At 72.5% G+C, this 54913-nt stretch carries 60 protein-coding genes (2 of these 60 cut by a window edge); 35 read left to right on the forward strand and 25 right to left on the reverse strand.

Annotated elements, in window-relative coordinates:
- On the forward strand, window positions 1–714 hold the 3' portion of the coding sequence (locus CLV70_RS11455) for a helix-turn-helix transcriptional regulator (protein WP_106126395.1). The gene continues 261 nt to the left of window position 1, outside the view; the window shows 714 of its 975 coding nt (coding positions 262–975); its start codon lies off the left edge, out of view; the stop codon is at window positions 712–714.
- A 59-nt stretch (window positions 715–773) separates the two neighbouring features.
- On the opposite strand, the gene CLV70_RS11460 is transcribed toward CLV70_RS11455, so the two are convergent.
- Window positions 774–1436, reverse strand: coding sequence for a DUF6461 domain-containing protein (locus CLV70_RS11460; protein ID WP_106126396.1), 663 nt, complete (start codon window positions 1434–1436; stop codon window positions 774–776).
- Window positions 1437–1606: 170 nt separating this feature from the next.
- Between CLV70_RS11460 and CLV70_RS11465 the strand changes: the two genes are divergently transcribed.
- From CLV70_RS11465 to CLV70_RS11510, 10 genes are all read left to right on the forward strand, one after another.
- Window positions 1607–1885, forward strand: a complete 279-nt coding sequence (locus CLV70_RS11465; protein ID WP_106126532.1) for an MSMEG_0570 family nitrogen starvation response protein — start codon at window positions 1607–1609, stop codon at window positions 1883–1885.
- Complete coding sequence (locus CLV70_RS11470; protein WP_106126397.1) at window positions 1882–3195, forward strand: MSMEG_0569 family flavin-dependent oxidoreductase; 1314 nt, start codon at window positions 1882–1884, stop codon at window positions 3193–3195. The genes CLV70_RS11465 and CLV70_RS11470 overlap by 4 nt, the downstream gene beginning before the upstream one ends.
- Window positions 3192–3992, forward strand: a complete 801-nt coding sequence (locus tag CLV70_RS11475; RefSeq protein WP_106126398.1) for an amidohydrolase family protein — start codon at window positions 3192–3194, stop codon at window positions 3990–3992. The genes CLV70_RS11470 and CLV70_RS11475 overlap by 4 nt, the downstream gene beginning before the upstream one ends.
- Before the next feature lie 27 nt (window positions 3993–4019).
- Window positions 4020–4532, forward strand: a complete 513-nt coding sequence (locus CLV70_RS11480) for an MSMEG_0572/Sll0783 family nitrogen starvation response protein (RefSeq protein WP_106126399.1) — start codon at window positions 4020–4022, stop codon at window positions 4530–4532.
- Window positions 4532–5584, forward strand: a complete 1053-nt coding sequence (locus tag CLV70_RS11485) for an MSMEG_0568 family radical SAM protein (protein WP_106126400.1) — start codon at window positions 4532–4534, stop codon at window positions 5582–5584. Before CLV70_RS11480 ends, CLV70_RS11485 begins: the two co-directional genes overlap by 1 nt.
- Window positions 5581–6930, forward strand: a complete 1350-nt coding sequence (locus CLV70_RS11490; RefSeq protein WP_106126401.1) for an MSMEG_0567/sll0787 family protein — start codon at window positions 5581–5583, stop codon at window positions 6928–6930. Before CLV70_RS11485 ends, CLV70_RS11490 begins: the two co-directional genes overlap by 4 nt.
- Complete coding sequence (locus CLV70_RS11495) at window positions 6927–7748, forward strand: carbon-nitrogen hydrolase family protein (RefSeq protein WP_106126402.1); 822 nt, start codon at window positions 6927–6929, stop codon at window positions 7746–7748. The genes CLV70_RS11490 and CLV70_RS11495 overlap by 4 nt, the downstream gene beginning before the upstream one ends.
- A complete protein-coding gene (locus CLV70_RS11500) occupies window positions 7745–8569 on the forward strand; it encodes a carbon-nitrogen hydrolase family protein (protein ID WP_106126403.1) in 825 nt (274 codons plus the stop codon). Before CLV70_RS11495 ends, CLV70_RS11500 begins: the two co-directional genes overlap by 4 nt.
- A complete protein-coding gene (locus CLV70_RS11505) occupies window positions 8566–9615 on the forward strand; it encodes an MSMEG_0565 family glycosyltransferase (RefSeq protein WP_106126404.1) in 1050 nt (349 codons plus the stop codon). The genes CLV70_RS11500 and CLV70_RS11505 overlap by 4 nt, the downstream gene beginning before the upstream one ends.
- Window positions 9616–9733: 118 nt before the next feature.
- Window positions 9734–10468: an AfsR/SARP family transcriptional regulator gene (locus CLV70_RS11510; protein ID WP_158277752.1), complete on the forward strand. Its 735-nt coding sequence runs from the start codon at window positions 9734–9736 to the stop codon at window positions 10466–10468.
- Window positions 10469–10493: 25 nt separating this feature from the next.
- Here CLV70_RS11510 and CLV70_RS11515 read toward each other — a convergent pair whose 3' ends face one another.
- Window positions 10494–13100 (reverse strand): glycoside hydrolase family 9 protein, encoded by a 2607-nt coding sequence (locus tag CLV70_RS11515; RefSeq protein ID WP_106126406.1) that lies wholly within the window; start codon window positions 13098–13100, stop codon window positions 10494–10496.
- A 214-nt stretch (window positions 13101–13314) separates the two neighbouring features.
- On the opposite strand from CLV70_RS11515, the gene CLV70_RS11520 reads away from it, so the two are divergent.
- The 7 genes from CLV70_RS11520 (at window position 13315) to CLV70_RS11550 (ending at window position 20479) form a co-directional block, all read left to right on the forward strand.
- Window positions 13315–15192 (forward strand): PI-PLC domain-containing protein, encoded by a 1878-nt coding sequence (locus tag CLV70_RS11520; protein WP_106126407.1) that lies wholly within the window; start codon window positions 13315–13317, stop codon window positions 15190–15192.
- 150 nt (window positions 15193–15342) lie between these two features.
- A complete protein-coding gene (locus tag CLV70_RS11525) occupies window positions 15343–16926 on the forward strand; it encodes an alpha/beta fold hydrolase (RefSeq protein WP_106126408.1) in 1584 nt (527 codons plus the stop codon).
- A 54-nt stretch (window positions 16927–16980) separates the two neighbouring features.
- Window positions 16981–17457: a hypothetical protein gene (locus CLV70_RS11530; RefSeq protein WP_146164032.1), complete on the forward strand. Its 477-nt coding sequence runs from the start codon at window positions 16981–16983 to the stop codon at window positions 17455–17457.
- Between the two features lie 47 nt (window positions 17458–17504).
- The gene (lepB, locus tag CLV70_RS11535) at window positions 17505–18155 is read left to right on the forward strand and encodes a signal peptidase I (RefSeq protein WP_106126410.1); all 651 of its coding nucleotides are present in this window, start codon (window positions 17505–17507) and stop codon (window positions 18153–18155) included.
- An 11-nt stretch (window positions 18156–18166) separates the two neighbouring features.
- The gene (locus CLV70_RS11540) at window positions 18167–18370 is read left to right on the forward strand and encodes a hypothetical protein (protein ID WP_106126411.1); all 204 of its coding nucleotides are present in this window, start codon (window positions 18167–18169) and stop codon (window positions 18368–18370) included.
- A gap of 37 nt (window positions 18371–18407) precedes the next feature.
- Complete coding sequence (locus tag CLV70_RS11545; protein ID WP_106126412.1) at window positions 18408–20042, forward strand: hypothetical protein; 1635 nt, start codon at window positions 18408–18410, stop codon at window positions 20040–20042.
- Window positions 20039–20479 (forward strand): hypothetical protein, encoded by a 441-nt coding sequence (locus CLV70_RS11550; protein WP_146164033.1) that lies wholly within the window; start codon window positions 20039–20041, stop codon window positions 20477–20479. Before CLV70_RS11545 ends, CLV70_RS11550 begins: the two co-directional genes overlap by 4 nt.
- A gap of 43 nt (window positions 20480–20522) precedes the next feature.
- On the opposite strand, the gene CLV70_RS11555 is transcribed toward CLV70_RS11550, so the two are convergent.
- The 5 genes from CLV70_RS11555 to CLV70_RS11575 all read right to left on the reverse strand — a co-directional run bounded on the left by CLV70_RS11555 (window position 20523) and on the right by CLV70_RS11575 (window position 24198).
- Window positions 20523–21128 (reverse strand): hemerythrin domain-containing protein, encoded by a 606-nt coding sequence (locus CLV70_RS11555; RefSeq protein WP_106126414.1) that lies wholly within the window; start codon window positions 21126–21128, stop codon window positions 20523–20525.
- A 236-nt stretch (window positions 21129–21364) separates the two neighbouring features.
- A complete protein-coding gene (locus tag CLV70_RS11560) occupies window positions 21365–22540 on the reverse strand; it encodes an alpha/beta hydrolase (protein WP_106126415.1) in 1176 nt (391 codons plus the stop codon).
- A complete protein-coding gene (locus CLV70_RS11565) occupies window positions 22537–22782 on the reverse strand; it encodes a hypothetical protein (protein WP_106126533.1) in 246 nt (81 codons plus the stop codon). Before CLV70_RS11565 ends, CLV70_RS11560 begins: the two co-directional genes overlap by 4 nt.
- Complete coding sequence (locus tag CLV70_RS11570) at window positions 22782–23426, reverse strand: VOC family protein (protein ID WP_106126416.1); 645 nt, start codon at window positions 23424–23426, stop codon at window positions 22782–22784. The genes CLV70_RS11565 and CLV70_RS11570 overlap by 1 nt, the downstream gene beginning before the upstream one ends.
- A gap of 28 nt (window positions 23427–23454) precedes the next feature.
- Window positions 23455–24198, reverse strand: coding sequence for a maleate cis-trans isomerase family protein (locus tag CLV70_RS11575; RefSeq protein ID WP_106126417.1), 744 nt, complete (start codon window positions 24196–24198; stop codon window positions 23455–23457).
- Between the two features lie 153 nt (window positions 24199–24351).
- Between CLV70_RS11575 and CLV70_RS11580 the strand changes: the two genes are divergently transcribed.
- Genes CLV70_RS11580 through CLV70_RS11590 form a run of 3 tightly spaced genes read left to right on the forward strand, consistent with a single transcriptional unit; the run spans window position 24352 to window position 27296 of the window.
- Window positions 24352–26022, forward strand: coding sequence for an AMP-binding protein (locus CLV70_RS11580; RefSeq protein ID WP_158277753.1), 1671 nt, complete (start codon window positions 24352–24354; stop codon window positions 26020–26022).
- A complete protein-coding gene (locus CLV70_RS11585; protein WP_106126419.1) occupies window positions 26015–26488 on the forward strand; it encodes a MaoC/PaaZ C-terminal domain-containing protein in 474 nt (157 codons plus the stop codon). Before CLV70_RS11580 ends, CLV70_RS11585 begins: the two co-directional genes overlap by 8 nt.
- 10 nt (window positions 26489–26498) lie before the next feature.
- On the forward strand, window positions 26499–27296 hold the full coding sequence (locus CLV70_RS11590) for a TetR/AcrR family transcriptional regulator (protein ID WP_106126420.1): 798 nt from the start codon (window positions 26499–26501) through the stop codon (window positions 27294–27296).
- A gap of 13 nt (window positions 27297–27309) precedes the next feature.
- Here the strand turns inward: CLV70_RS11590 and CLV70_RS11595 are convergent, their stop codons facing one another.
- Both CLV70_RS11595 and CLV70_RS11600 read right to left on the reverse strand, forming a co-directional pair.
- The gene (locus CLV70_RS11595) at window positions 27310–28779 is read right to left on the reverse strand and encodes an aldehyde dehydrogenase family protein (protein ID WP_106126421.1); all 1470 of its coding nucleotides are present in this window, start codon (window positions 28777–28779) and stop codon (window positions 27310–27312) included.
- Window positions 28780–28792: 13 nt separating this feature from the next.
- Entirely contained in the window at window positions 28793–30343 is a 1551-nt protein-coding gene (locus tag CLV70_RS11600) for a GMC family oxidoreductase (RefSeq protein WP_106126422.1), read from the reverse strand.
- A gap of 159 nt (window positions 30344–30502) precedes the next feature.
- Between CLV70_RS11600 and CLV70_RS11605 the strand changes: the two genes are divergently transcribed.
- Complete coding sequence (locus tag CLV70_RS11605; protein WP_146164034.1) at window positions 30503–30958, forward strand: hypothetical protein; 456 nt, start codon at window positions 30503–30505, stop codon at window positions 30956–30958.
- A 24-nt stretch (window positions 30959–30982) separates the two neighbouring features.
- Window positions 30983–32296, forward strand: coding sequence for a cytochrome P450 (locus CLV70_RS11610; RefSeq protein WP_106126424.1), 1314 nt, complete (start codon window positions 30983–30985; stop codon window positions 32294–32296).
- A gap of 63 nt (window positions 32297–32359) precedes the next feature.
- Here the strand turns inward: CLV70_RS11610 and CLV70_RS11615 are convergent, their stop codons facing one another.
- The 6 genes from CLV70_RS11615 to CLV70_RS11640 all read right to left on the reverse strand — a co-directional run bounded on the left by CLV70_RS11615 (window position 32360) and on the right by CLV70_RS11640 (window position 37024).
- Entirely contained in the window at window positions 32360–32959 is a 600-nt protein-coding gene (locus tag CLV70_RS11615) for an HdeD family acid-resistance protein (RefSeq protein ID WP_158277754.1), read from the reverse strand.
- An 80-nt stretch (window positions 32960–33039) separates the two neighbouring features.
- Complete coding sequence (locus CLV70_RS11620) at window positions 33040–34794, reverse strand: SulP family inorganic anion transporter (RefSeq protein ID WP_245908166.1); 1755 nt, start codon at window positions 34792–34794, stop codon at window positions 33040–33042.
- A 59-nt stretch (window positions 34795–34853) separates the two neighbouring features.
- Window positions 34854–35441 carry an Rv1733c family protein gene (locus CLV70_RS11625; protein WP_146164035.1) on the reverse strand — a complete coding sequence of 196 codons (588 nt, stop codon included), beginning with the start codon at window positions 35439–35441 and terminating at the stop codon, window positions 34854–34856.
- 13 nt (window positions 35442–35454) lie between these two features.
- Entirely contained in the window at window positions 35455–35907 is a 453-nt protein-coding gene (locus CLV70_RS11630; RefSeq protein ID WP_245908167.1) for a DUF7144 family membrane protein, read from the reverse strand.
- Between the two features lie 14 nt (window positions 35908–35921).
- Entirely contained in the window at window positions 35922–36323 is a 402-nt protein-coding gene (locus CLV70_RS11635) for a hypothetical protein (protein ID WP_146164036.1), read from the reverse strand.
- Between the two features lie 161 nt (window positions 36324–36484).
- Entirely contained in the window at window positions 36485–37024 is a 540-nt protein-coding gene (locus CLV70_RS11640) for a DUF1269 domain-containing protein (RefSeq protein ID WP_106126429.1), read from the reverse strand.
- A gap of 246 nt (window positions 37025–37270) precedes the next feature.
- Here CLV70_RS11640 and CLV70_RS11645 point away from each other — a divergent pair, with 246 nt between their 5' ends.
- From CLV70_RS11645 to CLV70_RS11655, 3 genes are all read left to right on the forward strand, one after another.
- Complete coding sequence (locus CLV70_RS11645) at window positions 37271–37810, forward strand: hypothetical protein (protein WP_106126430.1); 540 nt, start codon at window positions 37271–37273, stop codon at window positions 37808–37810.
- Between the two features lie 263 nt (window positions 37811–38073).
- Entirely contained in the window at window positions 38074–38532 is a 459-nt protein-coding gene (locus CLV70_RS11650) for a hypothetical protein (protein ID WP_106126431.1), read from the forward strand.
- The gene (locus tag CLV70_RS11655) at window positions 38529–39038 is read left to right on the forward strand and encodes an RDD family protein (protein WP_106126432.1); all 510 of its coding nucleotides are present in this window, start codon (window positions 38529–38531) and stop codon (window positions 39036–39038) included. Before CLV70_RS11650 ends, CLV70_RS11655 begins: the two co-directional genes overlap by 4 nt.
- Here the strand turns inward: CLV70_RS11655 and CLV70_RS11660 are convergent.
- Window positions 38962–39744: a metallophosphoesterase family protein gene (locus CLV70_RS11660; RefSeq protein WP_106126535.1), complete on the reverse strand. Its 783-nt coding sequence runs from the start codon at window positions 39742–39744 to the stop codon at window positions 38962–38964. The two genes, CLV70_RS11655 and CLV70_RS11660, sit on opposite strands and share 77 nt — an antisense overlap.
- A gap of 171 nt (window positions 39745–39915) precedes the next feature.
- Between CLV70_RS11660 and CLV70_RS11665 the strand changes: the two genes are divergently transcribed.
- Window positions 39916–40776 carry a M48 family metallopeptidase gene (locus CLV70_RS11665; RefSeq protein ID WP_245908168.1) on the forward strand — a complete coding sequence of 287 codons (861 nt, stop codon included), beginning with the start codon at window positions 39916–39918 and terminating at the stop codon, window positions 40774–40776.
- A 13-nt stretch (window positions 40777–40789) separates the two neighbouring features.
- Here the strand turns inward: CLV70_RS11665 and CLV70_RS11670 are convergent, their stop codons facing one another.
- The gene (locus tag CLV70_RS11670; RefSeq protein ID WP_106126433.1) at window positions 40790–42208 is read right to left on the reverse strand and encodes a DUF2252 domain-containing protein; all 1419 of its coding nucleotides are present in this window, start codon (window positions 42206–42208) and stop codon (window positions 40790–40792) included.
- A 214-nt stretch (window positions 42209–42422) separates the two neighbouring features.
- Between CLV70_RS11670 and ppk2 the strand changes: the two genes are divergently transcribed.
- The 3 genes from ppk2 to CLV70_RS11685 are packed head-to-tail and all read left to right on the forward strand — an operon-like array spanning window position 42423 to window position 44282.
- Window positions 42423–43298: a polyphosphate kinase 2 gene (gene ppk2 / locus CLV70_RS11675; RefSeq protein WP_106126434.1), complete on the forward strand. Its 876-nt coding sequence runs from the start codon at window positions 42423–42425 to the stop codon at window positions 43296–43298.
- A gap of 33 nt (window positions 43299–43331) precedes the next feature.
- The gene (locus CLV70_RS11680; RefSeq protein WP_106126435.1) at window positions 43332–43574 is read left to right on the forward strand and encodes a hypothetical protein; all 243 of its coding nucleotides are present in this window, start codon (window positions 43332–43334) and stop codon (window positions 43572–43574) included.
- Between the two features lie 24 nt (window positions 43575–43598).
- A complete protein-coding gene (locus CLV70_RS11685) occupies window positions 43599–44282 on the forward strand; it encodes a potassium channel family protein (protein ID WP_106126436.1) in 684 nt (227 codons plus the stop codon).
- 7 nt (window positions 44283–44289) lie between these two features.
- Here the strand turns inward: CLV70_RS11685 and CLV70_RS11690 are convergent, their stop codons facing one another.
- From CLV70_RS11690 to CLV70_RS11695, 3 genes are read right to left on the reverse strand one after another with little or no spacing between them, the layout of a single operon-like run.
- Window positions 44290–45810, reverse strand: coding sequence for an alkaline phosphatase family protein (locus CLV70_RS11690; RefSeq protein ID WP_245908169.1), 1521 nt, complete (start codon window positions 45808–45810; stop codon window positions 44290–44292).
- A complete protein-coding gene (locus CLV70_RS40995; protein ID WP_245908170.1) occupies window positions 45716–46231 on the reverse strand; it encodes a phage holin family protein in 516 nt (171 codons plus the stop codon). Before CLV70_RS40995 ends, CLV70_RS11690 begins: the two co-directional genes overlap by 95 nt.
- Window positions 46232–46269: 38 nt before the next feature.
- Window positions 46270–47550 carry a cation:proton antiporter gene (locus tag CLV70_RS11695; protein ID WP_106126437.1) on the reverse strand — a complete coding sequence of 427 codons (1281 nt, stop codon included), beginning with the start codon at window positions 47548–47550 and terminating at the stop codon, window positions 46270–46272.
- Window positions 47551–47733: 183 nt separating this feature from the next.
- Between CLV70_RS11695 and CLV70_RS11700 the strand changes: the two genes are divergently transcribed.
- The 5 genes from CLV70_RS11700 to CLV70_RS11720 all read left to right on the forward strand — a co-directional run bounded on the left by CLV70_RS11700 (window position 47734) and on the right by CLV70_RS11720 (window position 51193).
- Window positions 47734–48216, forward strand: a complete 483-nt coding sequence (locus tag CLV70_RS11700; protein ID WP_106126438.1) for a DUF6069 family protein — start codon at window positions 47734–47736, stop codon at window positions 48214–48216.
- Window positions 48217–48225: 9 nt separating this feature from the next.
- Window positions 48226–49632 carry a hypothetical protein gene (locus tag CLV70_RS11705; RefSeq protein ID WP_106126439.1) on the forward strand — a complete coding sequence of 469 codons (1407 nt, stop codon included), beginning with the start codon at window positions 48226–48228 and terminating at the stop codon, window positions 49630–49632.
- Window positions 49633–49982: 350 nt separating this feature from the next.
- A complete protein-coding gene (locus CLV70_RS11710) occupies window positions 49983–50459 on the forward strand; it encodes a DUF2231 domain-containing protein (RefSeq protein ID WP_106126440.1) in 477 nt (158 codons plus the stop codon).
- 12 nt (window positions 50460–50471) lie between these two features.
- A complete protein-coding gene (locus CLV70_RS11715; protein WP_106126441.1) occupies window positions 50472–50711 on the forward strand; it encodes a hypothetical protein in 240 nt (79 codons plus the stop codon).
- Window positions 50708–51193 carry a DUF1269 domain-containing protein gene (locus tag CLV70_RS11720; protein WP_106126442.1) on the forward strand — a complete coding sequence of 162 codons (486 nt, stop codon included), beginning with the start codon at window positions 50708–50710 and terminating at the stop codon, window positions 51191–51193. The genes CLV70_RS11715 and CLV70_RS11720 overlap by 4 nt, the downstream gene beginning before the upstream one ends.
- Here the strand turns inward: CLV70_RS11720 and CLV70_RS11725 are convergent.
- The 5 genes from CLV70_RS11725 to CLV70_RS11745 all read right to left on the reverse strand — a co-directional run.
- Complete coding sequence (locus CLV70_RS11725; RefSeq protein WP_146164037.1) at window positions 51144–51953, reverse strand: YhjD/YihY/BrkB family envelope integrity protein; 810 nt, start codon at window positions 51951–51953, stop codon at window positions 51144–51146. The genes CLV70_RS11720 and CLV70_RS11725 overlap by 50 nt on opposite strands.
- Window positions 51954–52057: 104 nt before the next feature.
- Window positions 52058–53149, reverse strand: coding sequence for an AI-2E family transporter (locus tag CLV70_RS11730; protein WP_281260443.1), 1092 nt, complete (start codon window positions 53147–53149; stop codon window positions 52058–52060).
- A 73-nt stretch (window positions 53150–53222) separates the two neighbouring features.
- A complete protein-coding gene (locus CLV70_RS11735; protein WP_106126445.1) occupies window positions 53223–53693 on the reverse strand; it encodes a DUF7144 family membrane protein in 471 nt (156 codons plus the stop codon).
- 21 nt (window positions 53694–53714) lie between these two features.
- Window positions 53715–54173, reverse strand: a complete 459-nt coding sequence (locus tag CLV70_RS11740) for a hypothetical protein (protein ID WP_245908172.1) — start codon at window positions 54171–54173, stop codon at window positions 53715–53717.
- Between the two features lie 118 nt (window positions 54174–54291).
- Window positions 54292–54913 carry the end of a winged helix-turn-helix domain-containing protein gene (locus CLV70_RS11745; protein ID WP_106126446.1) on the reverse strand. It continues 2108 nt past the right edge of the window, so 622 of the gene's 2730 nt are visible here — the last part of the coding sequence; the start codon falls outside the window, past its right edge; it ends in the stop codon at window positions 54292–54294.

The raw sequence follows: 54913 nt of genomic DNA on the forward strand, positions 1-54913 counted from the left end.
ACCGGCCGGCGCGCCGGGCCGGCCGCGACGACGGGTACGGCGACGGCGAGCGAGACGGCCGCCGCGAAGATCCGTCGCGTGCTGCCGCCGCGGCTCGCGGAGCGGCTGGACGCGGTGCTCGACTCCCTCGCCTTCACCGCCGGGCCCGGCGACGTCCCCGCGCCGCGGACCGAGGTCCTGCTCACCGTCGCCGACGCGGTCCGCCACCACCGGCCGATCTCGATCAGATACACCTCGGGCGCCGGCCGTGCCAGTGTCCGCACGCTGCACCCGGACGGCCTGGTGAACCACGCGAACCGGTGGTACGTCACCGGCGCCGACCCGGAGGCCGGCGAGGAGCGCACCTTCCGGCTCGACCGCATCGCCGACGCGAGGACGCTGCCCGGCTCGTTCGAGCCGCCCACCGGGCCCGGTCCCGCGGAGCGCCTCCTCACCTCGATGGCGCGGGCGCCGTACCGGCACGAGGTGACACTGCGGATCCGGGGGACGCTCGAGCAGATCCGCCAGCGGCTGCCGGCCAGCGTCGCCGAGCTGAGCGACGGTACGGACGAGGGCTGGCAGCACGTCGAGATCCGGGCGGAGAGCCTCGACTGGCTCCCCACGGTGCTCGCCGCGCTCGACCTGCCGTTCGTCATCGAGCGCCCGGACGAACTGCGCGACCGCGTCCTCGCCCTCGCCGACCGCCTGGCGGCCTCGGCCCGCACCCGGCCGTAGCGGCGGGCGTCAGCCGATCCAGGGCGGCCGACGCCAGCACCCGGCCGTAGCAGCAGGCGTCAGCCGATCCAGGGCGGCCGATCGCCGAGCGGTTGCCCGCTGAGGCTGAAGCTGCCCAGGCGCCGGCCGAGACCGGCCGGGCGCCCCGTGACCGGGGTGGGAGGAGCGGTCGCGGTCTCGGTGCTGAACGCGGTCATCAACGGGCCGTCGAGGATGCCGGGAGTCAGTACGGCTCCGACATGACGACCCACCGTCCGCAATGCCGCCACCAGCACGCTCATCTCCGGGAACGCGACCAGGAGGCGCTCGATCCGCGGCAACAGGACGGCGGGCCCGGCGCCACGGTTGTCCGCCCCTCGCCGCGGCTCGAACTGTTCGGTCTGCCGGCCGTTCACCATCCTGCGCACGATGCGCATGCCGTCAGCACTCTTGACGACCTGCACCAGTTCCGTACCCTCCGACAGCCGCTGACGAAGCGAGGCCCGGAACGCCACCGGGGCGCGGTCCTCGTAGCAGTAGGCCCACGGCGCGACGCTGCCGCAACGCAACAAGGAACCGCGCAGCGAGATGGGGAACGCCTCGCCGGCCTCGACGGCCGTCATGGTCGCCGGGGGCCCTCCGCCGAGCAGGCCGGCCACGGTGGCGGGATCCCGGTCACGGACGAAGGTGAGGCAGAAGCCGGGACGGCGACTCTCGGTTGCCCATGCCCAGTCGGTGTCCACGTCCCGAGGTTATCGCCTCGGCGGAAACGCTTGAGAAATGCCGGCGACATCTTGCGCGGCGGTGAGGAGTTTCTCACGGCGCGTTGTTCCGGATGAAACCGCGCGGCAACATGCGGTTCCTTGACTGGGCCTCGCGACAAGCGCTTGACCTGGGCAAGGAGGCGTCACCGATGCCGGAGCGGTATGTGCTGGTGCGCTGGCCCGACGGGCCCTCGCAGAGGATCTACTCGCCTTCCACCGTGGTCGAGGACTTCTTCTCCGCGGGGCAGGAATACGCGGTCGAGCAATTCGTGGAGCAATGCCGGAAGGCTCTGACGATCGCGAGTGAGCGGGTGCGGGCCGCCTATGGATTTCCCTGCTCGAACGCGGCCCGGTCCCTCGCCCTCGTCGAGCAGCACGCCGCGCGGTACCCCGCCGGCGCCGTGACCGTGGAGGGGATCGAGGCATGACGGCGCACCATGCGGTCGTGGTCGTCGGCGGCGGCCAGGCCGGGTTGTCGATGAGCTGGCACCTGGGCGCGCTCGGCGTCGAGCATGTCGTCCTCGAGCGCGACCGGGTCGGCCACGAGTGGCGGGACCGGCGGTGGGACACGTTCTGCCTGGTCACACCGAACTGGCAGGTCGACCTTCCCGGTTTTCCGTACGCGGGCGACGATCCGGACGGGTTCATGTCGGGCGCCGAGGTCGTCGAGCACCTCGAGAAGTACGCCTCCTCGTTCGCCCCGCCCCTGCGCGAGGGGGTCACGGTCACCCGGCTCCGCCGTACCCTCGACGGGGTTTTCGCCCTGGAGACGACGGCCGGATCCTGCACCGCCGACCAGGTGGTGATCGCGACCGGGCCCTACCACGAGCCGGCGGTGCCGCGGCTCGCCGAGCGGCTGCCGTCCGCGATCACCCAGCTGCACTCGTCGCACTACCGGCGCCCGGAGCAGTTGCCCGCCGGCGACGTGCTCGTCGTCGGCACCGGCCAGTCCGGCGCGCAGATCGCCGAGGATCTGCACCTGGCCGGCCGCCGGGTGCACCTCGCGGTGGGCAGCGCACCCCGCGCGGCCCGCCGGTACCGGGGCCGCGACACGCTGGCCTGGCTCGACGCGATGGGCCACTACACGAAGGGCGTCGACGAGTTCGGCGACGCGGACGAGGTGCGGCTGCGCGCCAACCACTACATGACCGGCCGCGACGGTGGCCGCGACATCGATCTGCGGGCCTTCGCCACGCAGGGGATGCGGCTGCACGGGCGACTCCGCGGGATCGACGACGGGGTCATCGCCTTCGCCGGCGATCTGGCGGCCAACCTGGACCACGCGGACGCGGTCGCCGACGGCATCAAGGACGCCATCGACCGCTGGATCGACGCGAACGGCCTCGACGCGCCGCACGAGGAGCGCTACGTGCCGGTCTGGCGTCCGGCGCGGGGCGAGACGACCCTGCGGACCGGCGACATCACCGCCGTCGTCTGGGCCACCGGCTTCCACCGGGACCACCGCTGGATCCAGGTCCCGGTCTTCGACGGGCGCGGATACCCGACCCACGAGCGCGGCGTGACGAGCTGTCCCGGCCTGTACTTCCTCGGGCTGCCCTGGCAGTGGACCTGGGGTTCGGGGCGGTTCGCCGGCATCGCCCGCGACGCGCGGCACCTCGCCGCCACGATCACCGCCGCGCGCCGGTCGCGGGTCACCGAGGACGTGAGCTGGCTGGCCGGCACCGCCACCGAGACCTTCCCGGCGCTGGACTGGGTCACCGGCCGGGCCGCCGCATGAACGACGCCCACCGCCACCTCGGCGTCCTGCCCGCGTACCCGTTCTACGGCGGTCCGCCGGTCCACCCGGACACCACCGCCCGCGCCACCATCGACGAGCTCATCGCCGACCTCGACGCCGAGGGCACCGAACGCGCGCTGGTCCTGCCCAACTACGGCGTACCCGATCCGGACGTGGCGTTCGGCTTCAACGAGCTCGTCGTCGAGGCGTCGCAGCGCGACGACCGCATCCGGGCCGGGCTGTGGGTCTCGGCCAGGGCCGAGGACGCCGAGCGTACGGCGCGGGCGCTGCGACTGGCCGCAGAGCCCGGGGTACGCGCGCTGAAGCTCAGTTTCCTGCTCGGCGGCGGCACCGAGGACCCCGGCCTGGACGCCGTGTTCGCCGCCGCCCGGGAGCACGACCTGACCGTCCACGTGCACACCTCCCCCGGCGCCGCCTCCGACATCGACCGGGTCGGCACGCTCGTCGACCGCTACGGCGACGACGTACGGGTGCACCTCGTGCACTTCGGCGGCGGGATGAGCGCGCACATCAAGCTGATCGGCGGCCGGTTCTTCGACTGGATCACCGCCGGGAAGCAGGTCTACACCGACCTGTCCTGGGCCATCGGGTTCGCACCGCGCTGGCTCGCCACCGAGATCGACCGGCGGGGCATCGGCCACGACCGGGTCCTGTTCGCCAGCGACGAGCCGTGGGGCGACCACGCCGGGGAACACGCCCGGCTGCGGGCGGTCGCCGCCGGCTCCGAGCTCGCCGAGCACGTCTTCCACGCCAATTTCGCCAAGCTCTACCGCTGATTTCCCCCGCTTCGAAGGAGACCCCCGATGTCCGAACTGACCGAGCTCGAGCAGAAGTCCCTCACCGAGATCCCGCACCCGTCGCTGCCGGAGGGCTCCAGCCTGTACGGCACCACCAAGGTCTTCCCCGACTACCAGGCGGAGAACGGCGAGACCTACTTCACCCTGGTCCACGGCATCGCCCACGAGTCGTCGGTCAGCTTCGTGGCGATCCTGCAGGCCACCCGGGCACTGCGGAAGGGCTTCGAGTCGGCGATCTACTTCTACGGCCCCGGCTCGCTGAACGCCCTCGCCACCCGCGGCTTCCCGACCACCGGCACGTCGGCGTTCCCCGGCGAGCACAACATCAACAACTCGCTGAAGACGTTCATCGCCGAGGGCGGCAAGGTGTTCTGCTGCCGGTTCGGGCTGTCGCTGCACGGCGCCCGCGAGGAGGACCTGATCGAGGGCGTCATCCCGACGCACCCACTCGACGTGCAGGACGCGATCATCCACTACGCCCGCAAGGGCGCCATCATCAACTCGACGTACATGGTCTGATGTCCCTCGACGTGCGCGCCGACCTGGCCCTGCGCGGCGTACGGGTTCCCACCCCCGTACGCCGCCCGGCCGGGGCCGGCCCCAGCGACGACGGCCACGTGCTCCTCGACGGGCGGAACGCCGCCCTGCCGATCGACCCGGCCAGCCCGTACGCGGTCCGCGACGGGCGGGTCTGGCTGGGCGAGACCGACACCGGGCTGAGCCTCGACGTGGTCCACCGCCCCCGCTTCTACGAGCTGAGCACCGCCGACGGCGTGCCCTACGAGCAGATCGCCCGCCTGCACGGCAGGAACGTCCTGGCCACCACGGTGGTGCAGACCTGCATCCGCTACGCCGAGGATCAGCGCTGCCGCTTCTGCACCATCGAGGAGTCGCTCCGGGCCGGCGCCACCGTCGCGGCCAAGACCCCGGCGCAGCTCGCCGAGGTCGCCGAGGCGGCCGTACGCCTCGACGGCGTCACCCAGATGGTGCTGACCACCGGCACCACCGCCGGGCCCGACCGCGGCGCTCGCAACCTGGTCCGCTGCGTGCGCGCGATCCTGGACGCCGTGCCGGGCCTGCCCGTCCAGGTCCAGATCGAGCCGCCCGGCGACCTCCGCGTCATCGACGACCTGCACGCGGCCGGGGCGGCCAGCATCGGCATCCACGTGGAGTCGCTCGACGACGACGTCCGGCGCCGCTGGATGCCCGGCAAGGGCACCGTCCCGATGGCCGAGTACGAGGCCGCCTGGGACCGGGCCGTCGCCGTCTTCGGCCGCAACCAGGTCTCCACCTACCTGCTCATCGGGCTCGGCGAGGACCCCGGTGAGCTCGTCGCCGGCGCCGCCGCGCTGATCGAGCGCGGCGTCTACCCGTTCGTGGTGCCGTTCCGCCCGATGGCCGGCACGCTCGCCCGGCGCGACGGGATCACCGCGCCGCCGCCGTCGCTGGTCCGCGACATCAGCGAACGGGTGGCGAAGCTGCTGCGCGACGCCGGGATGCTCGGGACCGGGCAGAAGGCCGGCTGCGCGGCCTGTGGGGCGTGCGGGGTGCTCCAGGCGGCCGGCGGATGACCGACCTGGTGCCCGCGCTGCTCGGCTCCCGGCCGCTCATCGAGCGTGCCGGCGACCCGGGCGACTATCACCGGCTGCGCCGCCGGGTGTTCGTCGACGAGCAGGAGCTGTTCGCCGGCTCCGATCGCGACGACCGCGACGACGATCCGCGTACGGTCGTCCTGCAGGCCCGTGGCACCCGGGGTGAGCTGCTCGGCGGGGTGCGGCTCGGCCCGGCCGGGCCGGGCGCCGACATCGGCTGGTGGGTGGGGGGCCGGCTCGCCGTCGATGCTTCCGTACGCGGCGCGCGCGGCATCGGCCCCGCGTTGGTGCGGGCCGCCTGCGCGTACGCGGAGAACGCCGGAGCGCTGCGGTTCGACGCCACCGTGCAGGCCCGCAGCGAGCGGATGTTCCGGGCGCTCGGCTGGCGTACGGTGCGTCCGGTGACGGTCGCCGGACGGCCGCACGTGCTGATGCGCTGGCCCATCGACCGGATCAACCGGCTGGTCACCGCGACCAAGCAACCCCTCGGGGCGCTCGTCGGCGGGCTGGCGCCGCCCGGCTGGATCGGCGACGACGGCGCGCCCGTGCCCGGCTCGGACCTGATCGCCGCCTGCGACGCGATCCTGCCGTCCATGGTGGAACGCGACCCGGACTGGGCCGGCTGGTGCGCGGTGCTCGTCAACATGAACGACCTGGCCGCGATGGGGGCCGCACCGGTGGGCCTGCTCAACGCCGTCGGCGCCCGCGACGCCGCCTTCGCCGCCCGCATCCTCGGCGGCCTGCGCCGCGCCGCCGGCGCCTGGGGCGTGCCGATCCTCGGCGGGCACACCCAGCTCGGCGTTCCCGCCGCGCTCTCCGCGACCGCGCTCGGCCGCACCCCGGACCCGGTGCCCGGCGGCGGCGGGCGGCCGGGCCAGGCCGTCCGGCTCACCGTCGACCTCGGCGGCGGCTGGCGGCCCGGCCAGCACGGCCGCCAGTGGGACTCCACCAGCCATCGCACCCCCGACGAGCTGCGCAGACTCCACGCGTACGTGTCGACGGCCCGGCCGTCCGCCGCCAAGGACGTGTCGATGGCCGGCATCGCCGGGACGCTCGGGATGCTGGCCGAGGCGGGCGGCTGCGGCGCCGTCCTGGACGTGGCCCGGGTGCCCCGGCCGGCGGCGGCGACCGCCGGCGACTGGCTCACCTGTTTCCCCGGGTTCGCCATGCTCACCGCCGGCGGCTCCGCCGTCCCGCCGGAGCCCGCGGTCAGTGCCGACTGCGGCCTTCTGACAGCCGGCACCGGAGTGCGGCTCCGCTGGCCGGACGGAGAACTCACCGAGGCCGTGCCGGCCGGTGTCACAGAATTGGGACCAGCATCATGAGCCTGCTCAGGATGGCCGCCGTGGCCGAGGCCTTCGACCGCGACCTCGACGGCGACCTCGAACGCATCGCCAAGATCATCGACGGCGCCCGCGCGGACGGCGTCCGGCTGCTGGCCCTGCCCGAGGCCTGCCTCGGCGGCTACCTCGCCGACCTCGGCGGCCGGGCCGAGCAACCGCCCGCCCTGCGCCCCGACGGGCCGGAGATCGCCCGGCTGATCGAGCTCGCCGGCGACATGGTCGTCTGCGCCGGGTACTGCGAGGACGCCGGCGGCCTGCGGTACAACAGCGTGGTCTGCGTCGGCGACGGCCGGGTGCTCGGCAACCACCGCAAGGTCCACCAGCCGCTGCGGGAGAACGCCAGCTACGCCTCCGGCGACTCGTTCGCCGCCTTCGACACCCCGATCGGCCGGATCGGCATGCTGATCTGCTACGACAAGGCCTTCCCCGAGTCGGCCCGCGCCCTGGCGCTGGACGGCGCCGAGATCATCGTCTGCGTCTCCGCCTGGCCGGGGAGCCGCACCAACGCCCCCGACGACCTCGCCGACGACCGGTGGACCCGCCGCTTCGACCTCTTCGACCGCGCCCGCGCCCTGGAGAACCAGGTCGTCTGGCTGTCCGCCAACCAGTCCGGCACCTTCGGCAGCCTGCGGTTCGTGTGCAGCGCGAAGATCGTCGACCCGGGCGGGGACGTGGTGGCCACCACCGGCGTCGTGCCCGGCATCGCGATCGCCGACCTCGACGTGCCCGCCGCCCTCGGCGACGCCCGCCGCGCCATGGGTCACCTGCGTGACCGGCGCCCGGACACCTACGTGCGGTGACGCTCATCCGCATCGCCGCCGCCGCCGCGCACTTCGGCCGCGACATCGAACACAGCCTCGGCCGCATCGGCAAGATCATCGATGATGCGCGGGCCTCGGGCGCCGGCCTGCTCGTGCTCCCCGACGCGGCGATCGGCGGCTACCTCGCCGACCTGCGCCACCCCGACCCCGCCTCGCTGCCGCCGGCCCTCGAACCCGACGACCCGGTGCTCGGCCGGGTCGCCGCGCTCGCCGGCGACCTGGTGGTCTGCGTCGGCTACTGCGAGGCCGACGGCGAGGACCGGTACAACGCCGCCGTCAGCCTCCACGGCGACGGTGTGCTCGGCCGGCACCGCAAGGTCCACCTGCCGGCGGCCGAGGCGCTCGCGTACCGGGCCGGCGACTCGTTCGCCGCGTTCGACACCCCGGTCGGGCGCCTCGGCATGCTCATCGACTACGACAAGACGTTCCCCGAGTCGGCCCGCACGCTCGCCCTCGACGGCGCCGAGATCGTCGCCTGCCTGTCCGCCTGGCCCGCCAGCCTCACCAACGCCGCGCCGAGGATGTCCCAGGACCGGCAGTCCCGGCTGTTCGACCTCTACGACTGCGCCCGCGCCGCCGAGAACCAGCTCGTCGTGGTCTCGGCCAACCAGACCGGCGGCGCCGGCGGCATGCGGTTCCTCGGCCAGGCGAAGGTCGTCGGCCCGGCCGGCAACATCCTCGCCCGGACCTGGGGCAAGGCCGGCCTCGCCGTCGCCGAGCTGGACGTGGCCGCCGAGATCGCCGCGGCCCGGCGGGTGCTGTCCCACCTCGACGAGCTGCGGCCGGAGGCGTACCGGTGAGGATCGCGCTGCTCACCTACTCGACCCGGCCGCGTGGCGGTGTGGTGCACACGTTGTCGCTGGCCGAGGCCCTCGCGGAGCTCGGCCACGAGGTGACGGTGTGGACGCTCGGCCGCGGCGGCGGTTTCTTCCGCGCCGTCGATCCCCGGGTACGCCTCGCGATCGTGCCGTTCCCCGACGTGCCGGACGAGGGTGTCGGCTCCCGCATCCTGCGCTCGATCGACGTGCTGCGGGAGGCGTTCGTCCCCGGCGACTACGACATCGTGCACGCCCAGGACTGCATCAGTGCCAACGCCGTGGACCGGTGCGTACGCACGATCCACCACCTCGACCAGTTCACGACGCCCGAGCTGGCCGCCTGCCACGAGCGGGCGATCGTCCGCCCCTACGCCCACCTGTGCGTCTCGGCGGCGGTGGCCCGCGAGGTCGAGCAGGGCTGGGGCATCACCCCGGCGGTGATCCCGAACGGCGTCGACGCCGCGAGGTTCGCCGCCGCCCGGCCCTCCCCGCGGTACGGGCGCTACGTGCTCGCGGTCGGTGGTATCGAGCCACGCAAGGGCTCGATCGACCTGCTCGACGCGTACGCGCTGCTCCGCCGCGACGTGCCCGGCCTGGACCTGGTGATCGCCGGCGGCGAGACCCTGTTCGACTACCGCGACTACCGGGCCGCCTGGCAGGCCCGCGCGGACGAGCTCGGCATCACCCCGCGGGTGCTCGGCCCGGTCGGCCAGGACGTGCTGCCCGGCCTCGTCGCCGGAGCCGCGGCCTTCGCGTTCCCCTCCACCAAGGAGGGCTTCGGCCTCGCCGCCATGGAGGCCCTCGCCGCCGGCACCCCCGTCGTCGTCCGCGACCTGCCCGTGCTGCGGGAGGTGTTCGGGGACACGGTCGGGTACGGCTCGGACCCGGCCGGCCTCGCCCTCGCGCTGCGCGAGTCCCTCGAGGACCACCCGGCAGAGCGGGCCGCCGCCGGCCGGGCCCTCGCCGCGGCGCACACCTGGAGCGCCGCCGCCGAGCGGCATGCCGCGTTCTACCGGACCCTGCGCTGAACCGCCTATCTGTCTCCGGGGACAGATAAGCCCAGGTCACGGACAGCAAGCCGTTGTCGCGTGGGAACACCGCGAACCAGCATGGAGTCGCTCGATCGCGACCCGCCTGGAGGCGACAATGGAGTTCGGAGTCCTCGGCCCGCTGAAGGTCTGGTGGCCGTCGCCGGCCGGTCCCCTGACCGCGCCCAAGCTGCGTGGGCTGCTGACGCTGCTGCTGGTGGAGGACGACCCGGTGCCCGCGGGGCAGCTGACGGAGCTGTTCCGGGGCCGCCGCGAGGCCGGCGCGCCCTCCGCGATGCACGTGTCGGTGCACACGCTGCGCCGGTGGCTGCGGGGCGGGCACCGGCTGGAGCTGACCGCGCAGGGCTACACCGTCGACGTCGACCCGGCGCTGGTCGACGCCGGGCAGTTCCGCCTGCGGCTGGCCGCCGCCGACGCCGCCACCGACCCGTACGCCCGCATCGAACTGCTCCGGTCGGCGGTGTCGCTGTGGCGCGGCCGGATCGGCGCCGACCTTGCGGTGCCGTTGCAGCAACGGGCGACGGTGCGCCGGCTGGAGGGGCTGCGGACGCGGGCGGTGGTCGGGCTGGCCGAGGCCTGCCTGGCCGCCGGTCAGCCGGGCACGGCGCTGCCCTACCTGGACGACCTGGCGCAGGGTTCGCCGTTCGACGAGCGGGTGCAGGCCCAGTTCGCGCTGGCGCTGGCGGCCTGCGGGCGGCAGGCGGACGCGCTGGCGGTCGTCGCCGGCACCCGGCGGTTGCTCGCCGAGGAGCTGGGCATCGAGTCCGGCCCGCAACTGCGCGAGGCGCACCTGCGGATCCTGCGCCAGCGCGTCCTGCCCGCACGTCCCTAGGGCGGCCGCACGGTCCTCCGGGAACCTACTGCCAGTCGCCCACCATCGGGCGGTCGGTCGTCGTGCCGTACGCCGCCCGGATCTCGGCGTCGCCGCCCTGGTTGGTGTTGCGCAGGTAGAACTCCTTCGTGGACGGTCGCCAGATGCCGGCGGTGTCCCGCCCGTCGCCGTTCCAGTCGCCCATCACCGGCTTGTCACCGGCGGAGCCGTACACGAAGGTGAAGTCGGACGCGCCGGTGCCGGTGAGCGCGTCGCGCAGGTGGAACGACCGGTCGGCCGGGTCGTAGTAGCCGAGGCTGTCGCGCCCGTCGCCGTCCCAGTCGCCGGCCAGCGGCGTGGTGGCCGGCTTCCCGGACGACTGGGTCACCTCCGCCGCACCGGCCGCGTTCGTGTTGCGCAGCCGCGCCAGCTGGTCGCCCGGCCGCCAGGTGCCCACGGTGTCCCTGCCGTCGCCGTCCCAGTCACCGGCGATCGGCACGTCCCCGCTCGCCGCGTAGCCGGCGACGAAGACGGTTTCCGGCTCCTCGTCGGCGTCGAGGGCGTCGCGCAGGTGGAACGACCGGTCCGCCGGGTCGAAGTAGCCCCACCCGTCGACGCCGTCGCCGTCCCAGTCGCCGATGACGGGCGCCTGGGAGCCGTCACCGATCGCGAAGGCGGGCACGTCACTGTTGCCCGGCGTGATGCTGGTGCGCAGGTACGCCGTGTGGTTCGACGGCCGGAACACGCCGATGGTGTCGGCGTGCGGCGCCGGCCCGGTGGCCGGGGTGCCCGGCCCGAGCAGGCTGAACGCCACCGCGCCGGTCGAGGTGAAGTCGATCGCCGGCTCGTTGCTCATCCACGCCTCCACCCGGTCCAGGTAGCGGGCGCCGTTGCCGTTGAACGCCGCGTACCGGTCCACACCGTCGGCCGGGCAGGCGCGGACGTCGTCGCCGGGCTGGAGGTCGTCGAAGGTGTCCGTACCGTTGGGGCCGTTGACCGCGGCCCCGGCCAGGACGGCGCCGGTCCCGGTGAGACTGCCGGCGAGGTTGGCGATCTGGTGGTGCGGGCATTTCGGGTACGTGCTGCCGACGCCGACGATCAGCGAGGTTCCCCAGGGGTTGCCGCCGAGGATCCAGTTCGCCTGCTGCTGGGCGAACGTCGCGTACCGGGTGCTGCCGGTGACGTCGCGGTACCGGGCGGCCTGCGCGATGAGGCCGAACGTGTGCGAGGTCGAGTCGTAGTCGTCGTAGACGGCCCCGGCGCGGAACCGGTCGGCGTTCGCCCGGGCCACGCCCGCGTCGAGCTGCTCCTCCAGCGAGGAAACGAGTTCCGCGCGGGTGACGGCCGCGCCCGAGCCGACGACGGTGGCCAGGTCGGCACTCGCGAGGGAGCCGACGTCGTACAGGTTGAGGGTGTCGTGCTCGTCGCCGTCGAGGTACTGCCGCGACCACTGCGCCGCCTGGGTGAGCCAGGCCGCCGCCCGGCTGTCTCCCAGGGCCTTGGCGGCGAGATGCAGTTCGACGCCGCCGAACGCCATGTCGTCGGTCCAGAGGTCCTCGCCGTAGTAGTCGTGCGGGAACGTGGTCACCAGTTCCCCGACCGAGGTCGTCTTCGCGAGGCCGTAGATCGCGGCCGCCTTGGTGAGCTCGGCCCGCGCCCGGGTGGGGTCGCTGGTCGCGTGGATCTGGGCGGCGATCGCGAAGGCGGCCGACACCCGCCCGGCCAGGTTCGGGCTCAGCTTGGCGCCGGGCTCGTTGGCCCGGAACACCGGCCGGTGCCGCAGGTAGTACAGATCGGTGCCGGCCGGGTCGGTGATGGTGTCGTCGGTCTCCGGCAGCCGCCACGTGTCGTGGTCGCCGAAGTAGTTCTCGTCGTCGCCGCCGCCGATGCCGACCTGCGCGTACAGGACGGAGGCGCCGTCGTCCCACATCTTGTCGAGCCAGTCGAGCCCGAAGTCGATCTCGGCCGCCCGCGCCGGGTCCGGCGATCCGGACCGCTGCGCGATCAGAAGCGTGTCGAGCGTGTACGCCGCGGTGTGCGTGAACTTCAGGTAGTCCCCCGCGTCGAACCAGCCGCCGGACACGTCGACCGTGGCCGCCTGTGCCCTGGTCAGGCCGCCGACGATGGCGCCGTCCTCGTCGAACGACGGCTTCCGGTAGACGGTGGCGGACGAGTCCGCGAGGTGCGACGCCTTGCGGTTGAGCACACCCGGCAGGACGTTCGCGCCGTCGCGGTTGGCCTGGAAGAACTTGGTCATCGTGGCCGACACCGGCGCGTACAGGCCGTTGGCCGTTCCCACCGAGAAGGTGGGCGAGGTGGTCACGCCGCTGACCCGGATGCTGTACTGGCCCGCGCTCCGCAGCGACGAGAAGTCGATCGGCGCGACGGCGGTATAGGTGCTGTTCCACGAGCCGAGACTGGCGCCGACGGTGCCGGCCAGCACCTGCGTCCCGGCGCCGTCGACCACCTGGAACGGGGCTCCGGCCTGCGCGGTGGTGCCGAGCAGGAACGCGGTCTTCGGCCCGTCGGCGGGATAGCCGACCTGGTTGACCCGGATGAAGGAGGTGACCGCGGCCTGCGCCGCGGTCACCGCCACCGGAGTGCTGCCGATCAGGGCAGCGGTCGAGAGTGCTGCGGTCAGTCTGAGTCTCACGTCGTTCTTCCTCTTCTCGGAAATCGACCCGGGACTCAGTTGTTCCACGGTGGACTTACCTCGGCCTTACCTGACCGCCCTCACGGCCGCCACGGTGAAAGGCGCAGGTGGGCATGGGTGTCCACTTTCCACATACTTTCGTCGGACCTCCACCGGGATGGGCATAATGGTCGACGTCGATGGAGGCGCCGATGGGCCGGAGGGGTGAGGCTGAGTGCGGGAACCGCTGTCGCCGTGGTGGGCCGAGGTGCAGGACGCCGCGCAGTTGCTCGCCTCCCAGCTCAACGCCTATGTCACCCACGCGGCCCGGGTCGGCGTGTACACCGCACCGCCCGGATCGCCGCCGCCGCGGCGTCGCCGGCAGCCCGGCTCCCTGCGCCATCTGGCCGAGGTGATCCGCACCCACCGCCTCGCGCCCGGCAGGTCCGTCGACAAGGACGACGTGGCGGCGGTGCTGGCCGGCGACCCGCACCGCATCGCCGATCCGGTCCTCGTCGTGGCGGTCGCCCGCGCGAGCCACCTCATCGCCGGGGAGCCGTTCGGCGACGCCGGCGCGGACCGGCTCGTGGTCGCCAGCACCCACGTGTCCTCCCTGGCCGACGCCGCGCGAGAGGCGGACGGGAACGCCCCGCGCGCCGTGCCCGCCCTCCGCCCCGCCGGGAACGACAGGATCGCCGGTGACGCCGGGCCGATCATCATCGACGCGCACTTCACCACCCGCCGCCCCGGTCGCGGCCGGGCCCTGATCGCCGGCGCCCTCAGCGCGCTGGTGCTCGCCGGTGCCGCCGCCGTGCTGGTCCTGCGCCGCGACGAACCGGACGATCGGCTGACCTCGGCGGAACCCGTCGTGGCCACGGTCGCCGGCGTGACGCCGCTGGAGCACGGGCACGCGCAGAACGACCACCTCAACGCGCGGCCGTTGCTCGACGCGCTCGACCGCGGCTTCACCAGCGTCGGGACCGACGTCCTCCTGCGTGACGACACCCTGGTGCTCTGCCACCGCCTCGTGGACGGCGCCTGCCGGGACTCCCGCGGCACCACGATCACCGCGCGGCCCTTCGAGCCGGCGTACCTGCAGCGGTTCAGCGCCCGGGTGAAGGCCAACGGCGGCCGGGTGTACCCGGGATTCCACCAGCCGGTGCTGCTCTTCGTCGGCATCGGGTGCGCGGAGGGTCCGGCCGGCTGCACCCTGCCTCCGGACCCGGCGGCCGCGGCGACCGACCCGAACAACCCGCTGGTGGTCGTCAAGAAGCTCATGAGTGCGCTCGCCCCGTACCGGGACATGCTGTACCACGTCGACCGGACGGCCCGGCGGTGGGGACCGGTGCAGATCGTCGTCACCGGCAGCCACAACGACGACCGGTTCCCGGTCAGCGCCGGCGGATACGACACCGTACGCGGCATCCTCCAGCAGCAGTCCGACATCTACACGTTCCTGGACGGCAGCTTCGACGTCGACGGGGACCAGTACAACGCGGACCTCGTCCCGGTGATCAGCTTCGAGAACCCGGCCGGCTGCGCGAAAGCCGACGAGACCCCGGTCCAGACGAGACATTGGGACGACATCGTCACGGCCCAGAGCACCGGGCACCACGTACGGCTGCGAGACGTCGCCGACTGCCCCGACCGCGGCAGTTCCTGGACCGACGCGCTGTACGCCGGCGTCGACTACATCGGCAGCGACCACGTGGCGATGCTGGGCGAGTGGATCGCCGGCACCGCCGTGGGCGGAGGCGGCGGCGACTGCGCTGTCCCCTCGTGGATAGCCACGGCCCGGCTCTACGGCCAGTACTGCACCCTCGTCGCCGGCAAGGCACCGGTCATGAGCCGCCCCGACCCCGCCTCCGCCCGCGTCGGCACCCTCGCCCACGGCGGCGCCAACTGGTTCCTGGGCCAGCAGCCCGGCAAGCCGCACACCCGCGACGAGAGCACCAACTTCTGGTGGGCGTACACGCGGGCGTCCAACGGCCGCTGGGGCTGGGTGTCGCTGACCTACTTCACCAACGGCGTCCTCGACCAGTCCGCCGACGGCCTCCAGTACGCCTGCTACGACGTACGCCCCGGCGAGCCCGACAACTGCCACGCCATCTGATCCCGCCGCGGCCCCATCCCTCGTTCGAGCTACCCATTCTGTCCACTTCGGGGCGATGTGGGCCGCCTGTCGACCTCGATAGCTTCGTCGCCAGCATCACGGGCCGCCGGGCGAACGCGGCCCGCCGGGACGAATCGAAGGACGAAGGCGATGAACAGGACACGCAGTGCCGGGGCGTCCGGCCGGTCAGGGGGCCGCCGGTTCGCCACGGCCCTGACGGCCGCAACGATGGCGGTGGCCGGCGCGACCGGCTGCAGCGACGCCGCGCACGAGGAGGACCGCCCGGCGCCGGCGGCCTCGGCCAAGCCGGCCGCGCTCACCTGGGGATCGTGCCCGGAGGCGGCGAAGGGAGTGACCCGCAATCCCGGGCTGACCTGCGCCACGGTCAAGGTGCCGCTGAACTACGACAAGCCGGACGGCACGTCGATCGAGGTGGCGATCTCCCGGCTGGCCGCCGCCGACCCCGCGAAGCGGCACGGCGTGCTGCTGCTGAACCCGGGCGGTCCCGCCCTGCCGGGTCTCGACATGCCCGGCACGATCGCACCGACGCTGCCCGAATCCGTCCTGGACGGCTACGACCTGATCGGCTTCGATCCACGCGGCGTCGAGCACAGCACCCCGCAGAGCTGCGGCCTCGAGGTCGCCGGCGTGCCGGGACATTTCCCCTACCCCGCCGCGAACGGCTCGATCACCGCGAACGTGGAGCTGGCCCGTACGGAAGCCGGGAAGTGCGCCGCGGCGGCCGGAGAGAACCTGCGGTACTTCAACACCGCCAACACCGCCCGGGACCTGGACCGCATCCGCGAGGCGCTCGGCGAGCAGAAGATCTCCTACTGGGGTCAGTCGTACGGCACCTACCTCGGCGCCGTCTACAGCTCGCTGTACCCGGAGCGGACCGACCGCATGATCCTCGAGGGCAACATCGATCCCACCAAGGTCTGGTCCGGCGAGGTGGAGGGCTGGGGCAAGGCCATGGCCGAGCGGTTCCCCGACGCGGCCGCCGTCGCCGCGGCGCAGAACGGCACCCTCCGGCTCGGCGGCACGCCCGACGAGGTCACCCGCACCTACCTCGCCCTCGCGGACCGGCTCGACCGTAAGCCCGCACCGGTGCCGGGCACTCAGCAGTCCATCACCGGGGCACTCCTGCGCACCGTCACCTACGCACTGCTCCTCGACAACAAGCACCTGCCCACCCTCGCGCAGGTCTGGCGGGCCGCCGCGGACCTCGCGGACGGTCACCTCACCGCGGCCGGCGGCGAGGTGCTCGAGCAGGTGTTCGCCGAGACGCCGCCCACCCCGGGCGTCCCCGCCGACAACCAGGCGACCATGTTCCTGGCTCTCGTCTGCGGCGACGCCGAGTGGTCCCACGACGTTGCCGGCTACGCCGCCCGCAGCGCCGCCGACCGCAGGGCGTGGCCGCTCACGGCGGGCATGCCGGCCAACGTCTGGCCCTGCGCGTTCTGGAAGGCCCCGATCGAGAAGCCGGTCACCGTGACCGGCACGGGACCCGGCGACATCCTGATCCTGCAGAACCGCCGGGACCACGCCACGTCCTGGGACTCCGGGCAGGGACTGCGCAGGGTCCTCGGCGACCGCGCCGCCCTCGTCGGTGTCGACAACGGCGGGCACTACGTCTACCACGCGGGTTCGGCCTGCGCCGACGGTGCCACCGTCGACTTCCTGACCACCGGGCGCCTGCCGGACAGGGACGTCTTCTGCACCGACGTCGGCTGAGGCGACCATACCATCCAGTTTGATCTATGCGGGTGGGTGGGTTAGCGTCACGCCGTGATTCGGATTCGCGTGATTTCGTCTATTTTCATCGGTGTCTCCGCCATGGCGGTCGCCGCCTGCGGCGGCGGCGACGAGGGTGCGACCGCCACCTTCCAGCCGCCGCCTTCCGCGCCCGCGCCCGCCAGCGCGGCTGCGGGCAAGCCGGCCGGCAGCGACAAGGAGTTGTGCGAGGCGGTGGACCAGGCGGACGTCGTCCTGACGGGCCGGATGGTGCGGGCCATGCAGGGCGGGAAGGGGCCGTCCGCCGCCGACATCAAGGACGGGCTCCTCGAGTTTGCCCAGAAGCTGAGCGCGGCGTCCGCGGGTGGTGACTCCGCGGTGGCCCGTGCGATGCGGAAGACGGCCGCCGAATCCACCGAGGTCGCTCAGGCGCCGGACCCGGCAACCGCCGGCGCCGACCCGGCCTACGAGAAGACGACCACCGACCTCGAGGCCGCCTGCCGGGCGGCCGGGGTGAAGGTCAAACTCTAGGCGCCCGCCTCGCCGGACCACATGACACGGCGTCGTAGGCTCGGCTCGTGATCGATGAGCAGACCGAGAAGCCCCGCAGGTCCTTCTGGCGCGAGCTGCCGATCCTGATGGGCGTGGCGATCCTGGTCGCCGTCCTCGTGCGGACGTTCGTGCTGCAGACCTTCTTCATTCCGTCCCAGTCGATGGAGCACACGCTCAACATCTGGGACCACGTGCTGGTCAACAAGGTCGTCTACGACGTCCGCGATCCGCACCGCGGCGAGATCATCGTCTTCGAGGCACCGTCCGAATGGCACAGTGGCACCCAGGACGAGGATTTCATCAAGCGCATCATCGGCACCCCGGGCGACCAGGTGCAGTGCTGCGATCCGCAGGGCAGGCTGATCATCAACGGCACGGCGATCGACGAACCCTTCATCTACCGTGACGCGGGCGGCACCCAGGATCCGGCGGCCGGCAAGCCGTTCAGCATCACCGTCCCACCCGGCCGTCTCTGGGTGATGGGCGACCACCGCTCCGCGTCCGGCGACTCCCTCGCGCACTGGAACGAGACCGGGGACATCACCCGGTCGACGATCGCCGAGAGCTCGGTCATCGGCCGGGCCTTCACCATCTTCTGGCCGCTGAAACGGGCGAGATGGTTGTCGGTGCCCGAGCAGTTCGACGGCGTTCCGGCCGCGCCCCGGCCGGATCACTAGGGGGCCGGGCCGTGACGGATGCCGAGCTCATCGCCATCGCGCGGGCGAGAGCGGCCGAGCTGGGCCGCACGTCGCTGAGCGACGCCGAGGTGGAGGTCCTCGGGCCGGAGGCGGAGGTGCTGCTGCGCGACCCGCGATACGCCCGCGGCGGTGGGCTCCTGGTGATCATCGAGACCGCCACCGGCACCGTCCTGCGGGTGATACCGCAGCTCTGACGGGCGCCGCTCGCGACGGGTGGCCTATCGTCGGGGCGTGTCGCTCGCCGAAGACCTGGACGACCCGGATGACCTGACCCGGCTGCTGGCCGTGGAGAAGGCCGGCCGGGACGGTGGGCCGGAGGTCATCGGCAGGCTGCTCGACCTGGCGCTGCACGACGGTGCCGAGGTGCAGGTGGCGGGTGGCATGACCGAACGGTGGGACACCGTGAGCGACGCCGCGGCGGGAGCCCTGGCGGCCGTCCTGCGCCGGCACCCGCCCGCCGGCCCGCGGATCGGCCGGGCCGTCGCCGACCTGACGGAGAACGACGACCGCGTCGCCCGGCTGCTGCACTGCCTCGGCGCCGACGCCGAGCCGCTGCGCCGCGAGCTGGAGACGAGCAGCGAGGAACGGCTCCGGCTGCGGGCGCTGCGGGCAGTCCGTCCCTCCGACCGGACCGTGGAGTTCGGCCGCCGCTTCCTCGCCGACCCCTCGCCGCTCGTCCGGCTCGAGGCGCTGCGTGGAAGTTCCCGGTTCGCTCCGGAGGACGCGCAGCGGGCACTGTCCGACGTGAACGCGGAGGTACGCCTGGCCGCGGTTCGCAAGATGCAGTGGCGGGACACACCGGCGTTCCTCGCCGGGGCGCGCGTCGAGACCGTTCGCGAGATCCGCGAGCAGTACGTGCGGGCGCTGGTCGACCTCCCGCTGACCGACGACGTGTTCGCCGCCCTGCTGGGTTACCTCGCCGACGACGGCTGGGCAGGGCGGACGGCGGCCCGGCGCCTGCGCCTGATCGACAGCCCCGGGGTCGTCGCGGCGGTCGCCTCCCGGATCCTGGTCGTCGACGACGAGGCGCACCTGGCGGACCTCGCCGGGTTCCCGCACCTGCTCGAGTACGCGCCCGAACTGGTGGAGCCCCTTCACCGGCTGCACCGCGGCGCGACGGACGGCGAACTGCTCGGCGTACTCGGCCGGCTGCCGCAGCGGTCCGCGTACCCCCTGGAAGACCCGGCGGACGGCCTGGACCCGGTGCAGCAGGCCCGGCTTCTCCGCGCCGTGCTGGGCTGGGCGCACTGCTTCCTGGAGCCGGGCGGCGGCGGGGAATCGGACGGCCTGGCGGCGTGGCTGGCGGCGCCGGACGACCGCACCGCCGCGGAGTGGATCACCGAGCACGACTGGTTCGGCACCGGGCCGGCCGCCGGCCTGCTGCACGCGGCCGTCGACGGCGACCTGCGGCGCGCCCTCGACGTCGACCTCGGCTCCGAGCTGCTGCCGCTGGCGTACGTGTTCACGGCCCGGCAGATCCGCGCCGGCGTGGACCCCCTGCCGCCGGGACCGCTGAGCCGCCTGCTGACCGAGGGCCCCGAGCTGCTGCGGGTACGCCTCCACAGAGGCCGGACCGTCGTCCTCCGGCTGCACGGCTCGGCTGCCGTCGGCCCGCGCCTCACCCCGGCGGACGCGTTGCTGCACGCGCCGTGCCCGGGTTGCGGCACCTCGACGCGGTTGCGGGGCTCACCGGGGTGGACGTACCGCGACGAGGACAGGGTGCGCGAGGTCGAGGACGGTTACGCGGCCACGCTGGCCGGCGCCTGCCCGGCCTGCGCCGCGCCGATGCGGACGGAGGTGCTGGTGTCGGTGACGGAGGGACGCTTCGACGGCCCGCGCACGATCAGCTGGGACGCCCGGTCATGAGGGTGGTCGCGGGTGTCGCGCTCCTCGCGATCGGGGCCACGCTGACGGCCGGAGGGGCCGGGTGGCCGGAGGGCCGGATCACGGCGATCGCCGTGGCCGTCCTCACGATCGCCGCCGGCTGCGCCACCCTCGCCACCCGGATCACCCTGTTCGCGGTCGCGGTCTGGGGTGCCGGGTGGGTCGCGCTGGCCGGCGGCATCGCGGCCGGTGAGTGGGTGGCGACGGCCGGCGGCGCGGTCGCGGTGGTGGCGGGCGGGACGGCGTTCGCGACGAGCAACTACGTGACCTGGTTCGGCGTGGCGTTGCTGGGCGACGCGCTGGCGCTGGGCGCGATCGCCTGGTGGGCCTGGGGCACGGGAGGCGTCGTCGCCGCGGCGGGAGCGGCCGCCTGCGCCGTCGCGTCGGCGGCGTACGGCGTGGCCGGCTTGCGCTCGTGACCCTCCCGGCCGCGCCACCGGCGCCTCCCGAAGGGGTCCGGGTTCAGAGGGCGCCCAGCGCGGTGAAGGCCTCCTCGGCCTGCTGACGCATCGCCGGCACGAGCGGCCGCACCGGCTCGGGCAGCCCCGCGGTGAGGATCGTGAACTCGGCCGGGGTGGCGAGGCGGGCGAAGAAGCCGATGTTCAGGTACGCGGCCTCGGTCGGAGCGGTCGCCATGACGCGGGTGGCGAACTCGTCCCACGCCTCGGCGGTCACATGGTCGCGCAGCGCCGGCAACAGCACCGGTTCCTCGTGGTCCAGGTGCCGGTGGACGATCACACGGACCAGCTCGGCCGCTCCGGCGAGCTCGTCGCTGCCGAGGGGTGCTTCCGCGAGCCGGTCGAGCGCCTTGTCGAGCTCCGCGTGCTCGCCGGACAGGTCCGCCAGGGGTGCGGCGGTTCCCGGTGCGATCCGCTCGATCATCGGCCACAACAGGTCGTCCTCGGACTCGTGGTGATGGCGCAGATTCTTCTCCAGGAACACTCGCAGCTCGTCGACGCGCACGGTATCGGCGGAGGGGTTGCGCGCGGCGGTCGCCAGCATCGTGGTGCCCATGCGATGCATTTCGTGGACGATGCGCGTTTCGATTACGGCCTTGGATTCGATCATGCGGCGAAACTATCGATCACATTGTGCCGCAGTCAATGAATCATGATGTGTTCAGAATTACGTGGAACCTTCCTCACTTCGTGAACCGAGAGGGACCAATAAACGTCCACGCCCGTCACCATGCCGACGGCCAGGCAAAACGTCGACGGCTGAGCCTATATCGCGGCACACCGCGGCAATGTCCGGACAATTGACGCGGGCGGCCCTGCCCGGTGGAAGAAAGCGATCGGGAGCGCTTATTTTCGATCCAGGAGCCATTTATGGATCTGCTCCGCCGCCAGCGCGATTCCCGTCGGGCCACCGGGCTTCATCGCCTGGCCGAAATGCTGCCCGGCCACCCGTACGTGCGTCTTGTCGGTGGCCGCCAGGGCCGCGTGCATCGCCGAGGCGTCGGCCGGGAAGCAGGCCTGGTCGCCGGTGAGCTCGATCAGCAGCGTCGGCGTGACCACGCCGGTGACGTTGCGGACGAAGTTGGCCCGTGAATGGTTCGCCGACCAGGTCGACAGCCAGGACGCCGGCGTGACGACCCGGGCGAAGCCCGGCAGCTGGTAGTTCCCGCGGTGCGGGCGGCGGCCGAACAGGGAGCCGTACAGCCGCTCGTTGGGGTCGATCGAGAGGTCGACCGAGCGGAGGTCGGCGTCGGTGCGGTAGATCGGGATCACGGGGACGGTGTCGGCGGCACGCCGGCTCGCCGGATCGGCGGCGTGCTCTTCCGCCGCGCGCCGCGCCTCCACGTGGGCGAGCGCGACCGCGTCGATGCGCCGGATCCGCGCGCGCTGACCCGCGCGGTAGCGCTCGACGAACTCCGGCGAGTAGCGCGCCTGCTCCGGTGGCTCCCGGAACCCGTTGGCGGGGTCGAACGGGTCCAGGCCCGGGTCGACCGACAGCGGGTCGCTCTCGTCGGTGACCGACGCGTCGATCAGGCGCTCGAGCAGAACCCCCTGGCCGGGGTGCGGCGCCAGGAAGATGGTCAGGTCCGGGACCGGCATGGTCGCGCCGGGCAGATCCACGGGTACGCCCGACGGCGACGCCGTGTACCGCTCCCGCGGCGGGGTCAGCGCCTGCTGCTGGTAGTACGCGTACAGGGTGCCCCCGCCGGAATGCCCGAGCGTGATCGTGGTCCCGAATCCGCGCTCCGCGACGAAGGACTGCCCGGCCGCCACGTCGAGCAGGGTCTGCTCGTGCACCAGGGCGAGGTCGTTGTTCACCGAACGCGAGCCCTGGGTCCACACCGAGACGCCCTCGGCCAGCAACGAGGGGATCAACGGGTGGTGGGTCACGTCCTGGCGCGGGTGCATGATGGACACGACGGGGCCCCGGCCGTCGCCGGCCGTCCGCAGGACTCCCGCGATCCGCGCGCCGTCCGCCGTCTTCAGCTCGTGCGTCGTGACCCGCACCTCCGGGGTGCTCATGACGCCTCGACGCGCAGGGCGTTCTTGTCCCACTGCACGACGCGGCCGGCGGCCAGGCCCGCGAGACAGCTGTACCAGACGGCGTGGCGACACCCGGTCTCGCGGCGGTCGATGACGATCGGCGCGCTGCTGGACAGCCGCGTGTACGGGCCGACGGCCCGGACGGCGACCCGGTCGTCGCGGGAAGCCACCTCCACGACGGGCCGGTTCTCGGGGACGTCCAGGACGTAGACGGTCGGCATCACCGGACTCGCTCGGGGGTGGGGAGCGGGTCCCGGTCCTCGGCGTGGGCGACGATCAGCTCGGCCTTGCGCCGCAGCAGCGCGTCGAGCGTGAGGTCGCCGGCGTCGGCGATGTCGAGGAGGGCCTGGACGGAGAGCGCGGCGTCGTGGTCCTCCTGCGGCGTGACCGGACGCAGCGCGCGGGTGATCTCGAGCAGGTAGCCGTTGGGGTCGTGGGTGTAGATGGACTCGATCGTCTCGTGCTGGACGCGCAGCTCCGTCGGCCAGTCGCTCAGGTCGAGCCGGTGCTGGTACTCGTTGAGGTGCTCCGCGGACTCCACGTGGATGGCCAGGTGGCGGGACGCGATGTAGAACGACGGCATCTCGTCGTTGAAGCGGGCGAAGGCGTCCCCGCGTGCCGAGACCATGGGCGGTTCGAAACCGAAGTAGTGGAAGAACGCGATCCGGTCGTCGTTGCCGATGTCGAAGAAGAAGTGCACGAAGTCGGGGTGCTTCTCCGGCCCCCAGCCGGCGGCGCAGATGGAGTGGACGACCGGGAAGCCGAGCACGTCGCGGTAGAAGCGGATGGTTCCGGCGGGGTCGAGGGTCGGGAAGGCCGCGTGGTCGACGCCTCTGGCGAGATGGGGCAGCGGTGCGGTGGGCATGGCGGGGCTCCTTTCGTCGGTGCGCCGGTCAGCTGTACGAACCCGACAGCAGGCTCCCGGCGCCGGGGAGCTTGGTGGGGAGGCCGAGACCGCGCAGGATGCCGAAGGCTCCCGCGGTCGCGGCGGAGATGACGGGGATCCCCAGCTCGTCCTCGGCCGGGGCGATGAGGGAGAGCGAGGGCATCTGGACGCAGGCGGACAGCACGACCGCATCCACGCCCGCCAGGTCGAGGTCCCGGGCGGAGGCCATGACCCGGTCGCCGGGGATGCACCCGACCTCGCGGTTGTCCTCCACCTCGAGGGCCCGCCAGTCGGACACCTCGAAGTCCTCGGCGCTCAGGTAGCCGACGACCTTGCGGGCCAGCGGGCGCAGGTACGGCGTCACCAGCGCGATCCGGCGGGCACCGAGCGCCCGCAGGGCCTCCACCAGCGCTCCGGCGCTCGATCGGATCCTGGCCGCCGATCCGCCGGTGGCGAGCTGCTCGGCGATCAGGCCCTCGGCGCGCCGGTGCTCCCCCGGCTCGCCGGCCATGAGAGCGACCAGGCACGCGTAGAGGATGACGTCCGGCGAAGCGTCGGCGATCTCGATGACACAGCGCTCACGCTGGACGTTCATGGCCCGGAGCCCGGCCGGGGTCACCGCGGTCATCCGCATGCGGGAGGAGTGGAACGTGAACTCGGCGTCGGCGCTCGACCGCAGCAGCGCCGGCAGCTCCGTCTCGACGGTCACGTTGGAGCTCGGAACGATCAGGCCGATCCTGTACGAGTCCATCCTGGCGCCGTTCCTCTCGTGTCCGACGGGCGTACCGCCTTCGCAGCCTCGACTCTAACGCACCCGTCAAATAATTGGCACTATGGTAGAACTCTCCATCGGAACGTCCCGCGCGCCCGCGCCGGGACCGGAGCGAAGCAGGCGGAGGCGGCCGTGCCCGACTGGCTGGACACACGTACCCCGATCCACGACCGCCGGCGGGCGGAGCGCTACCTCGCCGGCGGGTCCTGGTCCGACCGGACGACCGTCGAGCGCCTGCGCGAGGTGTGCGCCCGGCACGCCGGGCGCGACGCGGTCGCCGGGCCCGACGGATCCCTCACCTACCGCGAGCTCGACGAGCGCACCGACCGGATCGCCGCCGGGCTGATCGCGCTCGGCCTGCCCCGCGGCGCGCCCGTGGTGGTCCAGATCGGCAACTCCACGGAGTCGGTCCTCGCCTTCTACGCGCTGCTGAAATGCGGCGCGGTGCCGGTGGCCGCGCTGCCGGCCCACCGCGCCCACGAGATCGGCCCGATCAGCGCCGCGGTCGGCGCGGTCGCGCACCTCGTCGACGCCGAGGCCTCGAAGGGCGCCCTGATCCCGCTCGCCCGCGACAACGCCGCCGGCAACCCCGCCCCGGTGCACCTGCTCACCGTCGGCCCGGCGCCGGCGGGCTTCACGCGGGTCTCGGAGCTGGGCGCGGACGTACCGGCCGACCGCGCCCGTGCACAGGTCGACGCCGTCCAGGACCGGATCCACCACGAGGACGTCGCGGTCTTCCAGCTCTCCGGCGGCACCACGGGTACGCCCAAGCTCATCCCGCGGCTGCACGCCGAGTACTGGAACAACGCCGTGGCCAACTCCCGGGCCCTGGGCCGTACCCCGGCCTCCCGGATCGGGCACGTCCTGCCGCTGCTGCACAACGCGGGGGTCATCAACGCCCTGTTCGGCGCCCACGTCGTCGGCGGCTGCTTCGTGGCCGTGCCGTTCGGCCGGGCAGCCGAGACGATGCGGCTGCTGATCGAGCACCGGGTGAACGACATGATGATCGGCGGTCCGATGGCCTCCTGGCTCGACGAGGACCCGTGGGACGAGCTGGCGTCCGCCCTCGAAGTGGTGATCTTCTCCGGGTCGAAGCTGCCGCGGTCGCTCTTCGACGCGTGCACCGCGCGGGGCATCTGGATGGGCCAGACGTGGGGCATGGCCGAGGGCCCCTACACCTCCACGCGCCGCACGGATCCGCCCGGCGTCCGCTCGGCGACGGTCGGCAGCCCGGTCTACGGAGCCGACGACGAGATGCTGATCGTCGACCCGGTGACGCACGTCCCGCTCCCGGCCGGAGAGACCGGCATGCTCGTCTTCCGCGGCCCCAGCACGCTGGCGGGCTACTTCGACGCGCCCGGGCACAACAGGGCCGCCTTCACCGCGGAGGGTCTGCTGCTGACCGGCGACCTGGCCAGGCTCGTCGAGCGGGACGGCGGACGGCATCTGTCCATCGAGGGGCGGCTCAAGGACGTCATCAGCCGCGGGGGCGAGAAGTTCAGCACCGAGGAGGTCGAGAAGCTGCTGCTCCAGCATCCCTCGATCGCCGAGGCGGCCGTCGTGGCCATGCCGGACGAGCGGCTGGGGGAACGGGCGTGCGCCTACCTCGTCCCCGCCGAGGGCCTGACGGCACCTTCGCTCACCGACGTACAGAAGCATTTCGAAGGGTTGGGGGTGGCGAAGTACAAATGGCCGGAACGGCTGGAGCTGCTGCCGGCGCTGCCGCGGACCGCGACCTACAAAGTGAACAAGGTGCTGCTGCGCACCCTCGCCGCCGAGCTCGGGACGGCTCGCGATGCCTGACGTCGTGGGTGCCGAGGATCTCGTCGTGGGGACCGTCGTCGACCTGGGCAGCTACACCGTCACCCGGGCGGAGATCCTGGCGTTCGCCGCCCACTGGGACCCGCAGGCGATCCACCTCGACGACGACTACGCCGCCGGGCACGAGTTCGGCGAGATCATCGCCAGCGGGGTGCACACCCTCGGCGTCTACCAGCGGCTCGCGGTCCTCGGCGTCTACCGGCGGTGGCCGATCATCGCCGGCCGGGCCATCCGCGACGTTCAGCTGACCTACGCGGTGCGTGCCGGCGCGACGCTGCGGGGCGAGGTCGAGATCGCGGCCGTGCACCTGACCGACGAGGCGCGGGCGCTGGTCACCACGTACGGCCGGCTCTTCGTCGGTGACCGGCCGGCGCTGCGCCTGACCACCGACGCCTACCTGCGCAGACGACCGCGGGACGACGGGCGGGCCGGACGTGGCACGGAGTAGGATCGCAGCGATGTCAGCACCGACGCCGCGTCCGCGCACGAAGGCCCAGGCCGCACCCGGCGCAGCGGCACCCGACGCAGCAGCGCCCGGTGCCGCCGAGCGCCGGAAGAAGGACGCGGCGCCCCGCCGGCGATCGAGCGGGGCGCGCAAGGAGCTGGTCGAGCGCCAGATCCTGGACCGTGCCACGGCCCTGTTCGCCGAGCGCGGGTTCGCCGGCACCAGCCTCCAGGACGTCGCCGAGGCGTCCGGCCTCACCCGGCCCGCGCTCTACTACTACTTCTCCAGCAAGGAGGAGCTGCTCGCCCGCCTGGTGCGCGAGACGACGATGGACGCCGCCGAGCAGCTGGAGGCCCTCCCCGAGCTCGCACCGGAGGAGCACCTGCGCGAGTTGGTGCGCACCTCCACGACGTTCCAGGCCCGGCACCGCGACCAGTTCCGGCTGCTGCTGCGATCCGAGGCCGAGCTGCCGGCCGACGTCACCGAGCTCTACACCGACGGCCGGCGCCGGGTGTTCCGGGCCTACCAGTCGGTCATCGAGCGCGGCGTCACGGCCGGCGTCTTCCGCGCGGTCGACGTCCGGACGGTGACGCTCGGTCTCATCGGGATGGTCAACTGGGTCACCTGGTGGAACCAGCCGGACGTCGACATCGCGGCCGTCGCCGACGAGTTCGCCGAGCTCGCCGTGGCCTCCGTGCTCCTGCACCGCGACCGTGACGCGGCCCCCGCCTCGGTGCACGCGGTCATGGCGATGCTCAAGGACGACCTCGCGCTGCTCGAGCACCACCTCGGGGAGACCGAGCGCTCCTGAAGCTCGAGCTCGGTCACGCGGGTGGGGGCACCGACTCCACGAAGACCCGCAGGCTCTGGAATTCCCTGATGGCCCCGGGGCCGCAGAGGTATCCGTAGCCGCTCTGCTTGAGCCCGCCCTGCTCGAACTTCTCGGACAGCACCGCCCAGCAGTTGCTCCAGACCATGCCGGACTCGATGCGCCGGGCGACCCGCTGGGCCCGCAGCGAACTGCGTGTGAAGACCGCCGCGCCCAGGCCGTACGGCGTGGCGTTGGCCCGCCGGATCGCGTCGTCCTCGTCGTCGAAGACCTCGAAGGTCTGCACCGGGCCGAAGATCTCCTCCTGGACCAGGGGTACGTCGAGGCGCTCGACCTCGACCAGGCTGGGCCGGTAGTAGGCGCCTCCCGGGCGGCGCTCGTCGGTGATCCGGCCGCCGCGGACCAGCATCGTGCCGTACGCCTCGGCCGCGGTCACCAGGGCGTCGACGCGCGCGGCGCTCGCGGCGTCGATGAGCGGCCCCAGGTCGCTGGCGGGGTCGTCGCTCGGCCCGGGGTTCAGCGACGAGATCGCCGCGACCAGGGCCTCGCGCAGGCGGCCGGCGACGGAACGGTGCACCAGGACCCGGGAACCCGTCACGCAGAACTGGCCGTTCATCACCGTGAGCGCCGCGACGATGGTCGCGACGGCGAGGTCCAGGTCGGCGTCCTCGAAGACGACCAGGGGCGTCTTGCCGCCGAGTTCGAGGCCGACCCGCTTGAGCGTCGCGCTCGCCTCCCGGGCGATGACCCGGCCGACGGCAGTGCTGCCGGTGTAGTTCACGACGTCGACCTGCGGCGAGCTGACCAGCAGCGGCGCGCCGACGTTCGCGGACTCCGAGAAGATGTTGACGACCCCCTCGGGGAAGCCCGCCGACGCCACGATGTCGGACAGGATCGCGTTGGTCAGGCCCGTCTGGCCGGGAAGTTTCACCACCACGGTGCAGCCCGCGGCCAGCGCGGGACCGAGGGCGCGGATGGTCAGGATGATCGGCGAGTTCCAGGGCGAGATGATGCCGGCGACACCGGTGGCGGCCGGGGCCGAGCGGAAGAACACGCCGGGCTGGACCTCCTCGGCGGTGCCGTGGCCGGCAGTCAGCGCGGTGCCCGCGGAGTAGCGCAGCCACTCCACCGAGGTGGCGGCCTCCCACATCGTCTCGCGCTCCAGCTTCCCGTTCTCGCGCGACAGCATGGCGCCGATCTCGGCGGCCCGCAGCGAGAGCTGGTCGGCGAGCCGGTTCAGGAGCGCGAACCTGGTGCGGGGGTCGGTGGACCAGTCGGTGGTGTCGAACGCGCGGCGCGCGGCCGCGATGGCGCGTTCGACCTGGGCCCGGTCGGCCTGGACGAACTGGCCGATCACTTCTGAGGTCGAGGGGTTCACCGAGTCGACGGCCGTCCCCTCCTCCGAGAGGGCGCCCGCGATGAGATTCGCCCGGAGCGGGGTCTCGCTGCGTACGTCGGTCGTCATGGTGGTACTCCGTTCAGGACGAGGTGGTGGTCACCGGGAGGGACGGGCGGGCGGTGGGGCGCAGGGTGGCGCGCAGCAGCTCGGCAGCGCGCCACCCGACCATCTGGATGGTGGCGCTGGGCGCCACCTGCGGGATGCGGGGCATGACCGAGGCGTCAGCGACGCGCAGGTTGGCGACGCCCGTGACGCGCAGCTCCTGGTCGACGACGCCGCCCGGGCCCATCGCGCAGGTGCCGCAGTGGTGGGCGTAGCTGAGCGACCCGGTGCGGATCGCGGCCTCGATCGTGGCCGGCTCCCGCACGGCCTCCCCCGGGCCCAGCTCGACGAGGCCGAAACCCGCCAGGGCCGGCTGCGCCGCAATCTCCCGGACGAGCGGTACGGCCGCGGCGAGGGCGGCAAGGTCTCCCTCGTCGTCGAAGTACCGGGGGTCGATGAGCGGAGGGCCCCATGGGTCGGCCGGGTCCAGCGTCAGCCGCCCGCGGCTCCGCGGCTCGTAGAGCCCGATCAGCGCGGTCGCCCCGTGGGTGACCACGGGAGCTCCCGGCGGCGTCAGCGCCAGGTGATGGAAGGCGACGCTGATGGTGCGTCCGCCCGCCCACCGGTCGCCGCGCAGGTAGAGGCCGGACTCGGCGAACTGGTTGGCCGGTCCCGCCACCGGTCGCCGCGAGGACCAGACGACCGGGAACGACGGGTGGTCCTGTAGGTTCCTCCCGACGCCCGGAAGATCGAGCACCGGGGTGATCCCGGCGGCCAGCAGCTCCTCGCGCGGGCCGATCCCGGAACGCAGCAGCAGCGCGGGCGAGTCGATCGCCCCGGCGCTGAGCACCAGCTCGCCGGAGATCGCGACCACCTCGCCGGCCTCCCCGGCGCGCAGCTCCAGCGCCGTCGCCCGGCCGCCCTCGACCACGATCCGGGCGACGGTGGTGTCGCTCCGGACGGTCAGGTTGGCCCGGTCGCGGAGGGGACGCAGGAAGGTCTCGGCGGCATCGGCGCGCCGGCCGTCGCGGATCGTCAGGTCGAACCAGCCGGCGCCCTGCGCGCCGGGGGCGTTGAGGTCCTCGACCCGGGCGTACCCGGCCTCCCCGGACGCGGCGACGAAGGCCTCGCACAGCTCGTTGCGCGACGCCGCCGTGGCGTTGTACACCGGCCCGTCGTGCCCGCGGGAACCGTCGCCTCCCGGGTGCGACTCCAGATCGCGCAGGGCCGCGGTCACCTCGTCCGGCGTCCAGTTCCGGCCCCAGGTCCGGTGGTCCTCCGCCCACGGGCGGGAGAAGATCATGGCGTTGACGGAGGTCGAGCCGCCCACGATGCGGCCGCGCGGCACGCCCAGCGTACGGCCGGCGGCACGGCTCTGCGGCACGGTCCCGTAGCCGTAGTCGTACGTGGATCCGATCGTCTCCGGCCACCGGGCCGGCACGGTCACGACGTCGGGCCGGTCGGCCGGGCCCGCCTCGATCAGCAGGACCTCGATCGAGGGGTCCTCGGTCAGCTTGTGGGCGAGGGCGCATCCGGCCGCCCCGGCGCCCACCACCACCACGTCGTACGCCATCGCCCGGTCTGTCATGCGCCCGCCTTCCGATCCGGTCCGGCCACGGCCGACGCTACAACCATTTCACGGCACCGACAACTATTTGACGCGTACGTCCAAACAACGCTGCGCGCGGGCACGGCGGCGTCCTCACCCTCTCGCCACCACCGGCGGCAGGGCCTAGGATCCGGGGCGATGAATACGCCTGGCGCATCCCGGATCGACGCCGAGGTGCTGCGTGAGGTGCTGCCCGGGCGGTGGCGGGTGCTGGCCTCCTCGTTCCCCATGTGGTTGAGCGGGCGGCGACTCGATCCCCATTTCACGTACGGGCTGCTGCCCGGCTCCCCGCTCGTCCTCAGCGACGAGGTGAGCTACCGGACGCCGGCGGGAGCCACCCGGCGGATCGCCGGGGTGGACCGCTTCGACGCCGCGGCGGGCCGGTTCACCTGGCGTGGCAGGGGGCTGCTCCGCCCGCTGTCGAGCAGCTGGCGGGTGACGCACCTCAGCGACGACCACGAGCTCGTCGTCCTCACCTTCGACCGGTCGCTGGTCACCCCGGCCGGCACCGACGTGATCGGTCGCGGCACGGACCCGCGACCGGACGCCCGCGGTCGCGTGCCGGAGGACGACACCCTGCACTGGCTTTCCTGACCCCCGGACCCGAGGAGTTCCCGCATGGCCGTCGATCATTCGCGTACGCCGCCCGCGGTGCCCGGGCTGCCGCTGCTGGGCAACGCCCTGCGGATGATGGGCGACGTGCAGGGTTTCCTCGTCGACGCGTACCGCCGGATGGGCCCGGTGTACCGGGTCCGCGCCCTGAACCAGACGTTCGTCATCATGGCCGGCGAACGCGCCAACCGGTTCCTGATCGAGCACGGCGAGGACGTGTTCACCAGCGAGGAGAGCTTCGGCGGCCTGAACCGGCAGTTCCACATGCGGGTGCACGTGCTGAACGGGCGGCCGCACCGGCACCTGCGCAGGCAACTCGCCACCGGACTGTCCCGGGACCTGCTGGCCGCGCGCTGGGACGAGGTCATGGGGAGCACCGAACGGGCCTTCGGGTCCTGGGTGGGCGAGCGGGCCCTGCCGGTCGTCGACCGGTTCCAGCGGCTCGCCGCCGATCAGCTGTCCGTCGCCTTCACCGGGGCGAGCTCGGCCGCCCGGTTCGAGACGTTGCGGTGGGCGTTCGAACTGGTCCTCGACGTCACCATCGCCGGGAAGTGGCCGCGCGTGGTCCTGCGCCGGCCGGCGTACCGGCGGGCCCGCGCCGAGATCCTCGCCTTCGCCCGGGACGCCCTCGAGCACCGCGCCCGGAATCCGCACAGCGGTCCGGCGGACCTGCTCGACCAGGCGCTCACGGCGGTGGACGAGAACGGGCATCCGTACCCGCCGGAGGTGCGCGCGGGCATGGCGTTGCAGGGCTACTTCGCGGGCATCAACACGGTCGCCTACCTCTACAGCTTCATGCTGTACGCGCTGCTGCGGAATCCCGAGGTGCTCGCGCGCGTACGGTCCGAAGTGGACGCCGCCGGACCGCTGACCTTCGCGGGCCTGCGCCACCTGCCGGCGTTGCACGGGCTGGTGCTCGAGACCCTGCGCGTCTACCCGCCGGCGCCGGGCTCCGCGCGTACGGCCGCCAAAGCCTTTGAATTCGAGGGTTTCCGCATCGATCGGGGACGCCGGGTGCTCGTGGCGACCTCGGTGCCGCACCAACTGCCGGAGCATTTCCCGGCACCCGAGCGGTTCGACATCGACCGCGACTTCGCGGCGGCGCGCCGGGCCGCCGTGTACGCCCCCTTCTCGGTGGGCGGCCACACCTGCCTCGGCGCGGGCATGACCGAGGTGCTCGCGGTCGCGACGATGGCCACGCTCGTCCGGCGGCTGACCGCTGCCCTGCCCCGCCCGGACCAGCCCCTGCGGATCACCGCCACGCCGGGCCCCAACCCGGGCAAGGGTTTCACGGTGGCGGTCACCGCGCGGAGGGCATGACCGCGGCGGCAAGCGTCCGCCCCGGGCCACGTCATCGGATGCGGCCCTCCGATCGGGCAGCGCCTACCGCGTCGCCTCCGCCGTGTGCGTCCCGCGCAGAACGAAGGCGAGCGCCACCTCCGCGGCCCCGACGAGCAGGCTGCTGAGCCCTGTGAGGATCACCAGCGCGGCAAGGGAGACGTCGGGCATCAGCAGGAACACGAATCCCGCGGCGCAGGACAGCAAGCCTACGCAGAGAAGGCCGAGGCGGGCCGCACCCGTGCGCTGAAGGCCCAGCACGACCTCGGTGAGCCCGCTGAGGATCCAGGTGATGGCGAACAGCAGGGACAGCACGGCCAGGCGGTTCACGAGGTCGCGCAGACAGACCAGCCCGGCGACGAGAACGACGACGCCGACCATCCCGGACAGCACATGGTGGGCGATGCTCCCGCTGCCGGGAAGGAAGGCGCTGATGATCCGGGCGATGCCCGCCATGAGAAGCCACACCCCGGCGAGAGCTGACATCACGCGGAGCGAGACGTCCGGCAAGAGGAGCACCGCGGCACCGAAGGCCACCCCGAGCACGCCGGTCGCCAGGACGGCCTTCCACGGGACGGCGATCGAGCGGAGCTCGGCCGCAACGCCCGGCCGGGCGGCTGCCGTGTTGTTGCCTGTCCCGATCATGCTGACCTCCTCCGGCGCTCGCCCGTGCGTTCGGGCGCGGTCGCCATGCCGAGCTAACCGGGACACGGGGGCACGGGTCATCATCCGCCGCGGGGGAACCGGCCCTTCGCGGTGGGCCGCTCCGCGGCTTCCGGCCGCGGCGGCACATCAGCCGGCCCGGGCGAACTCACCCACTCGGCTCCGGTCTGCGCCCGGTAGGCGGAGACCGCCTCGTCCAGGGTCGCGAAGAAGTGCGCCGGGCCGATCGCTTCCGTCAGCCCGTACCTGTCGATCTTGCGCCGTACCGGGTCCTTGAGTTCGGCCCACACCAGCACGATTCCGTCGGCGTCCAGTTCGGCCAGGAGCACCGTCAGCATGTCCGCCGCGGTGGTGTCGACGTCGGTCACGGGCTCCGCCGCCAGAACGATCCAGCGCGGCCGCGGTTCGGCGCGGGCCAGGCCGCGGATCTGATCGCGGAACACCCGGGCGTTGGCGAAGATCAGCGGGGCGTCGAAGCGGAACAGCATCAGGCCGGGCAGACGGTCCGCGACCGGGTACGAACGCACGTCGTGGTAGCCCGGCACACCGGGCGCCCTCCGTAGCTCGGTCTGGTAGGGCCACCACACCCGCCGGAACACGTTGAGGACCGACATCCCGACCGCGACGCCGATGCCGGGCAGGACGCCGAGAAGCGCCACTCCGAGGAAAGCGGTGATCGAGACCAGGAACTCGAGACGGCGGCGACGCCACAGACGCACCGTGCCACGCACGTCCGCCAGCGACATCGACGCCGCGATCACCACGGCGCCGAGAGCGGGCTGGGGCAGATCCCGCAGCAGGCCGGGGGTGAGCAGGAGCATGGCGAGGATGACGGCGGCACCGACGATGCCGGTCACCTGGGTACGGGCGCCGGACTGCTCGGCGACGGCGGTGCGTGAGCCGCTGGTGCTGACCGGGAAGCCCTGGAAGAAGGAGGCCGCGACGTTGGCCGCGCCGACACCGATCATCTCCTGGTCGGGCCGGATCTCCTGACCGGTACGGGCGGCGAACGACGACGCGGTGGAGATGGTGTCGGCCAGTGACACGACGGTGATGCCGACGGCGCCGGCCAGCAGTGGCACAAGCTGGGACCAGGACGCGTGGGGCAGGCTGAGGGGCGGGAAGCCGGCCGGCAAGGGGCCGACGAGGACCACGCCGCGGCTGCCCAGGTCCGCCACCCACGTCGCGGCGATCGCGGCGACGACGGCGATCAGCACCGCCGGCACCTTCGGCAGCCATCGCTGGAGCACCACGATGATGGCCAGGGTGACCAGGCCCACCGCGCATGCGGCCGGAACGGCGTCGCCGCTCGCCAGCCCCCGGAGGAAGCCGGCTGCCTCGTTGAGCAGCCCGTCGCCGTCCACGGAGAACCCGCAGAGCTTGGGCAGCTGACTGACGAAGATGGTGACCGCGAGACCGTTCATGTAGCCGATCTGCGTGGGCTTGGACAGCAGGTCCGCGACGAACCCCAGCCTGGCGACCCCGGCCACCGCCATGATCACGCCGACCATCAGGGCGAGCATCGAGGCCAGGCCCATGGTCGTCGCCACGTCGGCGCCGGTGCCGACCACGGTGATCAGCACCGCAGCGATCATGGGTCCCAATGAGGAGTCCGGCCCGACCACGAGGATCCGGGAGGAACCGAAGAGGGCATAGCCGATCAGCCCGAACACGGTCGTGTACAGCCCGGTGATCGGCGGCAGGCCGGCAAGTTCCGCGTACGCCATGCCCTGCGGGACCAGCAGGCTCGACAGGACCAGGCCAGCGACGAGGTCCTTGGGCAACCACCGGCGGCGGTAGCCGGCCACGACCCGCACCCCGGGCACCCATCGGCCCCCAGCCGCGCGTGCCCCTGCCGCCGGCTCCTTCGCCGCCGTCACCGCCTGCTCCATCGCGGGCCGACCATCATCCACTCCGCCTCCCATGAGCGCAGCCGCCGGCGATCGAGGCGCCGGACGACGATGCGCCGGACGCCGGCCAGCAAGGCAACGAGCACCGCCACTGCCAGCAGCGCGGCGGCCGACGCGTCCACACCCGCGTTACGCCGACGCGGTGGCCGTACCAGATCACCGTGCTCGTCGATCCAGACGGGCACCGTGCTACCGGCCGGCATGCCCGCCGGCACGGGGACGGCGCCCGAACGGTCGACGCCGTCCGGGCCGGACCAGCGCGCCAGCACCGACACGTCGGTGGGGAGCGGCGGCGCCTCCCCTGCCGCGTAAACCAGGTTCGGCGCGTCCTGTACCAGCACGGCGACCGCGGGGCGGTGGTGCTGCTTCTCCCACGCGTTCGCGCGCACGTCGGCGCCGTACGCCATGCTCCCCGCCCGCCATGCCACCCAAGGCCCAGCGAGCAGGATCACCATGGCGAGCCCCAGCGTCATCCAGGCCTGGATCCGGTCCGAGCCACGACGCAGCGGAGCACGGGTCCACGGCATCGGGCGGGTCGTCCGCTTTCCCAGCATGCGGCCTCTCCTGTCATGAGTCGCCGTAGGCTCCGGCCACCTCAGCGCCGTGCACCGACACCGCGTACGTGACGACGACCGTCATCGCGATGGCCGTCACCGACCACATCGGGTAGACGTCGAGAAAGACGAAGTTGACCAGGGCAGCCACAACGGCCAGCAGGACGGTGGTGACCCGCGCCCAGACAAGGCCCCGGAGCAGCCCCAACCCCGTGACGGCGGCCACCGTGCCGATCGCTGTGTGTACCCAGGCGACGGCGGTCAGACCGACCGGCAACAGCAGGTCCGCCCGTCCGCCGGCCAGCGCCTCCGGCCGGAGGAGAGCCAGCAGACCGGTGCTGACGTGCACGACCCCCAGCATGAAGATCATGATCGCGCCGAGCAGCGCCCAGCCGGCCCACGCCGTCGCTTCGCTGCGGGTGACGCCGGCGTACGCCGCACCCGGCACCGTCTCGGGGTCCGGCATGGTGCCTCCTTCGCTCAGCAGGTGCCCGACATGGCGTCACCGAGGGTCCGGACCCCGGCCTGCAACTGGGCCAGGGCCGTCCGCACCGAGGCGAGGCCGGCCACACCGGGCGTCTCCCGGGCCGCGGCAACGCTCTCCGAGACCTGTTCGGAGGCGGCCCGCACGGCCGCGATCTCGGCCGCGAACTGCGCTCCGGCATCGGTCAGGAGCTGCCGGACATCTGCCCGCAACTGCTGCAACTGCGCCTTCAGCGGGGGCAGGCCGTTCTCCGCCACGTTCACGTTGCGGATCTGGTGCATCGTGGTCTGTACGGCGGCGAGGCTGGCACACACCGGCGGAGGGTCTGCGCCGCACCCGCCGATGCCGAGCGTCGCCGCCACCGTCATGGCGGCGATCCGGGCAGGCATCCGTTTCATGCGTCCAGCCTCACCGCCGGGCTCCGGCCGTACGTCATCTGGCGAGGATGAACGCGGCGGCAATGGATGATGCCGGCCCGCATCCTTGCGGGCCGGCATCCGGAAGGTCCGGCGGTCCTACCCGGGTCCTCGCCCTGACCCGGTGAATGCCGGACCGGTGGTCACGGGACGGAGGGGGCCGGCGAGGTTGTCACCGTGTCGGCCCCCGAGTCGGTGGACCCGCCGTGCAGCGCGGCCTGGAGTTCCGCCTCGGTCTCCTTGGGCAGCGACGACTTGAGCACCGTGCCGCCGAACTGCGCCAGTCCCTCGACGGCCTTGTCGGGCGTGGCGTGCTCGACGACCAGGAACAACGCCGACGTGCCGGGCTGCAGCATGTCGCGTACCTGGGACTGGAATTCCTTGTTGATCGCGCCCTTGGACATCTTGCCCATGAGCGCTCCCAGTCCCGCACCGACCGCCATTCCGAGCACAGGAATGAAGAAGAGCATGCCGAACAGCAGGCCCCAGAACATTCCCCAGGTAGCGCCTCCGCCCACCGCGTGGTGGTTGGTCGTGACGTGGAACTTGCCTTCCCGGTCGCGGATGATGGCCGCAATGGCGTCGGGCTGGATGATCAGATCCTTCGCGAGACGTTGTGCCTCCAGCGACGCAGCCGTCGCGGTGGTCTCGTCGGGGTAACCGATGGCGACGAGTGTTGCCATGATTCGTACACATCCCTTCGCTGATCTGCACCGCCGGGTCGCGTCCGCGGCGTCGGCACCCAGTCAGCCACGCCGGCCGCCCGGCGGCCTCATTACGCACGAATGAGGCTGGGCCGGTTCTCACGGCAGCCACCAGCACCACTCCCACCGGATGAGGCGGCATCGCCCGCAACAGCCGAGTATCGGGTCGGGTGGGCCACGGCCGTGGGTCTCACCCTCACCCGATCACACGAAGGAGTGGGGCAGATGGCCATCGGTCCGGTTCAGATGATCGTGCTGGGCTTCGATCATCCGCATTTCCATGGCGAGGTGATCGCCGAACTGGAGGCGCTCCGCAGGAGCGACACCGTCAGGGTGATCGACGCGCTCGCTGTCTACAAGGACGCCCGCGGGCAGATCGAGGTCGAGCACTTGAGCAACCTGTCCACCGAGGAGGCGGTCGAACTCGGCAGCAAGATCGGAGCGCTGCTGGGCCTCGGCATCGACGGTGAGGCCGGCATGGAGACCGGAGCGACCGCGGGCGCGGAGGCCGGCCTGGCGGGGGTGAGAGCGTTCAGCGACGAGGACGCCTGGGACATCCTCGCGGAGATTCCCGACGACTCCGCGGCGGCGCTCCTGCTCATCGAGCACCACTGGGCCGTGCCGCTGCGGGATGCCATTGCCCGGGCCGGCGGCCGCCGGATCAGCGACGGCTTCATCAGCCCGTTCGACCTGGTCGCCATCGGCCTGGCCACGGCGGTCGAGGCCAAGGAGCTGCACGACCTGGAGTCGGCGCCGGCCCGGTAGCCGGCCGCGAACACAAGGAGGAAGAACATGTTCGGATCCCGCCGGGTAGCCCGGCGTACAGCACGCCGCACGGCACGGCGAGTGTCGAGACGCCGCCGTTGACGGAAGACCCGGAGACCGCGGATGCAGCGGGGTGACGTCCCGGCTCATCCGCGGCGGGTGGCGCGCCGGGCCGGCGGCCGGAGCAGGGTGACGACATGCATACATCAGACCCGGAGCCTGGATCCCCGCCGGCGCAGCGCCCTGTCGCCCGATGGACGGACATGGTGGTAGGCGTCGCCTTCGCGACCGGCGAAGGCGCTTCCGGCGTCGTCGCGGCTGCGCGCCGCGCGGCCGGTCGGGGGCGCCGGCGCATCGACGGGCTCGCCGGCCGGGGCGCCGCGGAACGGACGCGGTGGCGACGGCGCGCGACGTGGGCGGCCGGGGCCACGGCGAACGCCATCGCGACCGCGCCGGTGATCGACCGCGTCGTGGACAGTCAGCTCCAGCGCGTGCTCCGCCCGGTCGTGCACGCCGTGCTGGATGAGGTGCTGGCGTTGCTGGAGACCGAGCCCGAGCGGATCCGGCCGCTTCTCCGGGGCCAGCGCGAGGGCCTGGTCGACGAACTCCTCGAACGGCTGAGGGCCGGCGCGGAGGCCGGCGACACGGCGGTCGACCGCCTGACCTTCCGGGTGTTCCACCCGGGATCGCGTCCCGAGCCCGCGCCGCCGTCCGGCCCGTGAACGTCTCCTACGCCGGGCCGGTGAGCCGGGCAACCGCGTACCTGATCGATGCGCTTCTGGTCGCCGTCGTCTTCGCGTGCGGCGCGGCGATCGCCGGCATGATCACGTCAGTCCTGGGCGCGCGCCTGGACCACGTGGCCGACGCGGTCATGTCGGCGCTGTTTCTGGTCCTGCCCGCCATCCTCGCAAGTTACTGTGCCCTGTTCTGGTCACTGGCCGGCCGCACACCGGGGATGGCGGTGCTGGGGGTGCGGGTGGCCCCCGTGCACCCCGGCCGGCTCTCCCTCCCCGCGGCGCTGCTGCGAGCGCTCGTCCTGGCGTATTTCCCGATCGGAGCCGTCTGGGCGCTGGTGGACCGGCGACATCAGGCCGCTCACGACAAGGTGGCCCGCACCGTGGTGCTGAGAAGCCCTTCGGGGGCGCGGCGGTTCACGGAGCTCTCGGGAAACGCCGGACCGCCCCGGCGCACCAGCCGGCCGCGTTCTGCTGACGTTCCTCGACCGTGATGGCCGCTTCGTCGACGCGGATCGCCGTCCAGGACCGGCCGGTTCCGCGGGTACGCCGGCTGACGGCGGTGCCGGCCACCACCTCGACCGGCCGGTGTGCCGTTCCTTTCAGCTCCAGTGTGCCCGCCGCGGGCACGTGGGTGTGCCCGGCCAGAATCAGATCCACGCCGGCGGAGCCGAGAGCCCGCATCAGCCGGTCATGACCGGCGAGCCGGGCCAGGCCCGCGGCGCGCGGCGGATGATGCACGGCGAGTACCCGCACTGCCCCGGCCGGCGCCGACCCGAGCACCGCGACGACCGTGTCGCTCTGCCGTCGCGTCACGCGGCCGCTCTTCCACCGCCACGGCGGGGTGGTCTGCAACCCGAGCGCGGTCAGGCCGGACAGCCGCCGCACCGGATCGAGCTCCGTCCGGACGAGAAGCCGGAAGCGCCGGTACGGCGCCAGCAACCGCTCGAGGCCGACCAGCGGCAGATCGTGGTTGCCGGAGACGACGAGCAGCGGCTGCGGAAGCCGGTCCAGAAGATTCCGGGCCAGCCGGAACTGCCAGGGACGGGCCCGCATCGTCAGATCGCCGGTGACCACGGTCAGCGTCGGGGCCGCCGCCGCGACATCGGCCGCGATCGACGCCACGGCCGCCGGGTCGTGCGCACCCAGATGGAGATCCGAAAGGTGCGCGATGACGATGCGGCTTCCGTTACCGGCCATGGTCACCTCCGTCGCGAGCAGCGCAATCCCCATTCTCGCGGCCGGCCGGTAGCACCGGCCTCATCTCGGCGGGGTGAGGCAGCGGGCGCGCACACAGCGCACGCTCGGCGTCAGCACGGCTCTTGATCGAGCACCGGAGTCACTCTCGCCGACGACCCAGGGAGGATCGCTGTGTCGACACCCGCGCGGCACCCCGCCACCAGCCAGCTGCGGCATCCCGCCGAGCTGCCGTTCTTCATCATCATGGTGATGCTCAACGTTCTGATCATCGGCTTCATCGTGCAGGCGGCCGTGATGCTGCCGGTGCTGCCCGAACGGCTCCAGGACACCGGATGGGCCACAGCCGTGCGAAGTGCGCTCCTCGGCCTGCTCCTGCTGGTCCCGGCGCTCATCGTGGTCCGCGAGACGCAGCGCGCCTCCGTACGCGGCACAGCAGTCGAGCTGTCCCCCCGTCAGTATCCGGAGCTGTACCGCACGGCGGACGACTTCGCCCATCGACTCGGACTGCGGCGGCGCCCGCAGATCTACCTCAGCAACGGCAACGGCACGCTGAACGCCTTCGCGGCGCAGGCCACCGGGCACGACTACGTGGTGCTGTCGAACGAGCTCTTCGTGAACCTCTACCACGGGAACCAGGAGGGTCTGCGGTTCATTCTGGGCCACGAGCTCGGCCACATCCGGCTGCACCATGTCTCGCTGTGGTACCAGCTGGCCGTGGCGTATTCCGAACCTATTCCGCTGCTGGGGCCGGCGTTGTCGCGGCTGCGCGAGTATTCCTGCGACCGGCACGGCGCCCACCTGGCACCGGAGGGAATGACGGGTCTCGTGCTGCTGGCGTCGGGCCGGCACACCGAGCATGTCGTGGACGTGGACGAGCTGGTCCGGCAGGGCCGGTCGCTGCGGGGCTTCTGGGTCGGCCTGTCCCAGCTGCCGCGCTCCCATCCGTTCACGGTCCGCCGGCTGGAGCGTCTCTACCGACTCGGATTCTTCCGCGCCGGGCCGCGCCCGGCCGGGGCCGAGCCGCGGGCATGAGCCGGCCGTGCGGCTACAGCCCTTCGCGGACCGCGACCCGGCCGGAGCGTGCCGCGGCTCTCAGCCGGCCGTAGTCCCGCTCGTTGAGGTCGGCGTAGCGCTCGGAGAACTCCACCATCGCCCGGTCGAAGGCGTCGCCGCCGCCGAGGTAGCCGGCGATCGCCAGGCGGTCACCGGTGCGCGCGTGGGCCCGGGCCAGGGTCCAGCCGCAGAGAGCGCCGTACACCCGCATCGCCTCCGGATCCATCGTCTCGACCACCGCCGAACCCTTCCAGTCGCGCAGTTGCCGCACGTAGAAGTCGCGGATCCGGCCGTCGATCCCGGCCACCGTCTGCCAGCCCAGGAAGATGTCGCCCGCCGACTGCATCAGCCGCTGCCCGCACACGACTCGTTCGCCTTCGCTCCGCCACTCGCCGGCGGAGACGTGCGGGACCCGACCGGCGAGGACCGAGGGCGGCGCCTCCTTCACCTGTAGGAGCAGGGGATCATGCTCGTCGCGGCCGCTGAGCAGCACCACCCAGCATCTGGTGCCGACGCTGCCGACCCCGACGACCTTGCGCGCCAGGTCGACGAACCGGTAACCCTCGAACAGCCGGCGCCGGTCGGGCGCCAGCGTGCCGGCGTACGCGGCGAGCAGGTCGCGCACCTGGCTCTCCAGCTCGATTCGGTCCGTGTCCGGCAACAGCTCACTCACCGGGACCAGCAGCGGAGGATCCGACACGATGCGGCGGCATCCGCCGACCACTGCCGTCAGCTTGCGGAAGGCCTGCATGCTGTCGTGGGTACGGGCTCTGGCCTGCGCCGCGGCGAAACGCCTGCGTTGTGCCGCGCCGACCTGCTCCTTGAGCAGCACGTCGACCTCCTCGACGTCGGCGCGCGCGTACCACACCTCGGCATTACCCTGACCGGCGAAGCGGCGCATGGCCCGCCGATAACGTCCCACGGCGGCCAGCACGACGGCGGCACGGACCTTGCGGCGGAAACCGTTGTCGCGGCCGGCCACGGCGAGGCTCGCCGCCAGACGCTTGACGTCCCATTCCCACGGACCCGGGTGCGTCTCGTCGAAGTCGTTGACGTCGAAGACCAGCCTGCGCTCCGGTGACGCGAAGACGCCGAAGTTGCACAGGTGCGCATCGCCGCAGAGCTGGCACGTCAATCCCGAGTCCGGGGTCCGGGCTAGGTCCGAGGCCATCACCGCCGCGGCACCGCGGAAGTACGCGAACGGGGAGACCAGCATCCGGCCGTAACGGATCGGCACGAGCTCGGGAAGCCGGGTCTCACTCTGGCCGACGAGGACGTCGACCGGGTCGGGGCGGTCGTCGCCGGCGGGCACGCCGGCCTGCGACTCGCGCGAGGCACGGGCGCGGGCCGAGCGTCCGGCGGCGAATCGTGCCGCCGGACCGATGTCATCGTGTGCCGTCCGAACAGACATGTGATACCTCCGGGAGTCGGCCGGCAACTCCGGCGCTTCCTGCCACCACACACCGCCCCCAGCGGCCGGCACACCATCCACCGGGGACGAGCCCGGGCCACTCGGCCGGAAGGCGGCACGGGATCAAGCTCCGGCAAACGTCACTCATGCCGGATGACCCCAAGGGCCGCGCGACGGCTCAAGCTCGAAGGCAGGCGGCGAGAGGAGAAACACAATGACCGCGTCACCACCTCCGGAGGGCATCGCGGTGGCGTACGAGAGGGTGATGCGGGAGCTCGCTGTGCTGCGACACGAGCGGGCCGCGCTCGCTCGCAAACTCAGATCGGATCAGGACCTGCGCCCGTGGCAGGTCGAACTCCTCAAGCTGCAGCGCCACCTCGAGGACGAGGACCTGCGCATGATCGTGCTCTTCGAGGGACGCGACGCGGCCGGCAAGGGCGGTGCGATCCGCCGGGTCACCCGGTACATGAACGAGAAGCACTACCGCGTCGTCGCGCTGGGCCGGCCGACCGAGGAACAGCGGTCCCAGTGGTACTTCCAGAGATACGTGGCGCAGTTCCCGACCGGCGGGGAGATCGTGTTGTTCGACCGCAGCTGGTACAACCGCGCGATGGTCGAACGGGTCTTCGGATTCTGCAGCCACAAGGAATATCAGGACTTCCTGCGCGGAGTCACCGGATTCGAGAAGGATCTGGTGCGGCAGGGCACAGTGCTCGTGAAGCTGTACTTCAGCGTCACCAAGGAGACCCAGGCCCGCCGCTTCGAGCGGCGGATGACCGATCCGCTGCGCCGATGGAAGCTGAGCGAGATCGATCTGCAGGCCCAGTGCCGCTGGGACGACTTCACCGAACGCAAATACGAGATGCTGCTTCGCACCAGCACCGGGGCGGCACCATGGCTGATCGTCCGGGCGAACGACAAGCAGCAGGCCCGGCTGAACGCGATCAAGGTCATCCTCGGTGCCGTGGACTACAAGGAGCGCAACCCGGATCTCGATCTGGCTCCCGATCCGCGCATCGTCGTCCCGGGTGGGGACGAGATCTCGACGATGCAGTCCGAGTTGCGGCGCAGCGGCCGATTCACCGGATGACTCTGCGGCGAACGCCGCGAGGAGGGTGCAGCAATGCTTGAGGCGTCGTACCAGGTCCGGGTCGCCGGGGTCATCCCGGCCGAGCTGTTGTCGGAACTGCGCGACCTGACCGTCAGCGTGGAGCCGCCGGAGACGGTGCTGCACGGATCGCTGCCGGATCAGTCCGCGGTCGTGGGGCTCATCTCCCGCCTGCACGGACTCGGCCTGCGCCTCATCGAGGTGCGGCGGCTGCCCGCCGAGGAGCAACCGCGGACACCACCGGACCCGGCCCGCTGACCTGAGGCCGACGGGAGCGGGCGGATGCGACTCCGGCCGGCCGAGCGCGGCTACGGCCGTGTCCTGCTGCTCATCCTGGCCACGTACCTGCTGGCGCTGGTGCCCGGCGATCGGTGGTTCCCGGCGGTCCTGCTCGTTCTGCAGGCCGCCACCGTCTGGCAGGCGTTGCGGATGTCCGGCGCACGTCCAGCGGTCAGGGCCGTCGCCGCGGCCGTGGTGGCGCTCGCCCTGGCGGCGACGGCGTCCGCCGTGCTCGCACCGGGGACCACGCTCATCGGGCTGACCTTCCTGACGGCCGGCGCGCTCTCCGTCATCGCGCCCGTCTCGATCGTCCGCGACATCGGTGTCCATCGCCGGGTCGACCGGCAGACGATGCTCGGCGCGCTGGCTGCCTACCTGCTGATCGGCATGGCGTTCGGCTTCGCGTACGCCTGCCTCGGGGCACTGCAGACCGGCCCCCTGTTCGGCGACGCCGGGGACCCGGCGCTCCCCCAGTCACTGTTCTTCAGCTTCGTCACGCTCACCACCACCGGGTACGGCGACCTCGTACCCGCAGCCAATCCCGCGCAGAGCCTCGCCGTGCTGGAAGCCCTGATCGGTCAGTTGTTCCTGGTGACCGCCGTGGCCAAGGTGGTGGAGAACTGGCGGCCACGCGGCTGGCAGCAGGACGGTGGGAAGTCCGGCGACGCCGCCGCCCCACCGCCCTGACCGGCACTCACCGGCCCCGCCGCCGCCCCGGACCCGGTCGGTCGCCGAACCGCTCCAGCCACCGCACCAGCTGACGATGCACGGCGTCGGCGTCGCTCAGTTCGGCGTCCACCGGCCAGGCCGACGGATGCACCAACAACGGACGATCCTGCCAGCCACCGAGCCCTCCGTGGCAGCCGATCAGGTCCTCGAACGCGGCGACCTCCTCGGTCACCGGGTCGTAGCTGCTGTTGACGACGATGTCCCCGACGTGTGGCAGGCCGTCGTACCGGAGCAGGTCGGCCGCCGCATACGGCCCGTACCCCGCCAGCGGGTCCTCGCCGTCGACCCTGCCGCTGACGAGCAGGCGCCGGCCGGCGCAGCCGAGCACCACCGGACCGAGGCGGCGCGATCTGACCAGGACCCAGCCGATGCCGCGATGGCGTACCAGGCCTCTGAGCAGCCGCGGGTGACGTTCCTGAATGTCTTCCATGGTCGCCCGGCCCGGAAATCGGTTCAGGTAGATCATCGCCAGGTTTCCCGAGGCCACGACGACCACCTCGGATCCCGGTGCGGCGGGCGTCTCCCCCGGGGCCCGGCGACCCAGTTCGCCCGCCATGACGCCGATCCGCCCGGCATGCTCGTCGTTGCCGGTCCCGGCGACGGAAGGGCTCGCCGCGCCGGTGAGGCGCCGTACGACGTCCTCCACCGCATTGCCGTAGCGCTGAGCGAAGGTCGCACCCTGGCTCTGGCCGTGATCGGAGAGGAGGACGAATCGGTACGGACGCGGTGCCGCCAGCGCGACCGCCTCGAGGGTGGCCAGCACGTCGTCGATGCCCTCGAGTGCCGCCAGGGCCTCCGGCCGGGCAGGCCCGGCGTGGTGCGCGATCTCGTCGTAGTCGACGAAATCGCAGTAGACGGCCGGGGCTCCCCGCATGATGTGCTCGGCCACGACCGCCAGGTTGAGGTTTCGCAGCAACACATTGGTCAGCCCACGGAGCACCGTGTACGAAGCGGTCCGCACGATACGCGGACGCACCCGGCGCAACCGCTGCCGCCGGGCCTGATGGAGTTCCTTGATGATCTCCGCGACGGTCAGGAACAACGACCTGGTCAACCCGAACGGGTCGAGGAGGTAGGCGCTGACGTACCGCGCCGGACGCCCGGAGGCTCCCCGGGCTCCGATCGTGCTCATCGTCAGCAGACTGGTCGGCGCGTCTCCGGAGAACACGTTGCTGACGCTGACACCGCCGTCGGCCAGCAGCCCGCGCCCGTCGGAGAACCGGGCCTCGACCAGGGCGCTGTCCCGCGGATGATTGGTGACCAGGAGACGTCCGGATTCCTTCTCGTACCACCGGAAGGCCGGCACCGCGGCGCTCGCGCCGTGCAGCAGCCCGGCCTGGCTGGCGGGAGTGGTGGCGGGCAGCTGGGCGTGCCACTCCACGAGGGTGTGGCTACCCGAGCTCAGCCATCTCGCCATCGTCGGGAGCGCGCCGCCGGCCAGTGCCCACCTGGCCAGCGGCGCCGAGAGCCCATCGATCTGGATCATCACTACGCCCGGCACGTCGCTGGTCGCCGCGGCCCGCCGCAGGCGCCGGTTGACCCGGAGCAGGTGCCGGACGACCATCTCGGGCCGGCCGGCGGTGACGGCCCAGAGCCCGGCACTGACCAGGCCGGCGTACAGCCAGGAGGCCCAGAACGCGGCCCGGAAGCCGATGGACCTCCAGGCCCGGCGTCACCGATAGGGCACCGTAGACGAGCACGGCCTGGCCCAGCAGCCAGCCGCCGAGCACACCGGCCCAGCCCGTGTAGGTCAGCAGAGCCGCCACGGCGGGGCGCAGGACCGCGCCGAGCAGGCCGAGCACCACCGCGGCGAGCAGCACCGCCCCGCTCTCGCCCACCGAGACCCCCGGCACGACGGCGATCGTGAGGGCCAGGGCGGCCCAGCAGAGCGGCACGACGATCGCCACCGTTGACGCCGTCGAGCCGCGCGGTGCGGGCGCCGCGTTCACGGAGTTCCACCGCTCGTCACGGCAGCGCCGGAATCACGTCCGGGCAGCGAACGCCGCAAGCGGGCGGTCGCGGCGGGCTCGTGGACGGATGCCGGGCCGGCGGACCGGCTTGCCGCGCCGTACCGGGCGGCGAGCGGACCGGCACTCACACCGTGCGCCACAACGCTCAGCAGGACAGTCAGCACGATGGCGGCCACAGCCGGGGCGGCACGCTCGTGCAGCTGCTCCAGCGCCAGCAACGCGAAGACGACCGAGGCGAGCCCGCGGGGGCCGAACCATCCGGCGAACAGCACGGTACGGCCACCGAGGCCGGAGCCGATCAGGCTCAGCGCCACCGGGACCATCCGTACGACGGTCAGGCTCAGCACGGCGTACACCAGCATGGTCGCGTCGATCCCCCCGAGGAGGGCCGGCACCGCGTACACCCCGAAGAGCAGCCAGACCAGCAGGGACGCGAGTCCGGCTGTCTCGTCGATGTAGAACACCTCGCGCGGCCCGCGAGGGCCGGCGACATGGCCGAAGGCGATACCACCGGCGAAGGCCGCGACGAAACCGTTTCCGTGCCCGGCGACCGATGCGGCGTACGCGACCAGCGCCAACGCCAGCACGGCCGGCCCGGCGAAGCTGTCACCCGTCCATCCGCGACGGCCCGCGGCACGCAACAGCCTTCCTCCCAGCGACCCGACGGCCGCGCCGATCAGCGCGCCGCCCGCCAGTTGCAGGGCAGCCGTCAGCACACCCGCGTCCGCCTCTCCTCCGGTGGAGGCCGCACCCGCCAGGGCGACCATTACCACCGGGGTCACGATGCCGTCGTTCAGCCCGCTCTCCACGTTGAGGATGCGCCGGATGCGGGCCGGTACCGCCGGATGGGTGATGACGACGGCGCCCAGCGCGGCATCCGTGGGTGCGAGCGCGGCGCCGATGAGCAGCGCGTACCAGGGCAGGACGACGCCCAGCAGCGCCCAGGCCAGAACGGAGCCGAGCACGACGGTCAGCGGCAGAGCGAGGCCGAGCAGCCGGCCGTACACGCCGGCATCGCCGCGCAACTCCCGCACCCCGACCCGGGCGGCGTCGGAGAACAACACCCAGGCGAGGGTGGCCTCGGTGAGGACCGTGATCCCGGCGGCGTCGACGTCGGCGTGCACGCTTCCGGCCAGCAGGGTGCCCAGGCCGACGAAGACCACCGGGGCGGTCAGGTCGGCGCGCTCGAGCCTCGCCGAGAACGCGCCCCAGGCGAACACGAGCGCCGCTGTCAGTGCCAGAGCTGCCGAGGTCACGACTCATCTCAGCGTGAGGGGGCGCGCAGGGGATCGTCCGTGACGGATGAGCGCCGCGGGGAGCCGGCCGGTGGCCGTGGCCACCACGGCCGTGTTCACCCACACCGGAGGAGGCAGCACGCCTCGTACGCCGACCATGCTGATCCGGGCGGCCGTCGTGCCGCATTGACGAGGAGGCATGCGATGACGTCGAGTTACCAGTCCACGAGGCCCCCGCCGCGACCCGCGGTCGACGCGGGCCGGCTGTGGGCCGGCGGCGCGGCGACCGCCGTGGTGGCGGCGCTGATCGCCGTGGTCGGAGTCCTCGTGGGTCGCGGACTGTTCGGCGTGGAGGTGCTCGCCCCGCAGGGTGCCGGCGTATGGGGCGGCGCCAGAACCGGGTGGTACGCCCTCGGAGCCGGCGTGCTCAGCCTGCTGGCCACGGGGCTGATGCACGTGCTGCTCCTGTTCACGCCGCGGCCCATGCTCTTCTTCGGCTGGGTCGTGGCGCTGGCGACGCTGACGGCGATGCTGGCTCCGTTCGTCACCGAGAACGACGTGGGCTCCCGGTTCTTCACCGCGGGCCTGAACTTCATCCTCGGCGTGGCCACCGGCTCCCTGATCGCCGGCTCCGCCCATGCGGCTGTGCGGGCTGCTGCTCTCCCGCGGGCGCCGCGCCCCTACTGAAGGGGAATCATGGCCCTCGACGATCGGGTGTCCGAGGACAGCGAGCTGGTCCGGCTGCGCGCGGAGGTGTCCGCGCTCCAGAGCCGCCTGGACTCCCGGGTCCGCCGCGCCTCCGCGCTGGGCACCCTTCGCCGGTTCGCGTCCGCCCTGCTCATCGCTCTGACCGCGTTCTGCGTCGCCGCGAGCATGGTCGGGGTGTGGGCGGCCACCACCGTGCTCGACACCGACCGGTGGGTCGCCGCGGTGGCGCCGTTGCCGCAGGAACCGCAGGTCGCCGCGGCGGTCGCGGAATACACCACCACCCAGCTGTTCCAGGCCGTCGATGTCGAGCAACGACTGCGGTCGGTCCTGCCGCCACGGGCGGCCTTCCTCGCCGGGCCGGTCGCCGGCGAGCTGCGCGACGCAGTGCGCTCGACGGTGTCGAAGGTCCTGCGCAGCGATCGCTTCGGGACCGTCTGGCAGGGGCTCAACCGCCGGGCGCATCAACGTGCCCTTGCGATCATCGACGGGAGCAGCACCGTCGTGACCGGATACGGTAACCGCGTCGAGATAGACCTGTTACCGCTGATCAACCAGGTCCTCCGGGAGCTCAGCACCCAGCTTCCCGCGCTCTTCGGCAGGCAGCTCACCCTGCCCGATCTCAGCAGCGGCGCCGTCCCGGAAAACCTCCGGGTACGGGTACAGGAAGCCCTCGGAGTCCCGCTGCCGGCGAATTTCGCCCGGTTCACCGTGTACGACTCCGGGCAACTCCGGCGGGTCCAGCAGGCCGTGGCAGCGGCCAAGCGTGACCTCGCGCTCGCGGTGATCAGCACCTCCGTCCTGGCGGTGCTCGCGCTGCTGATCTCACCGGGACGCCGGCGCACGCTGCTGCAGCTCGGCCTCTGGCTGGTGATCGCCGCGGTGACGGTGACCGCCGCGCTGCGCGCCCTACGCGCCCAACTGCTGCTGGAGGTGTCACCAGGGGCGTACCGCGACGGTGTGGCGGCGGCCCTGACCAGTGTCTTCGCGCCGCTCCGTACCCGTGGAGCGCAGATGCTGGTGATCGGTGCCGCGCTGGCCCTGACGATGTATCTGATCGGACCGGGCCGGGTGCCCACCCGGTTACGCCGGCACCTCGCCGGCGGCCTGCGCGCGACGGGCCGCGGTCTTGCCGCCGGTAGCCGCGCCCTCGCGGCGCGGGGACCCGCATGGGCAGCCGGTCATCGGGATCCACTGCGTGTCGGCGGCGTCGTCGTGGCAGCCGTGGCGGCACTGCTCTTGACCAGCTGGGCCTGGATGTTCGGGATAGCGCTGGCCCTGGCGACCTACGAGGTGCTCATCACCGTGGCCGCCCGGCCGCGGCGCGCCGCCCCCGGATCACCGCAGCTGTCCGCCGGCGTCAGCTCGGCCGGCGCGGGCCGGGGGACGCCGGCGTGAGCAGGTCGCCGACCGGCTCCTCACGAGTCCGACGGGCAAGATCGGCGCACGAGGTCCGGGAGGCCACCGCGGCCGGCGAGCGCGAGCCTGCGTACGGCAATCATCGCGGCCCTGATCTGCAGCACCGTTCTGCTGTGCGTCGCCGGCCGGCGGATCGGCCGGCACGGCCGGCTCTCCCCCGCCGAGCAACTGCCGCAATGGTGGCCGGCCTCTTCGGCGTCTCGCTGATCCTGCTGAAGACCCTGCTGCACTGAGCGCACCACCTTCACCCGCACGGGATGAGGTGCCCGGCGCGGCGTCGATCGACAGTGGTCCCACCCCACCTTCCGACCGGACCCGAGCGAGGCCGCATGCAGAGCCGGCTCCATGTACGAGGCAACGGTGTCGAGCCGGTCCTCCTGATGTTCCCGCTGGGACTGCTGGCGGTCGCGGTCCTTCTCGACCTCTTCCACGCGGCCGGCGGCCCGGACCTGCTCGGGACGCTCGCCTACTGCACGGTAGCGGCCGGGCTGCTGAGCGGAAGCCTGAGCACGATCGTGGTGCGGCTCGACCATCTGGCCACCGGACGCTCGGGACCCGCGCGGCCCGCGACGATCCGCTTCCTGCTCGACGGCGGTGTGCTGCTCGGCTTCGCCGTCATTCTGCTGCTCCGCATGCGTACGCCCGAACGTACTGCCGGTCCCGGGTTGCTGCTGCTCGAACTCGCCGGGCTCGGCATGGCGGGCGCCGGGACCCTCATCGGCGCGGCGCTGCCGGGGCCGGGGCCGGCGCGGACGAGCGCGGAGACCGTACGGCTGGCGCAGATCCTCGGAGAGGATCACGACTGAAGGGATGAACCGATGTCCACCAACCGCAGCACTGCCCGCCGGCGTCTCGTGGCGGCCTCCGAGGTCCTGCGCGGCCGTCCACCCCGGTTCGACTACGGCCTGCTGATCGTGATGCCGTTCCTCGCGGCGGCGGGCGGCGTCCTGATCTCCCTGGCCCTCGAGAACGCCCTCGAGAAGCGTCGTACGCCCCGTGCCGGCGACACGCCCTCCGGCGCGGCCCTCGACCGCGCGCCGACCGGGAGCGGGAGATGACGACGTTCACGGTATGGAAGTTCGATGATCCGCAGGGCGCGGATCGCGCCGTGGCCGTCCTGCGCGACGCCGCGGCGGAGCACCTGGTCCGGATCGATGACCACGCGGTGGTCCGATGGTCCACCGGCGCGGCCCGGCCTACCGTCGACCGCGGGCACAGGGCCAGGCACAGCGCCGGCCGGGGGACTCTCTGGGGGCTACTGATCGGCACGTTGTTCCTCGTACCGCTCGCCGGAGGCGTCGCCGGCGCGGCGATCGGCACGGCCCGTGCGGCGATGAACGACGCCGGCATCACCGACGACCAGCTCGAACGGATCCGCACGGAGGTCACCGAGGGCACCTCCGCGCTCTTCCTGGTCACGGAGGAGGGGGATCTGGACCGGCTCGGTGAACGCTTCCCCGCATCGCACAGCCGGCTGATCGCGACGAACCTCACCGAGGCGGAGCGGGAGATCCTGTACGAGGCCTTCGGCGGACGATGAGCCGCCCGGTTCGGGGGATGCCGGCCGGCCCCCGGGCGAGGCGGCCGGCGAGGCTGTCGTCCCGCGCCACGACCTGGCCCAGTACGGCGGTCATGAGCAGACAGAACGCCATCACATAGAGCCAGCCGATGTACGTGAACGCCAGCCCGATGGTGCCGTACCGGTCATCACTGGCCCGCAGCGCGCGCGGTAGGTATACCGCCCCCGTCGGGCGCACGGCGAGCATGACGAGGGCAAAGGCCACGCCACCGGGCACCAGCGGGCGGATCGGCACGGCACGGTGCATCAGCACGGCGGGCAGCAGAACGCCGGCGGCGACGTCGGCCGGCAGCAGCAGGACGGCCGACCAGAGGCCGGGCCGGGGCAGGCCGGACGTGAACGCACCGGACAATCGCGTGCCGATCAGCAGCGCGACCAGTACCAGGACCGCGAACAGCCAGCGCCACGCAGCTCGCGGACCCCGCGGCAACCGCGGTACTTCCCAGACGCTGCCGTAGGCGCGGGCGAGCGCGCGGGCCACCCCGGTCGATGACAGCAGGATCACGACGATGCCCGCCACGCCGAACGCGCTCAACCCGCGATCGGTCAGCGTCTCGTCGAGCAGGTGCTGCGACGACGCCGGCAATCGGGCCAGGGACGCGAACCGCTCGACCTGCTTCGCGCCGAGGACGACGCCGACCATGATGAGAAGGGGGAAGAGCGAGGTGAAGGCCTGGGCGGCGAGCGTCATCGCGCGATCGAAGATCTGGACCCGGATCATCTCGGACGCGGTCCGCAGGAGAATGCGGCCGGCGGAACAGCGGGCGATCCGGGTCGCCGCCCGCACCACCCGGTGACCAGGGCTCGGGTGGCGCGGCCACCGTTTCACCGCCGCGGCGGACCAGCGAGGATGAGCGTGCCGATCCAGCGGGTGCGCGGGTCGACGTCGACCAGCAGACCCTTGGTCAGCAGGCTCAGCGGGATCGCCAGCAGGGCACCCAGGGGGCCGAGAACCCAGGTCCAGAACACCAGGGAGAGAAAGGTCGTGGTGGCGGAGAGGCCGACGGCGTCGCCGACGATCTTGGGCTGGATCACCGACTGGATGACGAAGTTGACCGCGCTGTACAGCAGGACAACGGCTGCCATCAGGGGCACGCCGCCCTCCAGCAGGCCGAGCAGCGCCGGAGGCACCAGCCCCACGACGAATCCGATGTTGGGGATGTAGTTGGTGATGAACGACAGGACACCCCAGAGCAACGGCAGGGGGATGTCCAGCGCCCACAGCACCAGGCTGTCGATCATCGCCACGATGAGCCCGAAGATCGTCGAGACGAGCAGGTACCGCCGGGTGCCGCCGGCGAACGACCGTAACGCCCCCACCACCAGCGGTCGCTGCCCGGCGACGCGGCGCAGCCGATCGGGGAAGACCACCGCGTCGAGGCACAGGAACAGAAGGACGGCGAGCAGGAAGAAGGCGTTCGAAGCGGTGGCCAGCAGTCCGCCGAGCAGAGCCTGGAGGGCATCGGCCACCGTCCCGGGTTGGATGGGACCGGTGAGGTCGCCGGCGTGCTGGGCATCGACGCCGAGATCGGTGAGCGCGCGGAAGGCTCCTGCGCGCAGCTCGGTGAGTTGATCCTGGTACCGCGGCATCAGGGCGACGAGGCGAGCGACCGATGTGGCGAGTGCGGCGCCCAGGGCGAAGAGGACCAGGTAGACCGTGCTGACCAGGGCCAGGGCGGCGAACCAGGCCGGCGCCCCGCTGCGGGCCAGCCACGTGCCGAGCGGACTGGCCGTGACGGTGAGCATCAGCGCCAGCAGCACGGGTGCCAGGATCTCCGCGAAGATCCGCAACCCGGCCACCGTGACCACCGCCGCGGCCAGTCCCAGCAGGACGATCAGACCGCGCGGCAGGCCGGCGGCGTCACCGTGCCCGCCCCCACCCGGGTCGTTGCCATGCCCCCTGGCGCGCGACGCCAGGGGGCCGTAGGCCGCTGCTGTCCGGTCCGTCCGCGCCCTCCTGTGCTGCGTGCGGAGGGCGCGGGCGGCCCGGTCAGGCCGACCTGGCCTCGCGGCCATGGACGGCGAGGGCATAGATCACCAGGACGTCCATGGCGATGACGATCGTGCACCAGATCGGGTACGCGGAGAGGAAGGCGATGTTGACCAGCGCGCTGATCACCCCGACCACGATGCCCAGTACCCGGGCCCACATCTGCCCGAGCATGACGCCGATGCCGGTGGTGACCGCCACCACGCCGATCAGCAGGTGCGTCCAGCCCCACGTCGTGTAGTCCACCTCGAGCACCAGGCCGTTGGGGCTGACCAGGTAGTAGTCCTCGCGGAAGAGGGCGACCAGCCCCTGTACGGCCTGGAATCCGCCCACCATCAGCAACATGATGCCGCCGAAGAGCACCACCCCGACCCAGGCCGTCGGCCGGGGTCGGCGCGGCACATACGGATCGTCCGCGGCGTAGCCGGCCTGCTCCGGTGCTCCCGCGGTGCTCTGCTGTGTGTCCGCCATGTCTGTACCACCTTCCCTGCATCAGATGGGGCGCCGAGGTACCGGCGCCTGTGGGAGGTCGTTCATCGCCGCGGCCATGTAGGGCCCGACCACCGCGACGCGGTCCTCGGTGGAGGCGGCAACCTCGATGCTGGATCCGTCCCAGATCCTCAGCACCACACCGATCGGCCGCCGGCCGCACCGCCGGGGTGCATCGAGGAGTGGGCTGCGCACCCCGTCCACGGGGGTCCGGGTGCGCAGCGGAATGGTCCGGGCGAGGCCGGGGCCCCGGCGGACGACCAGGATGTCGCCGTCCCACAGCGCCCACATCGGCCGGGACCAGTGCCGGCCGAGAGCCGGCCAGATCGCGGACCGATAGCCTCGGAGACGCAGGCGGCACCGGAAGGTCGCGCCGGAGTCACTGAACCGCCGCCGGCTGCGCCGTGCGGACATGCCGATGATCAGCATCGCGCAGAAGGCGCCGAGTACGAGCAGCTTCACCACAGCTGAACCCCTTCCACTTGGCCGTCCGCGGCAAATGTTCGTCGCCGACGTCGCGGGGCGCCCCATCCGCCGGGGGTGAGTTCCAGGTTCCGGCCCCGGGCATCGCGGCCCGGGGTCAGATCAGGCCCAGTGCTCGGGCCCGGCGGACCGCCTCGTTGCGACGGGACGCGGACAGCTTCCGCAGGATGCTGCGTACGTGGGTCTTGACCGTATTGATCGACACGAAGAGCCGGGCGGCGATCTCCTCGGTCGGCAGCATGGCGGCGATGCCCCGCAGAACTTCCATCTCGCGCCGGCTCAGCGGCTCGATCAGGATCGGTCCGGTGTCCGGTGTGCCCGTACCGCCGGCACCGCGCGCGGCGCCCTGCAGGATCCGGTACTGCTCGGTGAGCTCGTTGTCGTCGCGCAGCAGCCGGCGCAGCTGGGCCCACGCCTGGTGGACGATGCGCCGCTGGGTCTCCGGGATGGCATGTCGAAGTGCTTGTCCCAGAGCGCTTCGCGCCTCCTCGATAGCTCCGTCGTGCGCGGCCACTGACGCCATGACGAGCCAGCCCTCGACGGCCACCGGAGGCGTCATGCCCGCCGCGCTGAGCAGCGGTACCAGCACCTCTCGCGCCTGCTCGGCATCACCGGTGGCCACGAGGGCGGCAGCTTGCAGCACCAGCACGCCCGGCACGTCGTCGGAGGGCAGGCTGCGGATCAGCCGGAGCCCGTCGTCGGGCAGGCCCATGGTGATC

It is taken from the genome of Pseudosporangium ferrugineum (assembly GCF_003002065.1).
Taxonomy (GTDB): domain Bacteria; phylum Actinomycetota; class Actinomycetes; order Mycobacteriales; family Micromonosporaceae; genus Actinoplanes; species Actinoplanes ferrugineus_A.

What these genes read in the sequence shown, in the direction of transcription:
- CLV70_RS11465 (WP_106126532.1), top strand. Translation starts at nt 1,607, where the DNA reads ATGCCGGAGCGGTATGTGCTGGTGCGCTGGCCCGACGGGCCCTCGCAG.
- CLV70_RS11470 (WP_106126397.1), top strand. Translation starts at nt 1,882, where the DNA reads ATGACGGCGCACCATGCGGTCGTGGTCGTCGGCGGCGGCCAGGCCGGG.
- CLV70_RS11475 (WP_106126398.1), top strand. Translation starts at nt 3,192, where the DNA reads ATGAACGACGCCCACCGCCACCTCGGCGTCCTGCCCGCGTACCCGTTC.
- CLV70_RS11480 (WP_106126399.1), top strand. Translation starts at nt 4,020, where the DNA reads ATGTCCGAACTGACCGAGCTCGAGCAGAAGTCCCTCACCGAGATCCCG.
- CLV70_RS11485 (WP_106126400.1), top strand. Translation starts at nt 4,532, where the DNA reads ATGTCCCTCGACGTGCGCGCCGACCTGGCCCTGCGCGGCGTACGGGTT.
- CLV70_RS11490 (WP_106126401.1), top strand. Translation starts at nt 5,581, where the DNA reads ATGACCGACCTGGTGCCCGCGCTGCTCGGCTCCCGGCCGCTCATCGAG.
- CLV70_RS11495 (WP_106126402.1), top strand. Translation starts at nt 6,927, where the DNA reads ATGAGCCTGCTCAGGATGGCCGCCGTGGCCGAGGCCTTCGACCGCGAC.
- CLV70_RS11510 (WP_158277752.1), top strand. Translation starts at nt 9,734, where the DNA reads ATGGAGTTCGGAGTCCTCGGCCCGCTGAAGGTCTGGTGGCCGTCGCCG.
- CLV70_RS11525 (WP_106126408.1), top strand. Translation starts at nt 15,343, where the DNA reads ATGAACAGGACACGCAGTGCCGGGGCGTCCGGCCGGTCAGGGGGCCGC.
- CLV70_RS11550 (WP_146164033.1), top strand. Translation starts at nt 20,039, where the DNA reads ATGAGGGTGGTCGCGGGTGTCGCGCTCCTCGCGATCGGGGCCACGCTG.
- CLV70_RS11555 (WP_106126414.1), bottom strand. Translation starts at nt 21,128, where the DNA reads ATGATCGAATCCAAGGCCGTAATCGAAACGCGCATCGTCCACGAAATG.
- CLV70_RS11560 (WP_106126415.1), bottom strand. Translation starts at nt 22,540, where the DNA reads ATGAGCACCCCGGAGGTGCGGGTCACGACGCACGAGCTGAAGACGGCG.
- CLV70_RS11565 (WP_106126533.1), bottom strand. Translation starts at nt 22,782, where the DNA reads ATGCCGACCGTCTACGTCCTGGACGTCCCCGAGAACCGGCCCGTCGTG.
- CLV70_RS11570 (WP_106126416.1), bottom strand. Translation starts at nt 23,426, where the DNA reads ATGCCCACCGCACCGCTGCCCCATCTCGCCAGAGGCGTCGACCACGCG.
- CLV70_RS11575 (WP_106126417.1), bottom strand. Translation starts at nt 24,198, where the DNA reads ATGGACTCGTACAGGATCGGCCTGATCGTTCCGAGCTCCAACGTGACC.
- CLV70_RS11585 (WP_106126419.1), top strand. Translation starts at nt 26,015, where the DNA reads ATGCCTGACGTCGTGGGTGCCGAGGATCTCGTCGTGGGGACCGTCGTC.
- CLV70_RS11590 (WP_106126420.1), top strand. Translation starts at nt 26,499, where the DNA reads ATGTCAGCACCGACGCCGCGTCCGCGCACGAAGGCCCAGGCCGCACCC.
- CLV70_RS11595 (WP_106126421.1), bottom strand. Translation starts at nt 28,779, where the DNA reads ATGACGACCGACGTACGCAGCGAGACCCCGCTCCGGGCGAATCTCATC.
- CLV70_RS11600 (WP_106126422.1), bottom strand. Translation starts at nt 30,343, where the DNA reads ATGACAGACCGGGCGATGGCGTACGACGTGGTGGTGGTGGGCGCCGGG.
- CLV70_RS11605 (WP_146164034.1), top strand. Translation starts at nt 30,503, where the DNA reads ATGAATACGCCTGGCGCATCCCGGATCGACGCCGAGGTGCTGCGTGAG.
- CLV70_RS11610 (WP_106126424.1), top strand. Translation starts at nt 30,983, where the DNA reads ATGGCCGTCGATCATTCGCGTACGCCGCCCGCGGTGCCCGGGCTGCCG.
- CLV70_RS11615 (WP_158277754.1), bottom strand. Translation starts at nt 32,959, where the DNA reads ATGATCGGGACAGGCAACAACACGGCAGCCGCCCGGCCGGGCGTTGCG.
- CLV70_RS11625 (WP_146164035.1), bottom strand. Translation starts at nt 35,441, where the DNA reads ATGCTGGGAAAGCGGACGACCCGCCCGATGCCGTGGACCCGTGCTCCG.
- CLV70_RS11630 (WP_245908167.1), bottom strand. Translation starts at nt 35,907, where the DNA reads ATGCCGGACCCCGAGACGGTGCCGGGTGCGGCGTACGCCGGCGTCACC.
- CLV70_RS11635 (WP_146164036.1), bottom strand. Translation starts at nt 36,323, where the DNA reads ATGAAACGGATGCCTGCCCGGATCGCCGCCATGACGGTGGCGGCGACG.
- CLV70_RS11640 (WP_106126429.1), bottom strand. Translation starts at nt 37,024, where the DNA reads ATGGCAACACTCGTCGCCATCGGTTACCCCGACGAGACCACCGCGACG.
- CLV70_RS11645 (WP_106126430.1), top strand. Translation starts at nt 37,271, where the DNA reads ATGGCCATCGGTCCGGTTCAGATGATCGTGCTGGGCTTCGATCATCCG.
- CLV70_RS11650 (WP_106126431.1), top strand. Translation starts at nt 38,074, where the DNA reads ATGGTGGTAGGCGTCGCCTTCGCGACCGGCGAAGGCGCTTCCGGCGTC.
- CLV70_RS11660 (WP_106126535.1), bottom strand. Translation starts at nt 39,744, where the DNA reads ATGGCCGGTAACGGAAGCCGCATCGTCATCGCGCACCTTTCGGATCTC.
- CLV70_RS11670 (WP_106126433.1), bottom strand. Translation starts at nt 42,208, where the DNA reads ATGTCTGTTCGGACGGCACACGATGACATCGGTCCGGCGGCACGATTC.
- ppk2 (WP_106126434.1), top strand. Translation starts at nt 42,423, where the DNA reads ATGACCGCGTCACCACCTCCGGAGGGCATCGCGGTGGCGTACGAGAGG.
- CLV70_RS11680 (WP_106126435.1), top strand. Translation starts at nt 43,332, where the DNA reads ATGCTTGAGGCGTCGTACCAGGTCCGGGTCGCCGGGGTCATCCCGGCC.
- CLV70_RS11685 (WP_106126436.1), top strand. Translation starts at nt 43,599, where the DNA reads ATGCGACTCCGGCCGGCCGAGCGCGGCTACGGCCGTGTCCTGCTGCTC.
- CLV70_RS11690 (WP_245908169.1), bottom strand. Translation starts at nt 45,810, where the DNA reads ATGATCCAGATCGATGGGCTCTCGGCGCCGCTGGCCAGGTGGGCACTG.
- CLV70_RS11700 (WP_106126438.1), top strand. Translation starts at nt 47,734, where the DNA reads ATGACGTCGAGTTACCAGTCCACGAGGCCCCCGCCGCGACCCGCGGTC.
- CLV70_RS11705 (WP_106126439.1), top strand. Translation starts at nt 48,226, where the DNA reads ATGGCCCTCGACGATCGGGTGTCCGAGGACAGCGAGCTGGTCCGGCTG.
- CLV70_RS11710 (WP_106126440.1), top strand. Translation starts at nt 49,983, where the DNA reads ATGCAGAGCCGGCTCCATGTACGAGGCAACGGTGTCGAGCCGGTCCTC.
- CLV70_RS11715 (WP_106126441.1), top strand. Translation starts at nt 50,472, where the DNA reads ATGTCCACCAACCGCAGCACTGCCCGCCGGCGTCTCGTGGCGGCCTCC.
- CLV70_RS11720 (WP_106126442.1), top strand. Translation starts at nt 50,708, where the DNA reads ATGACGACGTTCACGGTATGGAAGTTCGATGATCCGCAGGGCGCGGAT.
- CLV70_RS11725 (WP_146164037.1), bottom strand. Translation starts at nt 51,953, where the DNA reads ATGATCCGGGTCCAGATCTTCGATCGCGCGATGACGCTCGCCGCCCAG.
- CLV70_RS11735 (WP_106126445.1), bottom strand. Translation starts at nt 53,693, where the DNA reads ATGGCGGACACACAGCAGAGCACCGCGGGAGCACCGGAGCAGGCCGGC.